Here is a 57,671-nt window from a genome sequence, read left to right as displayed (position 1 = left end):
ATAGGTAGTATCGGTTTGCAGCAACCACCGACTCTCTAAAACTACGTATTATAAAATACCGTCTCCGTCATAGCGTTTATATATAAGAACTATTTAATAATTATCCAAAATTATAACAAGGGTATTCTCAAATGTCAACAAATAATTCTAAAATTTAAAAAACAAGAAAAAATTTTGAATATATAAAAAAATGTAACACTAATCATTAATTTGCATGCTGCCTCTTTGCATACCTGCAAAGCCAGTGCGTACTAATTCAATTATTCCATAGGGTTTCATGACATCAACAAAGGCCGATATTTTTCCAGCATCACCAGTTAATTCAATGGTTAAGGTATCGGTAGAAACATCGATTATATTGGCTCTAAAAATATTAACGGTTTCGTGAATAGCTGATCGATCCTTTGAATCTGCTCTAACCTTAATTAGTACAAGGTCCCTATACACAGATTTTTCTGGTTTCAACTCAACAACCTTTATAACATTTATAAGTTTATTCAATTGTTTTTTTATTTGTTCAAGTATATAATCATCGCCAGTAACTGTTATAGTCATACGAGAAATTTCAGGATTTTCAGTAACGCCTACAGAAAGGCTATCAATATTATAGCCTCTACGGCTAAAAAGACCTGCAATCCTACTTAGAACACCAGAGTGATTTTCCACTAGAACCGATAATACATGCTTATTAATATAAACCCCTCCTTTACTATAAGGTGCTAAAGATACTTGGATCAACCATACATTCAATAATATAGCTGTTATTGCTATTTAAAGCAGTCTTAAAAGCAGTTTTAAGCTTATCATTTGAAGTTATTCTCATACCTTTTAAACCATAGGCATCAGCTATCTTCATAAAATCTGGGTTAGCAGTAAAGTCTATTCCAAAATATTTACCCTTTCCTATCAGGTTATCTTGAAGCTCCCTTACCATGCCCAGCCTATTGTTGTTAAAAAGCAATATAGTAATATTTTGATCTATTTCACATAAAGTTGCCAATTCCCCCAATGACATTTGAAGGCTACCATCGCCTAATATACACACAACTTTTTTATCAGGAGCTGCTAGTTTAGCGCCTATAGCTGCAGGTAAGCTGTATCCCATAGTTCCTAAACCGCCAGAGGTAAAGAACTTTCTTTCGTCATTTATTTCCAAGTTTCTAGCAGCCCAGATTTGATTTTGACCTACATCGGCTGTAAATATAGTGTCACTATCAGCTAGACTGGACAATGTTTTTAATGCTTCCCTTGGATTGATAAAAGTATCTTTACCGTTGTATTGAGCCATTGAATTTTTTTTGTATGAATTAATGATTTCCATCCAATCATCGGTATCAAGGGGTTCTACTTTTTCTATAAATTGACTTAAAATATTCTTTGCATCACCAACAACGGGAATATTAGTGTCTATATTTTTACCTACCTCAGCAGGGTCAATATCAATATGAATTATATCAGTATTTTTATTTATAAGTTTAAAATCAGCTGTAGCACGGTCACCTACCCTAGCACCTATAATTATTAGTAAATCTGCTTTATCTACCACCTTATTTGAAAATGAGTGACCATGGGAACCTACCATTCCAACATAATAATTTGAGTCCGAGGGAAGTGCACCAATACCCATCAAAGTATGTACAACAGGTATCCTTGCTTTTTCAGAAAAAATTTTAAGCTCTTTAGATGCTTTAGAGCATAATATACCTCCACCAGCACAAATTAGAGGTCTTTTACTGCTTTTTAGTTTTTTTATTGCCCTCTTTATTTGACCAGTGTGACCTATATAGGTAGGCTTGTATCCAGCTATATTAACCCTATCTGGATAAGAAAAGGATATAGTTTCCTTCTGTATATCTAATGGAATATCTATTAGTACTGGACCAGGTCTACCAGTAGAAGCTATATAAAAGGCTTCTTTAAATATCTCTGGAATTCTATTGGGGTCCTTTACAAGATAATTATGTTTAGTAAAGGGTTCCGTTGCCCCTACTATATCTGCTTCTTGAAAAACATCTCTACCTATTGCTGTTGAGTTTACTTGTCCCGTTATTACTACAAGAGGTATAGAGTCCATGTATGCAGTTGCAATGCCAGTAATCAAATTTGTGGCTCCAGGGCCAGAAGTAGCTATGCATACACCAGTTTTACCGCTGGTTCTGGCAAAGCCACTTGCCGCATGGGCTGCTGCTTGCTCTTGTCTAACTAAAATATGCTTAATATTAGAATTTCTTAATTCTTCATAAATTGGAACTACTGCTCCACCAGGATAACCAAAAACGATATCTATTTCTTCCTTTTCCAAACACCTTATAATAGCAGTTGAAACCTTCATAATATCTCCTTCTTTACTAAGTATTTAAAAGCTTGTGTGTCAACATTTTTAGTCAGCTATTACCTACTAGGGTAATCATAAAGCTTAGGGCAAATTTAGTCTCTAAGCCCATTGGAAAGACCCTAGAACTAAACTTTAGAACTTGGGATTTGGAACTTGGAATGTTGGAATAAAAGTGGGTTATGAAATTCATTTTAAATTTTCAGATAATTAACAAGTATTTTAACAAAGGTATAAGCATTAAGTCAATAAAAATTTAAAAAAATTTACACATTTATCAATAAAATAAAAATTAGATGAAAAAATTAGTTCAAGACATAAAAAATTATAAATGTATAAAAACAAATATTTTTTAATAAATTTTCAAAAAACTAATTGACTTTTAGCACTTTATTTGTTAACATACAATACAATACTTGGAAAACACATATTGTGAAAGCTATGAAGGAGAGCGTATTTTCTAAAAGCAGTTCCAGAGAGTCGGTGGTTGCTGTGAACCGATACTGTAGGATAATACTACTCACTCCTGAGCGTCATCTCTGAAATTAGTTAGGAGATAGATGGTAAGCCCCATTATAGGCTAGGATTTGATATAGAATCTGAAATGAGTGGTTTTTGCTCTAGCAAAGACAAATAAGGTGGTACCACGGAGAATTTATCCCCGTCCTTAAATAGTATTTATTTTATTTAAGGATGGGGTTTTTTATTACTAATGAACTCAAACTTTTTTGTAAGAAATTGCATAGCTAAAATAAAGTAAAATGAAGGGCTAGAGGGAGAATTAAAACTATTACCAGTAAAAAATTGGTGTAAATTGTTTTCTTTTAAAACTTACTAGAAAGACCCTAGTACTTGCAACGTGGAACATGGAACTAAAAACAAAAATGAATTAAAAATTCGGAATTTGGAAAATGGAGTTTAGAATCATTAAATTATAAAAGGGGAGAGTTTCAATGGGAAAAAATATAAAAATTTTTGATACTACCTTGAGAGATGGAGAACAATCGCCAGGTTGCAGTATGAACCTTAAGGAAAAAATACAGATGGCTAAACAACTGGAGTATTTGAAGGTAGATATAATTGAAGCAGGTTTTGCTATAGCATCCGAGGGAGATTTTACTTCGGTCAAGGAAATTGCCAAGACTATAAAGGGTTGTACTATAGCAAGTCTAGCTAGGGCATTACCAAAGGATATTGATTATGCATGGGAAGCAGTAAAATATGCTGATAGACCTAGGATACACACCTTTATAGCAACTTCAGATATTCATATGAAATACAAATTGAAAATGAAACCTGACGAAGTAGTCCAAAGAGCTGTTAACATGGTTAGGTATGCTAAAAAATATTGTGAGGACATTGAGTTTTCTGCTGAAGATGCTACAAGAAGTGACCCTATATTCCTTGCTAATCTTTTTGATAAAGTAATTGAGGCTGGAGCAACAGTAATCAATATTCCAGATACAGTAGGATATACCACTCCCGATGAATATTTTAAATTTTTAACAAAAATAAAAGAAAACTCTTCAAACATTCATAGAGCTGAAATATCTGTCCATTGCCACAATGACTTAGGTTTAGCCGTTGCAAATACATTGGCTGCTGCAAGGGCTGGAGCTACTCAATTTGAATGTACTATTAATGGTATAGGGGAAAGGGCAGGAAATGCAGCCTTAGAAGAGATCGTAATGGCAATTAATACTAGAAAGGATATATTGAGCTTAGAATGTAACATTGATACAACTCAAATTCTTCGTTCTAGTAAGCTTCTAAGCACTATAACTGGTGTTCAAGTGCAGCCTAATAAAGCCATAGTAGGTGCAAATGCCTTTGCCCATGAGTCAGGTATCCATCAGCATGGTGTACTAGAAGAAAAAAGCACCTATGAAATCATGACTCCAGAATCCATAGGATTAACAGCTAATAAAATGGTTCTAGGAAAACATTCAGGACGACATGCCTTTGAAGAAAGACTTAAGAGTTTAGGATACGAATTGTCAGAGGAAGAATTAAGCAAGGCATTTAAAAAGTTTAAAGATTTGGCAGATAAAAAGAAGAGTGTTTTCAATAGAGATATAGAGGCCATAGTAACTGGAGATTTTATTGAAGTACCACAAGCCTATGAATTAGAGAGCTTTGTAATCAACAGTGGAAATATAATTACTTCTACAGCAACAATAGCTCTTAAAAAGCAGGGTGAGTTAATAAAAGAAGCTATGGTGGGAGATGGACCAGTGGATGCAGCCTTTAAATCCATAGAAAAAATCGTAGGAATGGAGATTATATTAGAGGATTATGCACTACATTCAGTTACAGAAGGTAAGGATGCCCAAGGAGAAGCCATAGTTAAGATTAGCCATAATGGAAAGATGTATAGAGGTAGAGGACTTAGTACAGATGTGGTGGAAGCTAGTATCAAGGCGTATTTGAGTGCTGTTAATAAGATGCTTTATGAAGAATATCAAGAGGATACAAAAACAAAAGCTTCATAGATGGGAATAGATAAATCAACTTATCAAAAATATAATGAAAAACCAAGTAATATAAGGAGGAGTTTATAGTGGCAAAAATGTATTATGAAAAAGATGGGAATTTAGAGATATTCAAAGGGAAAAAGGTTGCTATTATTGGATTTGGAAGTCAAGGTCATGCCCATGCACTTAATTTAAAGGAAAGTGGAGTAGATGTTGTAGTTGGATTATATAAGGGCAGTAAATCTTGGGAAAAGGTTAAAAAAAGTGGATTAGAGGTTATGGAAGCTGCTGAGGCAGCTAAAGTAAGCAATGTAATAATGATTTTGGTACCCGATGAAAAACAAAGAAACGTATATGTAAACCAGATAATGCCTAATTTAGAAGAAGGAGATGCCTTAGCCTTTGCCCATGGCTTTAACATACACTTTTCACAAATAGTACCACCAGAATATGTAGATGTTTTCATGGTGGCACCTAAGGGACCAGGACATTTAGTAAGAAGAGTTTATGAAGAAGGAAAAGGAGTACCTGCTTTATTTGCAGTTTATCAAGATTATACTGGTAAAGCTAAGGATATAGCTTTAGCATATGCAAAGGGAATAGGTGCTACTAGAGCAGGAGTAATAGAGACTACATTTAAAGAAGAAAGCGAAACTGATTTATTTGGAGAGCAGTGTGTTTTATGCGGTGGAGCAACAGAGCTAATAAAAGCAGGCTTTGATACATTGGTTGAAGCTGGCTATCAACCAGAAATAGCTTATTTTGAATGTTTACATGAGCTAAAGCTAATCGTAGATCTTTTATATGAAGGCGGATTTGAAAAAATGAGATATAGCATTAGTGATACTGCCGAATATGGAGATTATATGATCGGAAGACGAATGATAACTGAAGAAACAAGAAAAGAAATGAAAAAGGTTTTAAAGGAAATTCAGACTGGGAAATTTGCAAAGGATTGGTTATTAGAAAACGAGATGAATAGACCAGTATTTAATGCTATTAAGAGAAGAGAATTTGAGCATCCAATAGTAGAAGTTGGTGCAAAGCTTAGAAGCATGATGCAATGGATTAAAAAATAAAAACAAAGATAAAAGTCATAAGAAAAATTTTTCTTATGACTTTTATCTTTGTTAAGAAAATTTGATACAATATAGATATTCCAGTAAAACAGTTAATTTATACATATAAAAGGTGGTTATTATGGATTTATTTGAAATGCAGAGAAAAGAAAAACTTAAGAAGGATTCTCCCCTTGCCCAGCGGTTAAAGCCGAGAACCTTGGAGGAATATGTGGGCCAGGAGCATATTTTAGCACCAGGAAAGCTTCTTTGGAGAGCAATTAAGGCCGATAGAATAACTTCTATAATTTTATATGGTCCTCCTGGAACAGGAAAAACAAGTTTAGCAAGAATTATTGCAAATACTACTAAGTCAAATTTTGTTAGGTTGAATGCGGTAACTTCAGGAGTTAAGGATTTAAAGGAAGTAATAAAGGAAGCAAAAAATCAGCTTGGAATGTATAGCAAAAGAACAATATTATTTTTAGATGAAATACACAGGTTTAACAAGGCACAACAAGATGGATTATTACCAGCAGTAGAAGATGGTACATTGATATTAATAGGTGCTACTACCGAAAATCCATTTTTTCAAGTAAATAACGCATTGATCTCTAGGTCAATGCTGTTTGAATTAAAGCCTCTAAATGAAGAAGATATAAAAAAGATAATAAAGACTGCCATAGAGGATGAAGAAAGAGGACTTGGATTGGATAATATTGTTATTTATGATGAAGCAGTGGAATTTTTAGCAAGTATGGCTGGCGGTGATGCAAGAAGAGCTTTGAATGCTTTAGAATTGGCAGCTTTAACAACGGAAGAAAATAAAGATGGTAAGATAGAGATAAATTTGGATATAATTAAAGAATGTATGCAGAAGAAACACATTAGCTATGACAAGGATGGAGACTATCATTATGATATAGTTTCAGCTTTCATTAAGAGCATGAGGGGTTCAGACCCCGATGCGACATTGCACTATCTTGCTAGAATGATTTATGCAGGAGAAGACCCCGTATTTATTGCAAGAAGAATAGTTATAGCAGCATCTGAGGATGTTGGAAATGCCAATCCTCAGGCTTTGGTGGTTGCAAATAATGCTGCTCAAGCTGTTCAGTTTATTGGTATGCCTGAAGCTAGAATAATATTGGCACAGGCTGCAACATATGTAGCCATTTCTTCCAAAAGCAATGCAAGCTATGTAGGAATAAATAAAGCATTAAGCGATATTGAAAAAAGGGAAATTGGACAGGTTCCTATTCATTTAAGAGATAAGAGCTATAAAGGAGCAAAAAAATTAGGCCATGGCTTAGGATATCTATATCCCCATGATTATACAAATAATTATGTAAATCAGCAGTATATGCCCAATGAACTGGTAGGAACAATATATTATGATCCGAGCGACAATGGTCAGGAAAAAAAGATAAAAGAAAGGCTTAATATTTTAAGAAAAGAAAATAAATAATTGTAAATATTCCAGTAAACCAGTTAATTTAACCCATTGTTCTAATAAATAAAATTTTATATTTTTTTAATACCTAAGGGGAACTTTAATATTAAGCTTTATACAAAGAAATAAATTTCAAAGAAAAAATGTAGAAGCCTTTATTATTTTCTTTGAAATTTATTTTGAGGATAAATATGAAATTATGCACCATTATAAAGGTCATATCTATATAAACTCTCAGGATACATATTTTCAAAATAATCTTTAGTAGCCCTATAGCCTTGCTGGTATAGAAAATTATATTTTTCATCATTTGGACTTATATTGAAATCTATAAAGGATATATCCTTTGTATCAATTTCTATGGAACGTAGCTTATCTTCAGGATTATTATTGTACATGTCCTGTTGGATTTTCATAAAGGATTTGATTAAATTTTCTATATAGTCTATAAAACTATTTATTTCAGTATATTTTGTCTTACTTTTAAACCTTACTCCTAATGTTTGAATGTTTACACCATTAACTATTTTATCCATAAAGTAATGGCTATCAAATAGGTTTATGGGATAATTTCTCATAATTCCACCATCTGAAAAAACATAGGGTACTGATTTTTTAGGTGTTATATTTTTATCAAATTTTATAGATTCAAAAAAAAGAGGGATGGACATGGATATTCTTATTGCTGTGGCTACCTCCATATCAGGAGTTGTTTCGAAGCAAAATACCTTTGAAGAATTAGTAGATATATCTGTTCCCATAACATACAGATCTAAAAAAGGTCTTTGCTTCTTATGTATATAGCTATTTTTAAAATCTTTAAAGGTATAAGGAGGCAGTTTTTTAGAGCTATTAAATTGAGATGCTATTTGTTCCTTTATCCATTCATAAAAATATTCACTTGAATACCAACCGTAATTAGTAATTAATCTATATATACAATTAATATCTCCAAAGATTCGTGCAATTTCTTTTCTTACCACAGCAGGGATTTTTTCAAAATCTGAAGATTCACCCCTCTGAGTTATTTTTTTATAATCTAAAGTATCAGCTATTTTCTTCATTTCATCGAAGGGTAAGGAAAAGCTGGCAAGACATGCAGTTATTGCTCCAGCAGATGTTCCCCCAACCCTTTTCATTCTTTGTAATATTCCATTGTTATATAAATAGTTTAATACTCCTAAATATGCTATTCCCAACACCCCACCGCCTTGGAAAACTAAATTATTAATTTTATAATTCACAATATCACCTCTTTGAAAAATTCAATATGTATAATGCTATGATATTCAACAATAAACCTTATTGTGAAATTTCATTGGAAGGTGAAATAAAAATTTATATGTCAATAAAGAATGATTTGGTATATAATATTGGTAAATATTAGATTTATGAGGGGGATTTTATATGGTAAATATTCCTAGTAAAATTAAAATTGCAAATTTACCTACTAAGATTGAAAAATTAGAGAGATTATCTAAGAAGCTAGGGGGACCCAGTATATTTATCAAAAGAGATGACCAAACTGGTATAGAGTTTTCTGGGAATAAGGTAAGAAAGCTGGAATTTGCTGTAAAAGAAGCCATGGATCAAGGCTGCAATTTACTTATTACCTGCGGAGGTATTCAATCAAACCATGCAAGGGCTACTGCTGCTGTTGCTGCTAAAGTGGGTATGGCATCGTGTCTAGTTCTTAGAACTAATAAAGAGGAAGAGATAGATGGGAATTATTTTTTAGATAAGATATTGGGAGCAAAAATAAAATTTATAACGCCCAAGGAATATAAGGAAAGCAGAATGGAAATAATGGAGGAACTAAAGCAGGAACTATCAAAAGAGGGCTATAAGCCATATATCATTCCAGAGGGGGCGTCTAATGGTATAGGAACTTTTGGTTATTTTAATGCCATGGAAGAAATTATTGAGCAGGAAAAGGAAATGGGTATAAAATTTGATGCGGTGGTTATTGCAGTTGGCTCAGGTGGAACATATGGTGGGCTATTCCTTGGAAATAAGGTTATGAACAACGGGGCAAAAATTTATGGTGTAAATGCATGTGAAAATGAAGAATATTTTAAAAATCAAATTGATAAGGTTATAAAAGAAAGTCTTGATTATATTGATGAAGTTGTTGAATTTACAAAGGATGAAATTAATATTTTAGATGGATATGTAGGAAGGGGGTATGCTCTCAGTCGTCCTGAAGAGATAGAATTTATCCATGAAATAGCTAAACTAGAGGGTATTATACTAGATCCTGTATATACAGGAAAGGCAATGTATGGGCTGGCAAATGAAATTAAAAAAGGAAGCTTCAAAAACCATAATAATATATTATTTATACATACTGGGGGATTGTACGGATTATTTTCAAAGAAAGACTTATTTTCCTTTTAGCTAAAGAGATAAAAATTTTCAGGGGAAAATTAAGATCACCTGCTTATTTACTATCAGGTGATTTTATGTTTGTATTTGTTAAGAAACTCGAACTTTTCTATAAGAAATTAGATTTTGGATTTAAGTAAATTCAAAGCAATTGTTTTTAGATTTTAACAAGAAACTATTGCTTTACCCACTTATAGGTTTTCCAGAAAAAGAGATATCATGAAAGGCTGATTCTACAGCAGCTTTTTTAATTTCATCCTTTAGATAGGCAGCAGCTAGCTCTATGAGCTTAACTCCTTCACTAGCACCTTTCATTAATATGCTTTTAAATTCTAAAAATTCATCATTTGTCAGAATCTTATTATCCACATCGGTAGGATATATAAATATGGAAATATCCATAGGTATAAAAGTATTAAGCATATTTAGCCAAAATCTTTTGTAATTTTTAGGTGAATAGAATATATTAAAAACTTTTTTATAGTCCCTGTAAGAATCATTGATGGTGGAAGCTTCTAGATTTATGTTAAAAACCCTAGACACAATATTTTTATAATATTCTATTATGGAGGAAGGAAGCTTTTTACCTATGTTTATTTTAGATGATGGAGATATAAGATGAACCTTTTTGTCCCAATATTTTTTTATGAAATATGTATCTAGCTTCATTTCTAAGAGCTTATGTTCATAAAAGTTTTTTGTTCTGGCATTTATAAAAGGATGCTCATTTTTATCTATGGCATAGTGAACTATGAAGCCTGAAAAATAAGTAGCCAAGGTCATAAAATCTGTTCTATGCTGGTTTTTCTTTAGATAATCAATACTCTCTAAAAACAAGGTTTTTGTATGCTTTTCATGCATTATTGTTCCTATTTTAGGACCACGCTTATTCCTTATACAGGGTAAAAAATCATTATAAAAAAACATGTCAGGACCTTGGCAACCTAGATTAAAGGTCTTTCTATTATCTTCAAGCATCCTCTTCCAGTCTAAGTCCTTTAAGCTATTTAGAACAAATTCACCACCAAGAATATGAATCCAAAAATCAGGCATAGCATCGTCTCCTTATAAATATTAGAAGGTTATATCTGGATTATATTTGAAAAATAACAGTATTACAAGAAGAGATTTGATAATGAAGAAAATTGAGCTATATAGATTTAAGCTAAATAAAATAAAAGAAGCTATTAGTTCACTTGATATAAGGACACAAAAAATAATACACTCAAAATATATACAGAGTAAGCAATGATATATAGTGGCAAACAAAGAAAACTACAGTGAAAAGTGGGGTAAAAAAATTTCAATTGCAAAAGCAAATTCATATAAAAAAAAGATTATTAAAATGCTATAATGTAAAGTGGATATTAAAAAGATATTATAGATATTCCAGTAAAACAGTCAATTTATATATATCAAAAGTCCTCAAAAACTCTGGATATTTTAATATGTATAAATTAAGTTCTAATATTGGGAATCTATATGTTTGAGTAAATTGTATGACTTTGCAATTTACTCAATTATTGTATTAGCTACAGAAGGTGGTTTTTATGAAGTGCTTTGTAAAGGTGTTTGCGATTTCTTTTATATTTTTTGTGTTATTGTTTAGTGGTGTACTAATAGCAATATTTGAAAAAGTAGAAAAGGCAATAGAATCTCATGAAGCTGTAATCCTAGTGGATGGTAAAGAAGACGTGGAGGAAAAGAACAATACTATAAAGATATCCTTTGCTGGCGATTGTACTATTGGATATGATGAACGTTCTTCTTATGCTTATTCTTTGCCCTTTGTCCTTGAAAAACAGAATAATAATTATGGGTATTTTTTTGAAAAAGTTAAGCCTGTTTTCGAAAAAGATGATCTAACGATAGTAAATCTTGAAAATCCCTTTACTACCAGTATTAAAAGACGTGATAAACAATTTTGCTTCAAGGGAGAGCTATCCTATGCCAATATTTTAAGGGCAGGGAGTATCGAGATGGTTAATATAGCAAATAATCACATATATGATTATTCCAAGGAAGGCTTTTTGGATACTATACAAATCCTTAAAAATGCAAATATATACTATTCAGGAGAAAATTATATAGCATATTACGAAGTGAGAGATATAACCATTGCAAGCATAGGCTATCGTGGATGGTCGACCTATATAAAACCTAATGTTTCTAGGGACATAAAGAAAGCTAAAGAAAAGGCAGATATAGTTCTAGTCTCCTTCCATTGGGGAGATGAAAATAAAAATTATCCTAATGATGTTCAAAAAAATCTAGGGAGATTTGCTATTGATGAAGGAGCAGACATCGTTGTAGGCCATCATCCCCATGTAATACAGGGAATAGAGAAATACAAGGGCAAATATATCGTATATAGCTTAGGTAATTTTTGCTTTGGAGGCAATAAAAACCCAAGGGATAAGGATACATTTATTTTTCAAGGTGAGTTTACGGTCATAGACAAGAAAATTACAAAAATCCAAGGGAATATAATACCCTGTTCTATATCATCGGTAAATAACATTAACAATTATCAGCCTACTATTTTAGAGGGTGATGAAAAACAAAGAGTTTTAAATAGGATATACGATTATAGCAATAAGCTAAAATATGGGATATCTCCAAGGGAGATATAAAAAAGTGACTTGGGGACTGATTTATCTTACTCGTATTTCTTCCAATGAGCTAAGGGACTATCCCCAAGTGATATTTTGAAATCCATGAGAATAATTAATCTAAATATCCCTTTCAGATTTTGCCTTTGCTATAACCTGTATGAAAGATCTCAAAACATCCTCAACCATAGGAAGATATGTATTGGGTATATTACTTAAAATATCGCCTGCAAGGGTAGGAATATTATTGGTTCTTTCTCTTCCCATGAGAATATAATCTGCTGATATATTGAACCTGTCACAGATTTTATACAAAGTTACATAAGACATGCCTTTTTTTCCATTTTCGATTTCAGCAAGGAACTGTGGAGATATATTTATTTGTTCAGCAAACTCATCACGAGTCATACCAAAACGTTCACGCTGATTTCTTATACGCTTACCCATCTTTGCTGTCAATTCTTTCTGCATAGCATCACTCCTTATAGCATAATATTAACAATTGCTCTAAGCTTAATACATAAACTAATAGTTGAAATTTTTACTCTTTAAGCTTATAATATAAATAGGATATATTACCATATTTTAAATAATATAAAATAGCAGTAAAGCTTTAGTTAAGAAAGGATAAGTCAAGTGAAAAATATAAAGTATGATAAAAAAGCCATAAAGCATAAAATGGAAGAACTAAGATTAAGCTTAAATAGTGCATATGTAAAGCATGGGAATACTAAAGAAGTTGTAAAAATGAGTCAAGAGCTTGATAAATATATTTCAATTGCCCAAGGTAAATAAAAATTGTTGTATGGACAAAACATAGCAAGATGAATGACTAAAAGGAAAATTGGAGCTGTTTTAAATTATTGGATATAATTTAGACGGCATAAGCCACGGGGATAGTCCCTGTGGTTTTTACATTGGGATACATTTTTTCTTTGCATCAAGTATTATTATATACCTAATAGGAATAATATAGATATTCCAGTAAAACAGTTAATTTATACATATCAAAAATCCTTAAAAGCTTTGGATATTTTGATATGTATAAATTAAGTTTTACTATTGGAAATCTATATAATAAAAAATAGCAAGAAAATTTTTGTGAAGAGCCATTAGATTTTCCTGTGTTTTTATTTTGAAATTGATTATGTTTTATGGTAACATTATTAGATAATAATATAACCTTATATAAGCAAGGAGGTAGAGACATGTCGGCTAATTCAGATAAGGATAACAATATTCCCATGGCATCAAATTTTATCCATAATATAATAAATAAGGATTTAGAAGAAGGCGTATATGATAGAGTACATACTCGTTTCCCCCCAGAACCAAATGGATATTTACATATAGGCCATGCCAAGGCCATTAACATAGATTTTGGTACTGCTGAGAAATATGGAGGACTTTGCAACTTAAGATTTGATGATACAAATCCAAGTAAAGAAGATGTGGAATATGTAAATTCCATTCAAGAAGATATACGATGGCTTGGATACGATTGGGAAGACCGTATGTACTATGCTTCAGATTATTTTAATAAGTTTTATGAATATGCTGTTAAGCTGATAAAAAAGGGTAAGGCATATGTATGTGATCTTACTGCCGAAGAGATAAGGGAGTATAGGGGGACATTAACAGAGCCTGGAAAAGAAAGCCCCTATCGTAACCGTAGTGTAGAAGAAAACTTAGAGCTATTTGAAAAAATGAAAAATGGTGAATTTGAAGAAGGTTCAAGGGTACTAAGAGCTAAAATAGATATGACGTCACCTAATCTCAATATGCGTGATCCAGTTCTTTATAGAATACAGTATTCTACTCACCATAGAACAGGGGACGAGTGGTGCATTTATCCTATGTATGATTATGCCCATCCCCTTGAAGATGCTATAGAAGGTGTAACCCATTCCCTATGTTCATTGGAATTTGAAGACCATAGACCTTTGTACGATTGGGTTCTTAAGGAATGTGAATTTAAAAATCCACCAAAACAAATTGAATTTGCAAGGCTAAATCTTACTGGTACAGTTATGAGCAAGAGAAAACTTAGGGAGCTTGTAGAAGAAAATTATGTTGATGGCTGGGATGACCCACGTATGCCAACTCTATCGGCATTAAGAAGACGTGGATATACTCCAGAAGCCATAAAGGACTTTTTAGATCGGGTTGGTGTATCGAAGAGTAATAGCATAGTGGATATGGCAATGCTTGAACATTGCATAAGGGATGACCTTAAGCTAAAGGCTCCTAGGGTAATGGCAGTTCTTAATCCTCTTAAAGTAGTTATAACAAACTATCCAGAGGGTCAGATAGAATGGTTAGATGCCGATAATAATCCAGAGAATCCTGAAATGGGCATGAGAAAAATTCCATTTTCCAGGGTTGTATATATAGAGAAGGAAGACTTTATGGAAGAACCTCCTAAGAAATATAAAAGACTCTCTCCTGGTGTAGAGGTTAGACTAAGACATGCTTATTTTATAAAATGTGAAGAAGTAATAAAGGATGAAAAAACTGGAGAAATATTGGAACTAAGATGTACTTATGATCCACAGACTAAAAGTGGTACAGGTTTTAAGGAACGTAAACCAAAGGGTACTATTCATTGGGTTTCTGCTGAACATGGAGTTAAGGCTGAGGTTCGCTTATATGACCGCCTATTATTGGATGAAGAAAAGGAAGTAGAAGATTGGAAGGAAAATTTAAATCCCGATTCATTAAAGGTGTTAGGAAATGCCTTTGTAGAAGCTGGATTAAAGGATGCTGACCCAGGAAGCAGCTATCAATTCCTAAGGCATGGATATTTTTGTATTGATACTAAAGACTCTAAAAAGGATTTTTTAGTGATTAACAGAATAGTTCCTTTAAAGGACTCATGGAAGAAAAGGAAATAAATTTATAGCTATAATGATTAAATCCGAGGCTATTATACATACAATAAACCTCGGATTTATCTTTGCTAAGGAACTCAAACTTTTTTGCAAGAAATCGCATGTTTGAATTTAAGTAAATTCAAGTAACAGACAAGAAATGCAAACTATTACGGGTAAAATTTTAGAATCAGGAATTAAGATTTTTTAGACCTAAAAGAATGACCTTAAAACTTGGAACATGGAACTTGTAACTTGCAACTAAAATGCGCCCTAGGGGCGCATTTGTCTATACAAATAATATTAAGTGTTTTTACCTATTTTCTTCCAAAAGCATTTCCTCTTCCAACTCCACAGCCTCTGCCAAGACCTTTTCCTGATCCTTTTCCAGATCCTTTACCAAAGCCCATTCCATATTTTTGACCTAGACGTTGACTGCCTGTTCCATCGCACCCAGTTTCCATTAGCTTTAATATTTCATCAGCCTTTTCCTGAGTAAGTTCACCATTTTCCACCTTATCAGCAATTACCTGCTTTTTCATTTCCAGCATAGAAGTTTTAAACTTATCGTAAACTCCTGCTTCCTGAGCCAATTGGCCAAAGGTCTTATTATTACCTTTAAGCTCATATGCTTCCTCTACTGTTTTTCCAGTAAGATTACCATAGATTTCTGCTGGTGTTGAAATTGAATCTGCAAATGCAACTAAACCTACTGATAATACAATACCTGTAGCTAAAACTAAAGTTAATAACCTTTTCATAAAAAACTCTCCTTTCAAATTTTGTTTTTTATATAGATTTCCAATAGTAAAACTTAATTTATATATATCAAAATATCCAGAGCTTTTAAGGATTTTTGATATGTATAAATTAACTGTTTTACTGGAATATCTATATTTTATAGGTTAATTATAGCTATAGAATGTGACAACTATGTGACAGATAGATGTAAATTTAGATATATTAAACTTAATTTTCTATGAATCTATGTACAAGCTTTAATTACTAAATAAAAAAATCAATAAATATGCAGCAATCCACATATTCACTGATTTTTTTAACTTTGTGTTGATAAATATACTTGCCAACAAAGGTTATACACAATTATATAGGATTTACATAGTAAAACTTAATTTATACATGTGCAAATATGCAATGCCTCTGGGCATTTTGGACATGTATAAATTAAAGTCTTTACTTAAATTCCTATATAGGATTTACATAGTAAAACTTAATTTATGCATATCATTAAACCCATTTATCCATCTCAAACCAAAACATAACTTCATCATCAATATTAGATACGCCAAAGGAGTTGTTATGAAGATTTAAAATACTTTTTACAATAGAAAGACCAAGACCTGTTCCGCCATATTTTCTAGCTCTAGATTTATCTATCTTATAAAAGCTGTCCCATATTTTATCCATTTCCTCCTCAGGTATAGCTTTACCTGTATTAATTATCTCGATTTTGACCTTTTCAATATAATCTCTAATATTTATCTTTATGGTTTTTTTATCGTCAACATGATTTATAGCGTTATTTATCAAATTTACTATAACCTGTTCTATTCTAATTATATCGGCATATACCTTAAGTTTTTTATTATCACAATTTATTTGTAGAGTAATATTTCTTTCTTTAAGGATGGGCAAGTATTTATCTATGATCTTTTGGCTGAGTTTATAAATATTAAAGCTTTCTTTTTGGAGTTGATAATATCCAGCTTCTAGTTGAGACAAATTAAGTAAATCCTTAACCAATTTGTCCATTTTTTTTGCTTCATCGATTATTACATCACAATAGAAATTTTTACTTTCTTCATCTTCTATGACAGAATCCCTCAAACCTTCTGCATATCCTTGTATTAAAGAAATGGGGGTTTTAAGCTCATGGGAAACATTCGAAACAAATTCTTTCCTTGATTTTTCAAGCTCTCTTTCTTTTTCAATATCATCCATAAGCCTTTTATTTGCTCTATTAAGTTCAGATATAGAAGTATCAAGCTTATCGGAGAGGTAGTTGATAGTTTTTCCAAGTTGATTTATCTCATCGTCATTTTTGACCCTATATTTTTTACTAAAATCTAATTTTGCCATGCTTTTTGCCACTTTGTTAAGTTCTATTATAGGTTTAGTAAATATCTTAGAAAATATAAAAGCCAAAAAAGTTCCAGCCAAAAGAGATATTATTCCTATATAAATATGAAAGTCCTTAGCTACTTCTACACTTTCCTTAATTGAAGAAACAGGGGATTCCATGATTAATATATTTCCATTTATCAAAGGTGCGGCCAGTACAAGGGACATTGTATTAAATCTTGGATGGATATAGTATTCTAATATGGTTTCGCCACTTAAGACTTTATTAAGTCCCTTTTTAGTAAGCAAACTCATAGCTTTAGGGTTTCCTTTTCCTTTGCCTCCTCTGTGGGACATAAACATAGAACCATATATTTCTATGCCATTTTCGTTTAATATAGTTATATTTCCCCCAATTGAATCTTCAATGCTTTTTAAGGTGAAATCAATATCATTTACATTATTACTATACATAGTCTGAATTGCTTCAGCGTATTTGAATAAATTTTCCTGTTTCTTTTTAAAATAATAATCCTCTAAAAACTTAGTATTCAATACCCAAGAAAAACTGACTATTATTATGGAAAAGAGAGTGATGCCTATAAAAAGTTTTATACCTATGGAATTTTTCATTTTTTTACCTCGAATCTATAGCCAACCCCTCTTACTGTTTGGATAAAATCATTTTTATCTTTAAGCTTTATCCTTAGTCTTTTTATGTGGGTATCGACGGTTCTAAGATCTCCATAATAGTCATATCCCCATACTCCATCCAGTATCTGCTTTCGAGTCAAAGCTACGCCTTTATTTTCAGCCAAAAAGTAAAGCAATTCATATTCCTTAGGAGTCATTTCGATTTCTGTTCCTTCAAGGAACACTCTATGGCCATGGATATCGATTTCTAATCCATCATAGGACATCTTGTTTTCTTTTATAATGGATCTTTTTAATAAAGCATTTATCCTTGCTACTAAGATTTTGGGGCTAAAGGGCTTGGTTATATATTCATCAGCTCCAAGTTCAAATCCAAATAATTCATCGGATTCTTCACTTCTGGCGGTAAGCATAATAATAGGCTTATTAGAAGTTTTTCTAATTTCTCTGCATACCGTCCATCCATCGTATTTAGGCATCATAATATCTAATATAATTAAATCGATTTTATCTAAATTAAAAATTTCTATAGCTTTTTTACCATCTTCGGCTTCAATAACGCTGTAGCCTTCTTTTTTCAAATAATCAGATATTAATCTTCTCATTCTACTTTCATCTTCAACTATTAATATTGTAATATTATTCATTTTTTCCTCCCCAGCATTATTTTGCCAAACCAAAATCCAGTGCTAGAAGTGAATTTCAAACTATTACTAGTGAAATGTTGGAATTTATTTTATACATTTATGGAAAAATATTAAAATTTGCAATTTGAAACTATAAATTCACTATCATATGCCTCTGACTTAAAGTATTTTTTGTATATATATATCGGGTTCTTGACTTAAATCTAGAATAACATTATCTACTTGAACGATAGGTTTGGAAGGTATATGTTTATTGATAAATACAATTTTGGCTTCTTCACCTGTGGAAAGAAGACACCAGCTATCTAAGTAGCAATAAGCAATATTCCTTAGGAAAATCATTAGAAATTTTGTATCCAGTTTGCCAAGATATTCCTTTTCAAACCTGTGGATTACGTGAAATGGAGTAAATTTACTCCTATATGGACGATCGGAAGTCAAGGCATCGTATACATCTGCGATAGCTACAATTTTTGCATAGTCATTTATTTCATCATTCTTAGCCTTTAGGGGATATCCACTGCCATCATATCTTTCATGGTGCATAAGAATAGCCATTTTTATATTGTATGGGATATCTTGTTTTTCAACGATTTTAAATCCGTATACGGTATGTTTTTGCATAATTTCATACTCTGCCTCAGTTAACGGACCTGGTTTTGTCAAAATATCCTTATCAACTTTTATTTTACCAATATCATGTAACATACCTGCAACACATATATCCATAAGTTCTTTATGGCTAAAACAAAGCCATTGTCCAATTGTATGGCATATTAAAGAAACATTTATGCAGTGAGAATAAGTGTAGTCATCGAAGTTTTGAAGGCTATTAAGAAAACTGAATAATTTACTTTTATGCTTTACAATGTCTAACAAATCATTGCTAATTGAAAACAGCTGTGAAACATCAATATGCATACCATCACTAATATCCAACATCTGCTGCTTTAATGATAAGCTGTAGTCACCGTGGGATGATTCAAAGGATTTGAATTGTTGTATATCTTCTGGTGTTTTATATATAGTAGATATGTTGGATTTTTTTGAATTCAAATCTATAAGGGCTTCCCTTATAGGAACATTATTAATTTGATAAAGTCTTAATTTTTTTAGATGCTTTTCGTCTAATGTTGTATTGGCTCCTATTAACATCTGCCCCATATCAGTAAAAACATCTTGAGAGGTTACCATACCAGGAATGACATCATCAATTGCAACTATTTTAGTTTTATAATCTGACATAATATTCACCAACTTTTTAATGTATAATAAATAATAGAAATATATATAGATATATATAGAATTGTCGAATTTTTCTAACAATCATATAGTTATACAAAAATAATTATTTTCCTTCTAAAAAAAGGTAAAAACTTTCAAGAATAAAAAATAGTACTAAAGGACTATTAGGGTATTTAAGAAATATTATATCAAAAAATAAAAGACTTTTTTATAATGAAAAATTATATTATTATAAAAATATAATAAAAAAAGAGGAGTAGCTAATGAAAAATATAATTAATTTAGGCATTAACACTGTGAATATAAACATTCAAAAAGCTGTAGAGCTTGGTTTTGGTAGAGTAGAACTTTGTCTTGGTAAGGAAAAGTTCTATGCAGATAAGCTGTATAAGTTCTATGAAAAAGTAAATAGAGCTGAAAAATTAGATTTACCCTATAGTATTCATCTTCCTGTATATGTTGAGGAGTGGTATCCATATGATTATTTTTCGGCTTTTTTTATAGATGAAGATATAAATAAAAGGGAACTTTCCTTTAGATTATTGGAGTATAATTTAGAAAATCTAAGGGATTGCCGTCCTAGCTATTTTGTTCTACATTTTCCAGGAATATCCGAGGAATGGGAAAATCCTAAAGAGTTTTCAAAAATTCTTTGTGAGTCTCTAAATAGAATTAATGAAATTGCTAAAAAATATGATGCAAAAATAAACCTAGAATACTTTGGGTCAAATAAAAATTTTTGGGATTACAATAAATGGATTGAAAAGATAAGCAAATATAAAAATTTAGGAATATTAACGGATACAGGGCATCTATATTTTGCATCAATAATCTGTAAATTTGATTTTATAGAAGCTTTAAAAACATTATCTTCTAATTCAGATGCCTTTCATATATGGACAACAAAGGGAGATAAAGCATATCGTGAATGTAAATTCTATAAACAATATCATCATATAGGACCTCATATAGAGCAGATGAAGGCTGATGGATGGGCATTTGATACAAAGGAGGTAATTGAAATTATTGCTAAGCAGAATAAACCTATTATAATAGAGCCTTCTATTAAGTATAAAGGAAGTAAATATCTGATAGAAGGTATAAAAAGTGTAATAAAATATTTTCAATAAGTAAAGGACTAAGTAAAAACTTAGTCCTAGATTGTTGACAAAGTCAACAAGATAGCAGGCTTTTGACAAAGCTGAAGTTCGAGGCGTGCTGAAAAGGAGCAAGCGGAGCGTATACAGAAATACGTGAGCATTCTCCTTTGAAGCAACAACGAAGAAATTCGGGTTTGTCAACAGCCTGGGACTAAGTAAAAACTTAGTCCTTGGGTTAGGCTTTTTTAGATTATAATCTCAAGTAGCTTTAGTTGATTTTTCTAATCAACAAATGAGATATTTTTTTATAGATAAGTATAGTAAATATAGATATTATAATACCCTTTAAAAGATTAAAAGGAACTATAGCATAAATTATAAGGGTTTTTAAATCCTTTATAGCTGCATTAGCAGATGCACTCCATGCAATAATCTTATCTAAAGGCATTACCTTAGCATAAAAGGGTATTAGTATATAATAGTTTGCAAGACCGCCGACAATAGCCATTAAAATAGTGCCAAGTAACATTCCTAAAAGAGCAGTGGATTTTTTTCGATTTTTAGCATAAAAAATTCCAGATGGTATGATTAAGGAAGACCCAATTAAGAAATTTGCAAACTCTCCAACTCCACCTGTACTTGTTCTAGTAATTAGGTGAAGTAGATTTTTTATAAATTCTATTATAACCCCAGCTATAGGCCCAAGGGCAAAGGTTCCTATCAAAGCAGGCATATCACTTAAATCCATTTTAAGAAATCCAGGGAAGAAAGGAATGGGTGGATCTATAAGCATAAGAATATAGGATATTACCGATAACAAAGAAATTTTTACTAAAGAATTAGTAGAGTATAGGTGTTTTACATCAAATAAGTTATTTCTTTTAGAAATGGTTTTTTCCATGTATAGGATACCTCCTTTAATTTTCAAAAAATATTAAAGCCCTGAAGAAAACCTCAGGGCAATAAAGCAAAATCAACATAAAAAACTTTCTTCTTCCATCCAGACTATACTGTCGGCTCTGGAATTACACCAGATCAACCATATACATGGTTCGCGGGCTGTACCGCCGGTCGGGAATTGCACCCTGCCCTGAAGAAAATGTTTATTCAATTGATACTTAAACACTAACACTAAATTTAATATATGTCAAGACTATATTTGATAAAATAAAAAGTGTAGAAATAGGGGATAGAAGTATAATTAAAGAATATTTATTAACAAGAAAAAATGCTTAAATTTCTATGGCTGTTCATATAGAAAAAGTGAAAATAAAATGTACATGTAAATTATATAGACGCCTAATAAAAATAATTAGATTTTGGTCATATACAGTACTTAATTCAACTCTTAAACCGTAAAAGTCTAAAATAAGTGTTAAATAAGTTTACAAAAATATTTTAATCTCTTGGAGTTATAGAATAAATATTTTGGATTTTATAATAAATTTAGTAAGATAAAATTAGAAAAAAACATATAATTGAATATATATTATACTCTATAAGTTATGGATATAGGAGCTTTTGACAAGAAAATACTGTTGTAAGATTATAAAAATTATATTTGTGATAAAAATAATATCCTTACTTTAAAAACTTGGCACATAGTTTGCAAGGAAAATATTATGGATATGATAGAGGAGGGATAACATGGATTATAAAAATTTATTAATTAAAAAACAAGATGATGTAGCAATTTTAAGCTTTAATAGACCTAAAGTTTTAAATGCATTAAATACAGACGTTCTAATAGAATTAGAGCAGGCTATAGAAGAAATAAAAGAAGATGAAACTATTGATGTACTCATTATAACAGGAGAAGGTAAAGCCTTTGTAGCAGGAGCAGATATCTCTGAAATGAGAGATAAGACTGCAGAAGAAGGAAGAAACTTTGGGGAACTTGGAGCAAGGATATTTAGAAAAATAGAACTTATGGAAAAGCCAGTTATTGCAGCGGTGAATGGTTTTGCACTAGGTGGTGGCTGTGAGCTTGCCATGAGCTGCGATATAAGAATAGCAGGAGAAAAAGCAAAATTTGGGCAACCTGAGGTTGGATTAGGTATTACACCAGGTTTTGCAGGAACTCAAAGACTTCCTAGATTAGTAGGTTTAGCAAAGGCAAAGGAACTAATCTTTACTGGCGACATAATAGATGCTAAAGAAGCTGAAAAAATTGGACTTGTAAATAAAGTTGTATCTGGAGAAGAACTAATGGATGAAGCTTTAAAAATGGCAAAGAAAATTGCCTCAAATGGTCAAATCGCAGTTAAATATTCAAAAGCAGCCATAAATAGGGGGATTAACTGTGACTTTGATACTGCCAACGAAATAGAAAAGGACCTATTTGGATTATGCTTTGCAACCGAGGATCAAAAAGAAGGCATGACGGCATTTTTAGAAAAAAGAAAGCCTATGTTCAAGAAAAAATAAAGATTCAGTCATCAAGTGCCAAGTTTTAAGTTGGATTTGAAGAAACAAAAAAAGGAGGACAAATGAAAATGAAGGTATTTGTTTTAGGTGCAGGGACAATGGGTTCTGGAATCGTTCAGGCCTTTGCACAAACAGGATATGAAGTAGTAATGAGGGATATTGAAGAAAAATTTGTACAAAGAGGTCTAGCAACAATAACAAAAAATTTAGATAGAAGTGTAAAGAAAGAAAAAATAACTGAGGAAGAGAAAAAGGAAATACTAGCTAGGATTACACCTACAACAGATATTAATTTAGCAAAGGATGCAGACCTAGTGATAGAAGCAGCAGTGGAGAATATGGAAATAAAGAAAAAAATATTTGCTGAGCTAGATGGTATCTGTAAAGAAGAAGCGATACTTGCTACAAATACATCTTCACTTTCAATAACAGAAATATCAAGCTCTACCAATAGACCTGACAGGGTTATAGGAATGCATTTCTTTAACCCCGTACCAGTTATGAAGCTAGTAGAAGTAATAAGGGGAATTGCTACTTCAGAAGAAACAAAGAATACAGTTGTAGAATTAACAAAGAAATTAAATAAGACACCTGTGGAGGTAGAAGAAGCTCCAGGATTTGTGGTAAATAGGATACTTATTCCTATGATTAATGAAGCTATAGGGATTTTAGCTGATGGGGTTGCAAGTGCAGAAGATATAGATACAGCTATGAAGCTTGGAGCCAATCATCCAATAGGACCTTTAGCTTTAGCAGATTTAATAGGTAATGATGTAAACTTAGCAATTATGGAAGTACTTTATGAAGAGTTTGGAGATCCAAAATATAGACCACATCCACTTTTAAGAAAGATGGTAAGGGGAGGACTATTAGGAAGAAAAACTGGTAAAGGATTCTATGATTATTCTAAATAATAGATAAAAGAGGTTGTAGTTTATAGGTTGAAGGTGTAAAAACAACCTTTTATATAGAACTTTATGAATGTAAATATGAGGAGGAATAATAGTGAGGGAAGTAGTAATTGTAAGTGCCGTTAGAACACCGATTGGAGCATTTAATGGTTGTTTTAAATCACTTTCGGCTGTTGATTTAGGAGCAGTGGCAGCTAAAGAGGCTATAAAAAGAGCAGGGATTAAACCAGAAATTATTGATGAAGCACTTATAGGTAATGTACTTCAAGGAGGACTTGGACAAAATGTCGCTAGACAAGTAGTTATAAAGGCAGGTATACCAGAACATGTACCAGCAATAACAATAAATAAAGTATGTGGTTCAGGACTTAGAACAGTAAGCATGGCAGCTCAATCAATAATGTTAGGTGATGCAGATGTAATCCTTGCAGGTGGTACAGAAAGCATGACCAATGCTCCATACCTTCTTAATAAAGCTAGATGGGGACATAGAATGGGTGACGGTAAATTAGTTGACTCAATGATAAAAGATGGACTATGGGATGCTTTTAATGATTATCATATGGGAATCACAGCTGAAAATGTGGCAGAAAGATGGAATATCTCAAGAGAAGAACAAGATAAGTTTGCATTAACTAGTCAGCAAAGGGCTGAAAAAGCCATTAAAGAAGGCAGATTTAAAGATGAAATCGTTCCTGTAGAAGTGCCACAAAGAAAAGGGGATCCAATGGTTGTTGATACAGATGAATACCCTAAATTTGGAACTACATTAAAAAAACTTGGAAAATTAAGACCAGCCTTTAAAAAGGACGGTACAGTAACTGCAGGAAATGCATCTGGTATAAATGATGGTGCAGCTATGTTTATAGTAATGGCTAAGGAGAAGGCTGAAGAATTAGGATTAGATATCTTAGCTACTATAAAATCATATGCTTCAGCTGCAATAGACCCAGCTATTATGGGATATGGACCAGTGCCGTCATCTAAAAAAGCCTTAGAGAAAGCTGGACTTAAAGTAGAAGATTTGGATTTAATAGAAGCAAATGAAGCCTTTGCAGCTCAATCTTTAGCAGTAGCAAAAGATTTGAATTTTGATATGGATAAAGTGAATGTAAATGGTGGAGCTATTGCATTAGGACATCCTATTGGAGCATCTGGAGCAAGGATTTTAGTTACCTTGATCCATGAAATGATAAAACGAGATTCTAAAAAAGGATTAGCAACCCTATGTATAGGTGGAGGACAAGGGACTGCTGTAATTGTAGAAAGATAGGTTTTGAGCTGGCGACCCGTTTCTAGGCGGTAGACTCAATAAAATTCATTATATAAATACTAAATTGTTGATTTTGGAGTTGGAAATACATTTGTATTTCCAACCTCAAGATTTACGCAAAGAAGGAGGTTAATTTGTTGAAAGGTAAAACCATAAAGGAAATAAAAATTGGAGATAAGGCTTTTTTTCAAAAAACCATAACTGAAACAGATGTTTACCTTTATGCAGGTATAACAGGAGATATAAATCCTGCCCATATCAACCATGAAGTATCTAAGGATACAATCTTCAAAGGAAGAATTGCCCATGGTATGCTAACAGCTGGACTAGTTTCAGCAGTTTTAGGAGTACAATTACCAGGACCTGGGACTATTTATTTAGCACAGGAACTTAAATTTACAGCTCCAGTTAGATTTGGGGATACCATAAAAGCAGAGGTGGAAGTTATAGAAAAAATTGAAGATAAAAATAGAATTAAGCTAAATACAATTTGCACCAATCAAAATGGAGAAGTAGTTCTTAAGGGTATTGCTACAGTAATGCCACCTAAATAATAGTAATATAAATTATAGCTTTATTAAAAAAGATATATAGGAATTTAAGTAAAGACTTTAATTTATACATATCCAAAACGCCCAGAAACGTTGCGTATTTGTACATTATAAATTAAGTTTTACTATGTAAATCCTATATAGAAGATTGAAATAAAGTTGAAACTAAGTAAAGAAATGTTAGTTAATAAACAAACAAAATATTAAATAATATTAATATTATTTATTTAAAATACCATTGTTAGAGGAGGAAAATAGTATGGATTTTCGCATTCCAGAAGAACATGAAATGCTAAGACAAATGTACAGAGAGTTTGCAGAGAATGAAGTTAAGCCTCTTGCAGAAGAAGTTGATGAAAAGGAAATGTTTCCCATAGAAACAGTTAAAAAACTAGCTAGATATGGTTTCTTGGGAATACCCTTCCCTAAGGAATATGGTGGACAAGGTGGAGATAACCTAGCCTATATAATGGCTGTGGAAGAATTATCTAAGGTGTGTGCTACTACAGGTGTTATAGTATCTGCCCACACTTCATTATGTGCTTCACCAATATATGAATTTGGTACAGAAGAACAAAAACAAAAATATTTAGTTCCATTAGCTAAAGGAGAAAAGCTGGGAGCATTTGGATTAACTGAACCTAATGCAGGTACTGATGCAGCTGGACAACAGACAAATGCAGTACTAGATGGAGATCATTATATATTAAATGGCTCAAAGATATTCATAACAAATGCTGGCTATGCTGATATATATATAGTTATGGCTATGACAGATAAGAGTAAAGGTGTTAAGGGTATATCAGCCTTTATAGTTGAAAAAGATTATGAAGGCTTTAGTATAGGTAAAAAAGAAGCAAAAATGGGTATTAAGGGTTCCGCTACTTGTGAGCTTATATTTGACAATGTTAGAGTTCCAAAGGAAAATTTACTTGGAAAAGAAGGACAAGGATTCAAGATTGCAATGAAGACATTGGATGGTGGACGTATTGGAATAGGGTCACAGGCACTGGGTATTGCACAGGGAGCTATTGATGAAACAGTAAAATATGTAAAAGAAAGAAAGCAGTTTGGAAGGGCAATAGCTAAGTTCCAAAATACTCAATTTACCCTTGCAGATATGCAAACTAAAACAGATGCAGCAAGACTTTTAGTATATAGAGCTGCTAAAGCTAAGGATGATAAAGCTCCTTACAGCACTTATGCAGCTATGGCTAAGCTTTTTGCTGCAGAAACAGCTATGGAGGTTACAACTAAAGCAGTACAATTACATGGTGGATATGGTTATACAAGGGAATATCCAGTTGAAAGAATGATGAGAGATGCTAAGATAACAGAAATATATGAAGGTACTTCAGAAGTACAAAGAATGGTTATAGCAGGAAGTATGTTAAGATAAGGAGGCTTTAATGATGAAAATAGTTGTTTGTATTAAACAAGTTCCAGATACTACAGAGGTTAGATTAGATCCTAAAACAGGTACTCTTATAAGGGACGGTGTTCCAAGTATCATAAATCCTGATGATAAAAGTGGTTTGGAGGCTGCTTTAAAACTTAAGGATGAAGTGGGAGCAGAAGTGACTGTACTTACAATGGGACCACCTCAAGCACAAAAAGCCCTTAGAGAAGCTTTGGCTATGGGAGCAGATAAAGCCATTTTACTAAGCGATAGAGCCTTTGCAGGTGCAGATACTTGGGCTACATCAAGTACATTGGCAGCAGCTTTAAGAAAATTAGATTATGATTTAGTTATAGCAGGAAGACAAGCAATCGATGGAGATACTGCTCAAGTAGGACCACAAATAGCTGAGCATTTAAATTTACCACAGGTAAGCTATGTTGAAGACCTTGAGTTAGATGGAGACAGCTTGATATTAAAGAGAGTTTTTGAAGACGGATATCATAAGATAAAGGTAAAAATGCCATGTTTAATAACTACCCTTAGCGAAATGAATCAGCCAAGATATATGTCAATTGGTGGAGTATTTGATGCTTATAGAGAAAAGGAAATAATTACTTGGAGTTTAAATGATATAGAAGTAGATACAGCTAATATAGGACTAAAGGGCTCACCAACTAAGGTTAAGAAATCCTTTACAAAGGGAGCTAAGGCTGCAGGTAAAGTATATGAGGTAGAACCAAAGGATGCAGCAAAAATTATAGTAGAAAAATTAAAAGAAAAATTCATAATATAGTTAGGTTTGAATCAAAAAGTATAAGGAGGGAGTACCTTGAATATCGCAGAATATAAAGGGGTTTTCGTATTCGTTGAGCAAAGACAAGGAGAAATTCAAAGAGTTTCTTTAGAGCTTATTGGAAAAGGTAGAGAAATTGCAGATAAATTAGGAGAAAAAGTTGTAGCTGTAATATTGGGCAATAATATAGTAGATAAAACAAAAACATTAATTCATTATGGAGCAGATGAAGTTTTATATGTTGATGACCCAGCTTTAGATATATATATGACAGAGCCATATACAAAGGCATTAACACAGGTAATTAATTTAAAGAAACCAGAAATATTCTTAATTGGTGCAACTGCTATAGGAAGAGATTTAGCTCCTAGGGTTTCAGCTAGAATTCATACGGGACTTACAGCAGACTGTACTTCATTGGATATAGATGATGAAACTAGAAATTTATTAATGACAAGACCTGCCTTTGGTGGAAATATTATGGCAACAATTATTTGCCCAGATCATAGGCCACAAATGTCTACAGTTAGACCTGGAGTTATGCCTCTTTTTGAAAAGGATGAAAACAGAGAAGGGCATATTGAAGAAGTAAAAGTAGAATTCACTAAAGAAGATATGAATGTCGAGATATTGGAAGTAGTAAAGGAAACAAAACAAAAAATAAATATTGAAGATGCTAAAATATTAGTTTCAGGTGGTAGAGGAATTGGAAAACCTGAGAATTTTGAAGTGCTTAAGGAGTTAGCTGCTGGACTTGATGGACAAGTATCAGCTTCTCGTGCAGTTGTTGATGCTGGGTGGATTGATAGAGACCATCAAGTAGGGCAAACAGGAAAAACTGTAAGACCAGATTTATATATAGCTTGTGGTATCTCTGGAGCTATTCAGCATATAGCTGGTATGGAAGAATCTGAATTTATAGTTGCTATAAATAAAGATGCAGAAGCTCCAATATTTGAAGTAGCAGATGTAGGGATTGTTGGTGATTTAAATAAGGTAATACCTGCATTGATAGAGGAACTTGCTGCTACTAAAGATTCTGAATAGGATATAATAATTGTACGGATAACTTCATGGGTATGGGGATATGGGTGTCGAAACAATAAACCTATAAAATGATAATTAGCCATGTCATTTATATATAAGATTGAAGACCTCCCTAAGAATTCGGATTTTATTTTAAAGCCTCATACCCTTAAATGGACACCCATATAGTTTAAAAGCTTGTTGATAGGTTCATACCATAAATAAGATTAAGCAAAAAAAGAATCCTAGATTTAGGATTCTTTTTTTGTGGGGATATTTTTTATTATTAAATATGGATTTACTAAGATTACTTTTTCTTGTTGTTTTAAATTGAAGGATTGGTTTATAAATATTTACCTTCCGACAAATTCTATGATATCATAATACTAAAGATATATTTTGATATTTTATTGTCAAATTTAGGTTGTTAGATTTATAAAATAAACATTTTATATAAAACGAGGTGTAATAATGAAATATATCGATAAATATTTTAGAGCAATAATAGAAAATATTACGGATGCTTTAATAGGTATAGACAAAAATGGAAATATTAACATGATCAATGAGAGGGCAGAAGAACTTTTGGGCTTGAAATTTGAAGATGTTATAAGGAAGAGAATAAAAGATGTTATTGTAAATACTAAGTTGATGAGGGTTATAGAAACAAAAAAGGAAGAAATGAATCAAAGATTTTCTAGTAATGGAAGGCAATTTGTAGTTAATAGGCTACCTATATTACATCAAGATGAAATTCAAGGAGCTATAGCCCTATTTCATGATGTGACAGACTATAATAAAATAAGTAAAAAACTTAATGAAGATGAAGTATACATCGATATATTAAATACCATTTTGGACACCTTTAATGAATGGATTGTTGTTGTGGATAGAAATGGAATAATTACAATGATGAGTAAAGCATATAAGGAATTTGTCGGAGATCCAAACCCAGAAGGGAAACATGTAACTGAAGTTATTGAAAATACAAGAATGCACATAGTAGTAAATACAGGAATAATGGAAGTAGGAGAAATACAAGAAATAAAAGGAAGCAGAATGATTGCTATGCGTATACCATTTAAAAAGGATGGCAAAGTTATTGGAGCAGTTGGAAAGACAATGTTTAAAGATGTTAGTGATTTAGCTACTTTAAGTAAAAAAATAAGTAAGCTTGAAAAAGAGATAGAATATTACAAAAATGAGCTTGCCGATAAAAGAGTAGCAAAATATACCTTTGAAAATCTAGTTGGAGATAGTCCTAAGATGAAGGAAGTCAAAGCACTAGCAAAAAAAGCAGCAAAGACCAATTCAAATGTACTTATCTTGGGAGAGAGTGGAACAGGAAAGGAACTTTTTGCCCATGCTATTCATAATGCCAGCAGTAGAAATCTAGGGCCATTTGTAAAGATTAATTGTGCAGCAATACCATCGGAACTGTTGGAGTCTGAATTATTTGGCTATGAAGAAGGAGCCTTTACAGGAGCTAAAAAGGGTGGTAAAAAAGGAAAATTTGAGTTGGCAAACTGTGGAACTATTTTGCTTGATGAAATAGGAGACATGCCCCTTACTATGCAGGCAAAGCTTTTAAGGGTGATACAAGAAAAAGAAGTAGAAAGATTAGGTGGAAATATACTAAAAAACATAGATGTTAGAATAATAACCTCAACAAATAAAGATTTAGAAAAACTTGTAAAGAAAAATGAATTCAGAGAAGATCTTTTTTATAGATTAAATGTAATGGCTATAAAATTACCACCGCTTAGAGAGAGAAGGGAAGATATAGAAGCTTTAGCAAATGAACTTAAAATGAAAATTGCCAATAAATTAGGTATATATGTAGAGGGTATATCTCAAGAGGCCATAGAATATCTAAAAAACTATGATTGGCCAGGCAATATCAGGGAGCTTGAGAATGTTATAGAACGAGCTATCAATCTATTAGATGCAGATTTAATAATAAAGCCTAAGCATTTGCCAGAAAGGCTGACTAGAAAAAAAACTAAAACATATCTCATAGGAAATAGGAATTTAAAAAGTATTATTGAAGAAGTAGAAAAGGAAGTTATTCAAGAATGTTTAATAAAGACTAAAGGTAATAAGAATAAAGCTGCAAAGATGCTTGGAATTAGTAGAATGGGATTATATAAAAAGATAGAGAGATATAAACTAGATAGCCTTTAATTTAATATAAAGAGTGATAAATACTATAAAGAAGTGTATAAAAAAAATATATGTAAACACAATTTACGCTTTTTTAAAAGAAATAAAGATTGCAATACAATACATGATATTTGCTGACGGATTAGAAAAATGTAAATTTTATTTACGTTTTTTTAATCTTTTTATTTTTTCAGAAGTTTAATTTTTAAGTTTTAATGTGATATTGGAGTTGATAAAGCAATATTTAGAGATATTTATAGAAATTAATTTAAACTCTTTGGAAATAAAGACTTTGAAAGATATTTAGAAATTTAAAATAATTATTGTTAATGATAGAAATGTTTTTGTATAATAGTCATTGTTAATAAAATAACATTAAATACATAACATGGCATGATATTTGCTCTTATTATTAATGGATATAGTAATATGGATAAAAAATTAACAACAATATAAAGGAGGGTAAATAATGCGTGTTAAAGTATTAAATGCAGAAGAAGCCGTAAAATTGATTCCAGATGATGCCATATTAGCTACTGGAGGCTTTGTAGGCATAGGTGTACCAGAAGAAGTAGAAATTGCTTTAGAAAAACAATTTCTTGAAACTGGCACTCCTAAAAACCTTACTTTAGTATATGCTGCTGGTCAAGGAGATGGTAAAGATAAGGGTTTAAATCATTTAGGACATGAAGGTTTAATAAAAAAGGTAATTGGAGGGCATTGGGGACTCGCACCTAAGTTGCAAAAATTGGCCCTTGAAAATAAAATCGAGGCTTACAATTTTCCACAGGGTGTAATTTCTCATTTATTTAGAGATATAGCAGCTGGAAAACCAGGGACTATCACCCATGTGGGATTAAAGACTTTTGTAGATCCTAGATTAGAGGGTGGAAAAATAAATGATGTAACAAAGGAAGATATGGTAAAGCTTATAGAGCTTGAAGGTAAAGAATACTTATTTTACAAATCCTTTCCCATAGATGTAGCCCTTTTAAGAGGAACATACGCAGATGAATATGGAAACATCTCAATGGAGGAAGAGGCTGTTTCTTTAGAAGCTTTATCAATTGCTGCTGCATGTAAAAATTCGGGAGGTAAAGTAATAGTACAAGTTAAAAAGATAGTAAAGGCTGGTTCATTAGATCCAAAGCTTATTAAAATACCTGGTATATATGTAGATACAGTTGTTGTTGCTGAAAATGAAGAAAATCATATGCAAACCTATGGAAATCAATATGATTCTTCATATTGTGGAAAGACATATGTTCCAGTCAATTCAATAAAATCGTTACCATTAAATGAGAGAAAAATCATTGCAAGAAGGGCTGCTATGGAGCTTATTCCCAATGCCATAGTGAATCTTGGTATAGGAGTTCCAGAAGTGATTGCAATGGTAGCAAATGAAGAAGGTGCTGGAGACCAAATGGTTCTTACTGTTGAATCTGGACCAGTAGGAGGAGTACCAGCTGGAGGATTAGATTTTGGAGCTTCAACTAACCCTGAAGCCATATTAGATCAACCATATCAATTTGATTTTTATGATGGTGGAGGACTTGATTTAGCATTTTTAGGATTAGCTCAATGTGATAAAAAAGGAAATATTAATGTTTCTAAATTTGGACCTAAAATAGCTGGCTGCGGTGGCTTTATCAATATAACTCAAAATGCTAAAAAAGTGGTATATTGTGGAACCTTTACTGCTGGTGGATTGAAGGTTAAAGCAAAGGATGGAAGACTTGTAATAGAAAAAGAAGGTAGAGTTAAAAAGTTCTTAGATAAGGTTGAACAAATAACCTTTAGTGGTGATTATGCTATTGATAATGAAACACCAGTTTTATATATAACTGAAAGAGCAGTTTTTGAGCTTTCTAGAGAAGGATTAGTATTAAAAGAAATTGCTCCAGGTATAGACCTTCAAAAAGATGTTTTAGACTTAATGGATTTCAAACCGATAGTTTCTGAAGAACTAAAGGAAATGGATTCAAGAATATTTAAGGATGAATTGATGGGTCTAACTATATAAAATCATTTACATATATTTTTTATATAGTGAATTTTTTAAAATAATAATTGTATTAAGTTTTTTAGGGCAGATGACATTTGCATCTGACCCTTAGCAATAATAAAAAATTATATATGAAGAAAGGAGTCAAATTATGTTAGGAGTTATTGGTATTATCATTTCTTTAGGCTTACTTATGTATCTAGCTTACAGAGGAATCACAGTTCTTATTCTAGCACCAATACTAGCAATGCTAGCAGCAGTATTTTCGGGAGATATCCCTCTACTTGCAAGCTATACCGAAGTATTCATGAAAAGCTTTGCAGGATATGCAAAGGCTTACTTCCCACTATTCTTATTAGGAGCTATATTTGGTAAGGTTATGGATGCTTCTGGAGCTGCTAAATCTATAGCTCATTTTATAGCTGAAAAGCTTGGAAAAGATAAAGCTATTTTAGCAGTTGTGTTATCCTGTGCAATATTGACCTATGGTGGGGTTTCATTATTCGTTGTTGCTTTTGCAGTTTATCCTGTAGCAGCAGCGTTATTTAGAGAAGGTAATGTTCCAAAAAGATTTATACCTGCTTCAATTGCACTTGGTTCCTTTACCTTTACTATGACTGCACTGCCAGGTACACCACAAATCCAAAATGCTATTCCTATGCCGTTTTTTGGAACTACTGCATGGGCTGCTCCAATTCTTGGGCTTATAGGTGCAGCAGTTATGTTTGGTGGTGGTATGTGGTGGCTTACTACACGTTCTAAAAAGGCCATGGCAGCTGGAGAAGGCTATGGTAATCATAAAGAAGAAATCAAAGAATTCGATTTGGACAAGCTACCAAGCTTTGCTGCCGCATTAACTCCAATAATCATAGTGCTTGTACTTAATTATTTGCTTGGTAAATTCTATTTTGGAAATATGGATGGTTCCTTCCTTGAACAATATGGAACAACATTAAGTAAGGTTAAAGGTATATGGAGTATAATTATTTCCCTTGTAGCATCTATAGTGGTAGCATTAATTATATTCCGTAAAAACATTGATAACATGAAAGAAACTATTAACCAAGGGGCTTATGGTTCATTATTAGCCATAATTAACACTTCATCTGAGGTTGGTTATGGTAACGTTATTAAAGCCTTAGGGGCTTTTGCATTAGTTAAAGCGGCTATACTTGCAATACCTGGTACACCCCTTATTTCCCTTGCAGCTTCAACAAGTATACTTGCTGGTATAACTGGTTCAGCTTCTGGTGGTATGAGTATTGCACTTGGAGCATTGGGAGATATATATATGCAAAAAGCTACTGCCCTTGGCATTGACCCAGCAGCTTTTCATAGGATAGCTGCAATGGCGTGTGGTGGACTTGACACTCTTCCACATAATGGTGCAGTTATAACATTACTAGGTATAACTGGATTAACTCATAAGGAGTCATATGCAGATCTTGGTATGTGTACAGTTGTAATTCCACTTTGTGCTACTATAGTAGCAATAGTTGCAGCAACTTTTGGCATAGTATAAAACATATATGAATTTACTATTTATCAATAAATAATAAATAAAAACAAAATATAAAGTTTCTATAGAAAGAAGACCCTTTCAAAAAAGAAAGGGTCTTTTTGGTGCAAAAGGTAGTAGAGAGAATCAATAAAAGTTATCTGAATATGGTATTTGAAAATTATTAGTGTTAATTATGCAATTTTCTTAGCTAATAAAGTTATCGAAAGGACCAGAAGCGATAAAGACAGCTATAGGAAGCTATTTCCTATGGCTAAAGAATTTATAGTTTTAAGCAAGCAAAATTCTCCAAATAAGCTTTGATATTGTCGTTTTTCTTACTATAGACATCATTTTCAAAGCTTCCTTTTGTATTGTTGACATTTTTACCCTTATATTTGTATCTTTGGTTTCATTGCTAAAACTAGTATTTTGGAACTCGATTAGCTTATTGATATCTGTCATAAAGCCCCCTTTCCATCTTATAATCCGTATCACTGTTTTGTTGCTACAATTATACTATACTAAATAGTTTTAATTTACGTTAGAAATTAAACGGTTATCTAAGCTTAAATAGTATCTTAAATTAGTCTTTAGGATACTATTGGCATTATAAAAATATTAGGATTTATATGTGGTTACGACACTTCTCTCTAAAAGTTGTTAACAGCTTGAAATAATATAACTAATCTTCAAAAATGAAAATTAATAAAATTCGTTGGCAAGACCTGAAACACTTTAAGTCTTGATTATTTCTACTTTTGAATTTTCAAAACATATTAAAGAATTATAATTAAAAATTCTAAAGTAATATTTTCTGGTTGAAATTATACCATTAATAAAGCATATGACTCCATATTTATTTGCAAGCTTTCTTATAACTTTTTCAGCGTTTAGATCATTTAGAGAGAAAGTGGGATTGTTGAAATGGTTATGTATTATTGCTAAGCCCTTATTATTTTCTTTGCAATATTTTATGATCCATATAATAAACTTAGGGTCAAGTTTGAAACTACCACTATCTCTACTTAAAAAAGCTTCCTCTGGAACATCAATAAGATCGCGTAATTGATACTCATCATAATTTTTGTCAACTGTCATAAAAAAGGGAACTTCTATTTTAGCCTTCTCATAAGTTTCTTTTATTGATCTATCATTTTCTGAAGTTATTTTTACTATTATTTTTTTCATGATATTTTTTCGTATTGTTTGTTTAGTTTTGAGTATATTTTTTTCAGTGTTTTTCTATATTCATCATTATCTTCAACTTGCATGTTTAAAATTCCATTGATAAAACTATTACATAATTCATTAACATATTTACAATGCTCTTCGTCATTATATGATTCACCAGAAAATGATATACAATATTGACAAAATCTCTTATTTCCACAAACTTTACATTTTTCATGCTCTGATTTAAAATATTTTTTTAGAAGATTTTTAGAAGAATTCTTTATAGTATCTATTGATTCAGTAATGTTACCTAAAATATATTCATCATTATCTACAAATCCTTGGCAAGGATATATGTTTCCATCAAAATTAACTGTAAATTGTTTAAAACCAGCATCGCAAAATGTTTTAGTATAAGAATCGCTATTAAATGCAAGTATCATTCTAACAAATACATCGTCATATGTATCTTTATAGAACTTTCCTTTTATTTTTTCAAGAGAATAGGAATTCAAAAACTCATCTTCGCTTTTTTCATCGAGTTTCAAATTCGAAGTAATATTACCATTATCAATGACTTTTATTATATTTACTCTTTCTATTCCGTAATTCGACATGAAAAAATTATCTAATTCTTCGCAAGTTAACCCCAAATTTACATGGTTTTTTGTATAAGTACATTCAATATCTACATCAGTAATTTCTTGGCAAAGTTTTAGATTGCGATCTATTATACCAAATGAACCAGTCCCATTCTTTTTTATCCTTTGTAGATCATTAATTTCTTTAGGACCATCTAGACTTGCAACAATCTTCAAATTATAATTTTTAAAAGTTTCCAATACCCTATCATTTATTAACGTGCAATTTGTAACCATTGAGAACATTGGCATACTTTTGATTTTATGTTTATCAAATAGGTTAGTTACATATCTACATATATAATCAACAGTATCATAATTTAATAAAGGTTCTCCCCCAAAAAAGGAAATCTGCTTAATATGATTATAATGATCATAGAAATTATCTATAGCTTGTTTTGCAGCTTTTTTTGAAAGCTTACCAATTTTTTTATTATAACTTCCTTCATTTGCATAACAATATGTGCATCTTAAATTACAATCATTAGTCATAATAAATCTTAAATGCTGTAATGTATCACTTGATCCTAAACTTTCTATAGGATTATCACTTAAATATTTGTTAAGTTGTATATAAAATTCATCTTGAGAATCAATTTTATGTTGCTCATAGATATCATATGGTATATCAAATAATTTGCCATTATATTTATCATATAGCATTACTTTTTTGGCTTTATCATTAACATACAAATGACCATTTGCTTTTAGTTGTCTCATTAATTATCACTCCCTAACTTTTCATTGACTAAATTTAACGTATACTTATTTCTTAAATATATTAACATTACTATTATTATTAATAAGGTATTTGAAATTACAATGATATAACGCAAATCAAACACGTCTGCTAATAATCCACCAACTAATGTTCCAATAATTTGAAAAACAAAAACTAATTGAAAGCTAATGCCTAAAACTTTACCTCGTACATTTTCATCTATAGCAATAACGAGTATATTGTTAAAGATCGTGTTTGAAATACTTACAAAAAATCCACTTATAAAAAATAGAACAAGAATTCCTTCTAAAACATTGAAAGGGTATAAAATTCTTGCTAAGCTTGTTATAATTATTGCTATTATAAACAAACTTGTATACTTTACTTTCTTTAAATAACTTAGTATAGCAGAACTAATGATTGAAGCTATAACTAAGACTGAAGAAATCATCCCATATATTTCAGGATTATAGTATTTATTGAAGAAAGGGATTGTCATCGTACTACTAATTGAATTAAAAAACATTACAAACATAAATAAAAAAATATATATTCTATAACAATGATCTCCTTTAATAAAATTAACAGCAGTTGTAACATCCGTTTTAAACTTATCAAATAAATTGTTATTCTCATCCTCTATTAAATTATCTTCAAATTCTATAAATATTTCACTAATACCAGAAAGTAAAAATGTTAATCCGTTTATTAAAAATAATATTGGAGCTCCAAGTAGTGAAAGTAAAAATCCTGAAGAACTTTTTGCCAATAATTCAGAAATGTTAAGCCCTAAATTAGAAACACTACTTAGCCTAACTAAATTATTTTTACTACATACTTGAGGAATTAGACAATTTGATGAAAGTTGAAAAAATGGTTTGCATACGGATAAAAAAACTGCATTTATACCAATTAAAATTACATTTCCATGTCCCCAAAAAAAGATTATAGATAAAAGAATAGTTGAAATACCTCTCATAATATCCATACTTACCATCATCCATTTTTTGTTCATCCTATCTACTAAGATACCTGCAAAGGGCGATAATAGCGTTGATGGTAATATATTCAATACCATGATTAAGGACATTAATGCAGTTGAACCAGTCATCTTTAAAATTAAAAAAGAAATTGCTATTTCAAAAACATAATCTCCAAATATTGATATAAAGAAACCTTGTAAAATTAATATAGTATTTTTATTAAAAAGAGAGGATTCTTTGACTTTTTTCTGCATTGCCATTTTAACAACCTCCTTTTTATAAATAGACAATAGAGATATCTCTTAGAAAAAAGAGATATCTCTATTGTCGTTTGGTGTTTTATTTAGGACAACCGCCACCACAAACACCACCACAGCATGCAAATTCAATTTCTTTTAAGCTATTAAATTCTTCTCTTGAAATTTCAGTTGCTTCCCAAGTTTTGATGGTTACACACCCTTTTTAAAAAACTAAAGACATTATAGCAAAAAATCAAGAGAAATTCCATGAATTATATAATATACAAAAATAAATTTATATATACATATAATGATATATATGTAATTAAATATAAATCTTATATTTTTTTAAAAAATTGAATAAACGATTCTCAAAATTGTAATTATGTTCGAACTCTATGAAATATGTATTTGTTTTATGTTAGTTCTGAGAGAATTCGGAAACTATTAATTTGTTTAATAGTACAATATCTTAAATAAATGTTTAGGATATCATCATAATTTGACTTCCTAGCTTTTTATACAATTCCTCCTACTACTTTGTAGTAAAACTAAAGTAGATCATTGTATTATCCACTTTTTTATGACCCAACGTTGCCCAATACCAGCAAACGTGTCACTTCACTGGGTGCAAGGTAAAATTATAGATATAAAAATCTTCTCATTAACTAAATTATCTGAAAATGATATATTTAAGTAAATTAAAGTTTTCGGAGGGATTTATAATGAAAAATATTTGGATGATGGAAGAACTAATTGAAAGCTTTACTTTGTTACCTGAAGAATTACACATGGTTCTAAGTAAGTCAAAGGATGCAAGACTGGGGTTTGCTATACTCTTTAAATACTTTCAAAATGAATGCAAATTCCCCGAGCATAAAAGTCAATTTCCTAAGCAGGTAATTCAGTATATTGCAAAACAAATAGAAACCCAGGAATGTATGCTTGAAAATTACAATCTAAACGGTCGTAGCGTAAGACATCACAAAGTGCAAATTAGAAATTACTTTGGTTTTAGGCTGCCAAATAATGATGATTCTGAAAAGGTCACAAAATGGCTCCTAGCCTTAATTGATTTTAATAGGGCTAACAGGGACTCATTAAAGGAGCATGTATTTGCTTACTTTAGAAAGAAAAGAATTGAACCTTCATCTAACGAAAGAATAGAAAAAATTATAAGCTCGGTGTTAAATACCTTTGAAAATAGATTTTTTAATAATACATTTAAGAAGCTTTCTTCTGAATCCCTTGATGGTATAGATACTTTGATTAGGGGCTTATCAGATGAAAACAATGAAGAAAATCTATTCAATGAATTACGCTCAGATCCAGGACGACTTGGACTAGAAACCATCTTTTTGGAAATTAAAAAATTACGTACTATTCGAAATTTGAATATACCTGATACTATATTCGATAATATTCCTAAGAAAGTATTGAAAAAGTATAAACAAAGGGTTGGTTCTGAGGATATAAGAGAACTGCGTAGACACCCTGAGCCTATTAGATATACTCTATTATCAATATTCTTTTGGCTAAGAAGCAGGGAAATAACAGATAATCTCATTGAGCTTCTTATTCAAGTAATTCATAAAATTAAAGTTAGAGCAGAACGAAGGATAGATAAGGAGTTTATTAATGATTTTAAGCGTGCTAATGGTAAAACAAACATACTTTATAAAATGGCCGAGCTAGCACTAGCTAATCCAGATGAAAAAGTTAAAGATGCAATATTCCCTATAATAACTGAAAAGACTTTAAATGATTTAGTAAAAGAATATAGACATTCAGGAAGTGCATATAATAAAAAGGTTCATACTGTTATGAGGGCTTCCTATGGACGTCATTATCGAAGGATGATTCCACAATTATTACATATCTTAGAATTCAAGTCTAATAATGAAATACATAGACCTGTAATGGAAGCCTTAGAACTTATTAAAAGGTATGCTCATACAAGCCTGCATCATTTTCCAGCAAATGAATATGTTCCTATTGAAGGGGTTATACGTGCTAAATGGAAAGATTCTATTGTTGAAGTTGATAACCGAGGGAGAAGTAGAATAAATCGCATAAATTACGAAATATTCACTCTCCAGTCATTAAGGGATAAGCTTAGATGTAAAGAAATTTGGGTTTTAGGTGCAGATAGATACCGTAATCCAGATCAAGACTTACCAGCAGATTTTGAAATAAATAGAAAGGAAAACTATAAAGCACTTAACAAGCCTTTAGACGCCAGGAATTTGATTTCGCATTTGCAAAATAAAATGATAAATTCATTGGATTCTTTAAATAAAGATATTACTAAAAATCCCAAAGTACGAATTACAACAAAGGGAAATGGATGGATATCAATCTCACCAAGTGAACCTCAAGCTGAGTCACAGAATTTAATAAAACTTAAATCTCAAATAGCAAGTAAGTGGCCCATGACTAACTTATTAGATGTATTAAAAGAAACAGACTTACAATTATCTTTTACTGATAATTTTAAAACTATGGGAGTTAGAGAACAACTGAATCGACGTATAATACAGAAACGTCTTATTTTAGCTTTATATGGCTTAGGAACAAATACCAGTTTAAAACGTGTTGCTTCAGGTAATCATGGAGAAAAGTATAAGGATCTTTTTGTATATACGAAGAAAATACATTAATAAAGATGACCTTAGAAATGCGATATCAGATGTTGTTAATGCAATATTAGATATAAGAGCCAAGGAAATTTGGGGAGAAACTATAACTAGCTGTGCTTCAGATTCCAAAAAATTTGCCAGTTGGGATCAAAATCTAATGACCGAATGGCATATTCGTTATAGGGACCGTGGAGTTATGATTTATTGGCATGTTGAAAAAAATTCTACTTACATATATTCTCAGCTCAAGTCATGTTCATCTTCTGAGGTTTCTTCTATGATTGAAGGTTTGTTAAGGCATTGTACTGATATGGAGATAGAAAAAACTATGTTGACACCCATGGCCAAAGTGAAGTTGCTTTTGCATTTTGCTATTTACTTGGTTTTAAATTGATGCCAAGAATAAAATCTATAGGACGTCAAAAGTTATACAAGCCTAATACAAATATGAATGATTCATTTGAAAATTTAACACCAATATTAACTAGACCAATAAATTGGGAACTCATAATGCAACAGTACGATCAGATGATTAAATATGCTACTGCTCTTAGGCTTGGAATTGCTGAAACTGAAGCTATACTAAAAAGATTTACACGAAATAATTTAAAGCATCCCACCTATCAGGCTCTTTCTGAGCTAGGAAAGGTAATAAAAACGATATTCCTTTGCGAATATTTTAACTCTGAGGACGTAAGAATAGAAATACATAAGGGACTAAATGTTGTTGAAAATTGGAATTCAGCTAATGGTTTCATTTTTTTTCGGTAAAGGGGGAGAAATTTCTACAAACCGCCTTGAAGATCAAGAAATTTCAGTTTTAGCGTTACACTTACTCCAAAACTGTATGATATACATTAATACTCTTATGGTTCAAAAAATACTAAGTGAAAAAGAATGGAAAAAAGTAATGCTTCCTGAAGACTATAGGGCACTTACACCATTATTTTACACTCACATTAATCCATATGGCTCATTCGACTTAAATATGGATGAAAGGATACCTATTGATTTTTAGGTATCCTTGATCTCTAAATTATAAATTTGAGTTTTCCTATCAGAGCAGCTTCGCTGGTACTACCCCTACTAGCTTGAGCTTTGCAAAGGAACAAAATGTTGAAAGTCTTAATTTAGAAGAACTATATAATAAAGCAAAATTGGGGGTTAGTGATGTTGATGATTCTATAATAATAAATAAAATCAATCCTCAGGCTAAATTAATTAATAAAACAAATGGTTCAATAAAAAAAATAGATGTAATACATACTACGCAAAAACTAAATAGTTCAACTACATAAAGTGAATTTTTAGGAAATGATTGTACTTTAAAAAATAATCCAAATACCGTTGAAGAATATGTCACAGTTATTTTTGCAAGTACTTCTAAGACTCAAACAGAAGAGGGATGGGATAATAGTAAAGGTGTAAGAGCATATTCAACAATTTATTGAAAAAAATATTCAAGTCCTGATAGAGTTGACATAACTAAAGTAAAAGGTGGATGGGAGAATAAAGATAGTTCAATAAAAATGTCAAGTAGAACAGTTCGATATGGGCAAAATGGTATAGGAGATATAGGAAACGGACAGTATGTTCAATTAGATCAAACTAAAGAAAAGCATCCTTCATCAAATTCTTTTTCTTATACAGTATCATTCGACCCTGTATTAAGTGCACATAACTATTCTTATGTAGCAGGTTGTACAACAGAATGCACATTAAAAAGAGGAACTAGTTCTACCTAGGAGCTAACACTTATAAATAGAATTTAAAAAAACTGATAAAATACTTAATTGGTAATTAAGAATACTAATATTTTTTTAAATAAGAGTGGAGAGTTTTTTCCAGTTTAAAACTGAGTTTGGCATAGTGAACTATTTATATTAAGGGTGAGTATGATAAGCTTTATGCTATCACACCCTTAATTTTTAAAAGAGCGGTACTCACATATAATCTCAGATATAATCATATCCACAGAGTCTCAATGTCAATAGCTAACTTCAGCACTGGAAAAAGTTCAGGAAATTTATTTATCCCAAATTATTATTCAATTATAATTAACGGTAACAACTTTTTTAAACATAAACACATTAGCACTATTTATTTAGATAATGATTTCCATTTAGATTACAATTTTATTATATCAATTACAGATTAAAGTGTTTTGATAAATATTAAAGAGAGAATATGTGTGAAATTAATATGTCTAATTGGTAATGTAAAAAACTTTGTGATTAAATGAAATAAACAACTCTTTTATGGCAATAATTAGAAATAATAATTAAAGCAGGAGGGTGTTTTGTTATAAGCACATTACCAAAGGAAGTTTTAAGATAATGATTAAGGAAGGCAACTTAAAATCAGCAGGTGATCTTCATTCACTCTTAAAGGCTATGTTTAAGGATGCACTACAGGCTAGATGTGGAGCTTGGATATGATAAGGGAGGAGAGGAAGAATAAGAAGACTGATAACCGTAGGAATGGTCATTCTCAAAAGAATCTGAAGACGAAGTTTGGTGAGATGGAAAAACAAGTTCCAAGAGATAAAAACGGTGAGTTTGAACTGATAGCTGTTCCTAAGAATGTAAGGAATATATCAGGTATAGAAGAACAAGTAATTTCACTCTATGCAAGGGGTATGTCTACTAGAGATATACATGACCAATTAAACGATATTTATGGTATCGAGCTCTCAGCAGAGATGATTAGTAAAATAACTGATAAGATATTACCCTGTATTAATAAAGAATGGCAAAACAGAGCCTTAAAGCTTGTTTATCCCTTTGTATTTATGGATGCTATCCACTATAAAGTTAGAGAAGAAGATCGTATTAAAAGTAAAGCAACCTATGTTGTTTTAGATATAGCTTTAGATGGATTTAAAGATATTTTAGGTATCTGGATTGGAGAAAGTGAATCCTCAAAGTTCTGGTTAGGAGTGCTGAATGAGCTTAAGAATAGAGGGTTAGAAGATGTACTAATATTTAGTGTAGATGGCTTAGCAGACCTAAAAGAAGCGATTGAGGCATCTTATCCCAAGGCTGAAATTCAAAGATGCATTATCCATCAGCTTAGAAACTCTTTTAAGTATGTATCATATAAAGATAGAAAAGTGTTTGTAAAGGATTTTAAAACAGTATATACAGCTATTAATGAAGATGAAGTTTTAGAAAACCTATTTAAGCTAAAAGAAAAATGGGATAATAAGTATCCCTTTGCAATTAAGAGTTGGGAAGCAAATTGGTATATATTATCTCCATTCTTCAAGTTTCCTAAGGATGTCAGAAGGATTATGTACACAACTAATATCATCAAAAGCTTACATTGTCAGTTTAGAAAGGTTACAAAGGCAAAATCTGTCTTTCCTTCTGATCAGTCCCTTGGAAAAATGCTCTATTTAGCAAGTCAAAATGTAATGGAAAAGTGGAGCAGAAACTATAAGAACTGGGATTTAGTCCTTAGCCAACTAATAATATTCTTTAAGGATAGAATCGAAGCTTATGTCTTATAAGTTATCATTAATGTCCACGGTTCGTCTTCTACTAGATAACTTTAATTTTGTTTTGCTTTCAATTCAAATGTTTCTACCTTATTATCCCATTTTACAATAACTTCCACAATGGAATTTTCGTTAATAGACCAAAGAGGAAAGTTTTTATTATGATGTTTTAAATCTGATTCTTCTAAATTACTATGTTGATCCAAGTTTATATTTTTTTCAACCTTAGAATCACCAACTTCATAAGAATAGCTTATATTTTTAATAGAAGATAGTTCTGATATTTCTCTCTTATAGACTAAAATAAAATCTTTTTTTGATTTAGATTTATATTCTACTTGCTTTTCACTATTATTTATAAAAATTTCTCTACCGTAAATATGACATTTTGCTTTCCAAAACTTACCTTCTCCTGTAAAAGTATATTCCTTTAAAATCGCATCTTCATTATCTATTTATTTTAATAATAATGATAATAAAATTATAAAACTTAAAATCATTAGTAAAAAAAATATCCTTTTACTTCTCATTACATCTCTCACCTTTTAAAGTTTTAAATTATAACATAATATATGAACTATTATATAGAATTTACATAGTAAAACTTAATTTATACATGTACAAATATGCAATGTTTCTGGGCATTTTGGACATGTATAAATTAAAGTCTTTACTTAAATTTTTATAGTATGATTATACTATAAATTATTAATACCTTTCTATCAACTTATTTAATCAAAAATGATATAGTTAAGTAAAATAAGCTGTTTAGGGGATTTTATAATGAAAAATATCTAAATTTATGTTTGCAATATTATTGCCTATTTTGTTTCAAGCTAGCTTATTAATAAAGTTGCTACAAAACTTCAGGGTGTTGCTTTAGTAAGCATTAAGGAAAGCTTAGATACTTTAAGCTAATAAAGTTATCGAAATTTTTAAAAAAATATTGACAAACGTTTTCAGTGTATGTTATTATTTAACTACAATAATAAATGATATTCTAGGTACGTTACTTTGTCACAGGCGTAAACCTATGTACTAATGCATAAGATAAAATTGTATTAGAATATAGGTTTGCGCCTTTTCTCTTTTGAAGGAGGTGTGATATTGACTGATAAAAATTACAGAGTATTAAAGATTTTAAATAACAATGTAATTCTAGCCTATGATTTTAGAAGTAATACCGATACTATCCTTATAGGAAAGGGTATTGGATTTGGAAAAAAGGAAAATAAAAAAATATATATACCCGATGGTGATATTCAACGGTCATTTGTAGCTTATAATGAAAAAATGAAGAAGGAGTATTTTAGACTGATAGAGCAAATAGATTCTCATATTATTGAAATAAGTGAGAAAATTATTGAGATTGCTGATGATAGACTAGGTGACTTAGATAGTCATATACACATTTTATTGACTGATCATATAGCTTTTGCAATTGAAAGGGTAAAAACTGGATTAAAGATAGAAAATCCCTTTATTGATGAAATAAAAATAATATATCCAGAGGAATTCGATATAGCTACTCAAGGAATAAAAATGATAAAGAAAAAACTAGATGTTGATTTAGGCTTTGGAGAAATAGGCTTTATTGCAATGCACCTACATGCTAGCAGAAAAAATATCAAGGTTAAGGAAACCATGAAGAATGCTAGAGTTTTAAATGAAATAATTAGTATTATAGAAGAAGGTTTAAATATAACCTTAGATAAGACAAGATTTAACTATAAGAGACTAATCAATCACCTTCAAGGAGCTTTAGACAGGATAAAAAATAAAAGATATATAGATAATCCTCTTTTGGAGAATATCAAAAAAGAATTTAAGGAATCCTTTGAAATTATAAAAAAGATAAAGATTAAAATTGAAGAAGAATACAAAGTAAATGTGCCAGAGCAAGAGCTTGGCTATATGGCAATACATATTGAAAGACTTAAATCTAAATAAAAGAAAGGTGTGTTACTGTTAAATCAGGCATTAACCTACTAGAGGGAGAAATCCTTCTATTGGTTAATGTTTTTTTATTGAGGGAATTGCATAATTAGGTATTGGGATAATTCAAATATTAATTATGCTATTTTCTTTTAAAAAAAAATTTAAGGGGGAATTATTTATGAGTAGTAATGTTTTAGGAAAGCTTCAAAAATTGGGTAAGTCTTTAATGCTTCCCATAGCAGTAATGCCTGTTGTGGCATTGTTACTAAGATTTGGTGTACTTTTAAAGGTTCCATTTGTATCGGCGGCAGGAGCAGCGGTATTTGACAATCTTCCAATTTTATTTGCAATAGGTGTGGCAATTGGCTTTGCAAAAAATAATCATGGAGCTGCGGCTCTTGCAGGTGCAGTTGGATATTTTACTATGACAGCATGTGCAACAGCTATAAATGAAAAAATAAATATGTTTGTTTTAGGAGGTATGATATCAGGTATTCTTGCTGGAAATCTTTACAATAAGTATCACAATATAAAACTTCCAGATTATTTAGGATTTTTTGGTGGAAAACGTTTTGTGCCTATAATAACATCATTATATTCCATTGTTTTAGGATTCATATTTGGTTACGTATGGCCTTTTATTCAAAATGCAATAGATGCCGTTGGTAATTGGATAATAGGGGCTGGAGAAGCTGGTTTAGTTGTATTTGGTACATTGAACAGACTATTAATTCCAACAGGACTTCATCATATAATCAACAGTATTACTTGGTTTGTATTTGGAGAATATAACGGAGCTACAGGAGATTTAAACAGGTTTTTTGCTGGTGACCCAAGTGCAGGTATGTTTATGACAGGATTTTTTCCAGTAATGATGTTTGGGCTTCCTGCAGTAGCACTAGCTATATACACTGCAACTAAAAAAGAGCAAAAGAAAGCAGTTGCAGGGGTTTTGATTTCTGTTGCCTTCACTTCCTTCTTAACAGGAATAACTGAACCTATTGAGTTTATGTTCATGTTCATAGCCCCAGTTTTATACGGTATCCATGCAGTATTGACAGGAATATCTTTAGCAGTAACCTATAAACTTGGTATACTCCATGGCTTTGGTTTTTCAGCAGGAGCAATAGACTATATTGTAAATTGGAATTTAGCTACTAAGCCTATATTAATAATACCTATTGGATTGGCATTTGCAGCATTGTATTATATAATATTTGTCTTTGCAATAAAGAAATTTAAGCTCAATATTGATATCGTTTCCGATGTCTTTGAGGATGTTACTGCTGATGAAGCAGCTAGTGAAAAAGATGGTATAGGTGATTTAGCTCAAAAATATTTGGAAGCATTGGGAGGGAAAGAAAATATCGTTGATTTAGATGCCTGTATTACAAGATTAAGACTTTCCCTAGTTAATACCGACATAGTTAAAGACAAAGAATTAAAGGTATTAGGAGCCTCTGGTGTAATAAGACCGTCTAAAACAACTATGCAGGTTATAATAGGAACAAAGGCAGAGATTGTTTGCGAGGAAATGAAGAAACTGATAAATAATAATGGAGTAGTACAAAAATAAAAGATATATGTTATATAATATAGTATGGGGGGCACCCCATACTATATTAAGAAAGATAATACATATTTAATCTTTATTATAAATGAATAGAAAAAAATTTTTTCTTCTTATTTATGATAATGATTAGGGATGAAGGAGGGGAAGATGTACCAATATTTTAGACAAAAAGCTTGAAGTAAACTGACAGAATAGGAGGAATAAAATGTTTGGTTTTCATAAAAAGAATAAAGAAATCAAGATCCTAGCACCAATGGATGGTAAACTTATAGATTTAACCGAGGTTCCAGATCAGGTTTTTTCACAAAAGATGGTTGGAGAAGGGGTAGCCATAGTACCAGAGAAAGGCAAGGTGGTTTCTCCTATTGATGGAAAGGTTGTTCAAATATTTCCAACTAATCATGCCATAGGAATCCTTTCAAAGGATGGACTAGAAGTACTTATACATGTTGGAATTGACACAGTAGAATTAAAGGGACAAGGATTTAAAAGGCTCGTTGAAGTAAATTCAGAAATAAGGGTTGGAGATGAATTGCTAGAAGTAGATTTAGAATATATTAAATCTAAAGGAAAACAGATTATTACACCAATTATTATAACAAATGGAGAAAGTGTAAAAGAATATATAAAGATGAGTGGAAAAGTTAAAGCTGGTAAGGATTTAGCAATTGAATTAGTGTTAAAGAAATAAATTAAATGGGATACTAAAACTCCTAAGTTATCCCAAAAACACAAGATTATATTTATTACTTAGCTGGGTAAATTAAAAAAGTATATTTTTAAAAAAGATCTTTTCATAACATTAGGAAAGATCTTTTATTTTTTTGAAAATATGTAACCTCTTTCTATAAAAAACATAATATAAATTATGGAAAATAAGAATTAGCCTTGGCTAATTTTGAGTTTAAAAAAGGAGGTAAAATATGTTACTTTCCAATGCTAAGATAGGAAGTAAAGTCAAAGTAATATCACTACAATCAACAGGATTGTTAAGACGTAGAATGTTAGATTTAGGATTAATCCCAGGCACGCAGATTGAAGTAATAAGGCAGAGTCCCCTTGGAGATCCAATAGCCTATGGAATAAAGGGGGCACAAATAGCACTTAGGAAAGAGGAAGCAAAACATATAAAGGTTGATAGTATGGAATAAACAAGAGTTCTAATTTAGTAGATTCTAATACTTAGAACTTAAAACTTAGACTTGATTTTAGGGGTGAAAAAATGGGTTTGACATGTGATTCATGTGGTAAAGGAATACTGAAGAAAAAATTTAATATCAAATGTGGTGAGGAATTTGTTGTGGCATTGGCGGGTAATCCCAATGTTGGAAAGAGTACAGTATTCAATGAATTGACTGGCTTAAAGCAGCATACAGGAAACTGGCCAGGAAAAACCGTGGTAAATGCTAGAGGTAATTATGAGTTCAATAAAAAAAAGTTTATTTTAATGGATTTGCCTGGAACCTATTCACTATTTGCAAATTCGGTTGAGGAGCAAGTTGCAAGGGATTTTATATGCTTCGGCAGACCAGATGCTACAATAGTTGTAGTTGATGGAACATGTCTTGAAAGAAATTTAAATTTAGCACTACAGGTTATGGAAATCACAAATAATGTAGTAGTATGTGTAAATCTAATGGATGAAGCAGAAAGAAAGGGAATATTTATAGATATAAAAGCATTAGAAGAAGAACTTGGAGTACCTGTTGTTGCAACAGTTGCTAGAAAGGGTCAAGGTTTAGATGAGCTTAGAAAAAGGGTTTTCAATATAGCTCTAGGTGTAGAAAATCCCAAACCTAAAAAAATGACTTATTCTAAAACAGTAGAAGAAGCTATAGAAAAAATACAGCCTCAAATCCATAAGATTTTAAAAGGGAAATTAGATTCAAGATGGGTGGCATTAAGGCTTATAGATGGAGATAAAACTATAATAGACTCTATTCACGAATATATTTATGATGACAAGATATTAGAAATTCAAGGGGAGGAGGTATTAGTAAATGGACGATAAAGACCCAAGGAGATTTGAGGAACTAGTAAGTATATCGGATTCGGTTCAGACCATGTATGGAGATGAACTCACAGATAGTATAGTAAAGGATATATATACCTTTGCTGAAGCGATAACAAAAAAAGCAGTAACTAAAAAAAGTCAAAGGAAAATGAATTTTGATAAAAAAATAGATGATCTGCTTACATCTAGAATACTGGGATTCCCTATTATGTTTTTATTGCTGGGAGTAGTATTTTGGATAACCATAACTGGAGCCAATTATCCTTCTCAAATACTTGCCAATTTATTTTTTTGGCTTGAAGATAAACTGACCTATCTTTTTATGGCTGCAGACTCTCCCAAATGGCTACATGGTATACTAATATTGGGAATGTATAGAACACTAGCTTGGGTCGTATCGGTTATGCTACCTCCTATGGCTATATTCTTTCCGTTGTTTACCCTTTTAGAGGATTTAGGCTATCTTCCAAGGGTTGCATTTAACCTAGATAAATTATTTAAAAAGGCAGGTGCCCACGGAAAGCAATCCTTAACAATGAGCATGGGCTTTGGTTGTAATGCAGCAGGAGTAATAGCCTGTAGAATAATTGAATCTCCAAGAGAAAGGCTGATTGCAGTTTTAACCAATAACTTTGTACCCTGTAACGGGAGGTTTCCAACCTTGATAGCATTGGCTACAATATTTGTAGGAGGATTAGTGTCAAGCAGATACAGTACCATAGTTGCTTCTTTATTTATAACATTACTTGTTGTATTTGGTATAGCTATAACCCTCATTGTATCATGGATTTTATCTAAAACTATGCTAAAGGGTGTGCCTTCAACCTTCACATTGGAGCTTCCGCCCTACAGAAAGCCCCAAATAGTAAGAATATTATATACATCACTAATTGATAGAACTATATTTGTACTAGGAAGAGCAGTGGCAGTTGCAGCTCCTGCAGGATTGGTTATCTGGATATTGGCAAATGTTAGGATTGGAGATATGAGCATTTTAAATCATCTATCGATGTTTCTTCACCCCTTTGCTAGGATTATAGGATTAGATGGATTTATACTAATGGCGTTTATCATAGGGCTTCCAGCCAACGAAATAGTTGTTCCAATAATAATAATGAGCTATATGGCTAAAGGAGCAATGCTTGAGTTAGAGAGTTTAGCTGAAATGAAGGAGCTTTTTATAGCCAATGGATGGACATTTTTAACAGCATTAAATGTAATGCTATTTTCACTGCTACATTTTCCATGTGCCACAACCCTTTGGACCATTAAGAAAGAAACGGGAAGCTCAAAATGGACCATACTTTCTGCCCTTATTCCTACTGCAATAGCAATAGTAGTATGTTTCATAGTAGCCAGCACAGCTAGATTGCTTGGGTCGGTATAGTTAGTAAAAAGGCGTCTGATGACGCCTGAGGCTGTTGAAAAAGTCCAATTTCTTCGTTGCTACTGAAATCTCCGTTGCTCACTTGCAATTCTAGCAAGCTCTGCTACTCGATTTCAGTGTGCCTCGAACTTGAACATTTTCAAAAGCCTCTCATCTTGTTGAGTTTTTCAACAATCTGAGGCGTCTGATGACGCCTTTTTAGTTGTAACTCCTCCCATCATACTCCTTTACCCTTCTTATATTCTTTAAATCTTACAAGAACATCATTATTTTCTTTTAAAAAAGTGGATAATAGTTTAAAGGTATTGACTGTAGAAGGGCTTAAATAATGTTCCATTGCTTCCGCTTCTTCCTCAGGATTACAATTACTATCGATTATTACTAAAAATTCTTGAAGTATATCGTTTCTTTTAACTAAGGATTTTCCAAGTTTTTTACCCTTTTCAGTAAGTATTATTCCTTTATATTTTTCATATATTATATAGCCATCACTATGAAGTTTTTTAAGTGCCTTTACTACAGAAGGCGATGATACATCTAGCTTCGATGCCAAATCTATAATTCTTAAATTTTCATTTTTGATGTAAAGGTTATAAAGTTCTTCTAAATAATCCTCTAAACTTGGAGACAACATCTATTCAACCTCCTTTAATTAAATACTTATTATAAATAAAGGACTTTAAAACTAAAAATTTAACTAAGTTTAAAAAATTAAAGTTTAAGTGTAGTGGTAAGGGGCTAAGTATGTTATTAAAAAAAGGTTTGTGATTGAAATGCAAAAAGACCTTGATATCAATAAACCATAAACAGGAATATTGAATAAAGGTCTTTATACAAATTTATATTAAGAGGAGGAATAATATAGTTTATACTATTTTTGTTTTACAAAATCATAAGAAGTAGAGTCCGTTTCTTTTTTTGGTAAATCAAGCAAAAAATAAATTATAACCATTATTATGACCATTAAAACTTCCATGATATCACCACCAAATTAATTACCGTTATCATTTGATACCATTATAGCATGGAATTAATTGAAATATTGATATGTAATGGAATTGTAAAATAACTGTAACTTCTGTAAAGGACAAAGTGTTAAGCTGAGTTTTGACTCAGCTTATATTATAAAAAATTTAAACATATTTTCTTTTGGAGCAGATTTTTTAGTGATATGGTTTATTAGAACAATTATAGATATATCTATCATCTACACAAATAAGGTCACCAACCAAAATAAGGAGTAATAGAAATAATATTAGCCTACTTTCTTGAATTACAAAAGCCATTGTTGCACCTCCCAAATTTTAAATAGAAATTTATATAAGCAGCTTGATACAAAGTATTATGAGTGTACATTATAGGCATCTATTATCATAAGATCCGCAGCAGAAGATGATTAGCAATATGATTATTAAGAAAATTAAACAACTAAAATTATTATAAGGATAATAGGGAGGACATCTTCTTGACATTTATATCACCTCCTATTAAAATACAAAGACTATGGGTTAATAATATAGTATTGCTTGTTTTTTTAATGTTCTTAAGACAAGTTTTTAAAATGTAAGCTGAAAAAGCTGAGGAAAAAACCCCAGCTTTGTTTAGTCTAAAGACAATAAATATCTGTATTTTGCATTATATTCCATTGGATCTATAGTTTTCTATGGTCATTGATATAAATTAACTGAGGAAGATATCCTAGCTAATTGATTTCAAATTAGTATCTACCAAATAATCCGTCGGAGCAGAGACAATCCCCTACAAGGATAATTAATAGTAAGAAAAGAATTAAATTACCACCGCCATAGTAACCACCAGGATTTCCACAAGGCATATACTTTCCTCCTTATATATATTAAGCTATATTAGCTTACTAACAATATATTCACCATATAATAAAAAGTGATAATATATAAACAGATAAATTTTAAATAGATAAGATGATAAAAAATCTTCAGCTTATTTATTTGATGGTATTTCTTCATAAGAAATCAAATTTAAATTTAGGGGACTAGATGTCCCCTAAACTTTTATTAAATTAACATCTACCTGGACCGTTGAAGCAGAGACAATCTCCTACGAGAATTATTAGTAGTAAGAAAAGGACTAAGTTGCCACCACCAAAGTAGCCATAACCGTCAGCCATATATTTTCCCTCCTTAATTTAAAAGATTAAGCTATATAAGCCTACTAGCATATTATTCTAAAGGTATTTAAAGTGTGATTATAAAGAAATACTATTTTTAAGCTGACATAGCTTTAATCAATATTAGCAAATATTACATCCATCAAAGCAAAGACAATCTCCTACAAGAATTATTAATAATAAGAAAAGAATTAGATTACCACCACCATAACAACCATAGCCATTAGGCATAAATCCTACCTCCCTGTTTTACATTTTGAGCGTGCCTAGCTCATTAATATATTATTCCAATAACAATAGAAATGTGATTATAGATATTCCAGTAAAACAGTTAATTTATACACATCAAGAATCCTTAAAAACTTTGGATATTTTGATATGTATAAATTAAGTTTTACTATTGGAAATCTATAGATATAAAATAAAAGCTGAGGGAAAAACCTCAGCTGTCATTTTCAAATCATTAAGGATATAATATGGTATTAACAAAGATTACATTTGTCGAAGCAGAGGCAGTCGCCTACAAGAATAATTAGCAATAGGAAGAGGATTAAATTACCACCACCGCAGTAATTACCACAAGACATATATTCACACTCCCCTTTTAATTTATTGAGCTTTTTTATTCTAGCTCAATAGTATATTATTCTAAAGTGTAAAAATGTGTGAACATTAAGCTAAATAAATTGAAGAAAAATCTTCAACTTATTAGGTGATAGACGACAAACATCAGCATTTTTCACCGTAATCATAATCACACAAACAATCCCCTACAAGGATGATTAATAATAAAAATAAAATCAAATTACCGCCCTTAAACAAGTCACGTCCACCAATTAGATCAGCCATGGATTAACCTCCTTTTTTAATTACTTCTTCATAATAATTTATTTATTTAAAGCAATAAAAAACTGTGAATAGTTTTTAATTCTTTTCTAACATTTCTATAAGCCTATCGAGTTTTTTTTGCTGACTTTCCGTTAAAAAGCCTCTTATTCTATTCATTGCAGCTATTTGTCTTCTAAATTCCGCATCACTCATATTGGCTCTGATTTTTTTTACCTCATCGATAAGATCATCCTGTGTTTTTCCTTTATAAGTTTCCTTTAATTGATCGACTGAATCCTTGATTCTATTAAATTTTTCTTTATTCATGTCTTTTCTCATATAAAAACCTCCAATTGAATAAAATTTACCAATAAAACAATATTTTATATTACATGATGCAGTGTATTTATATTAACCATAATATGCGTAACAAAAAGAAACGTTCACGCATACTATAAAAATATGATGATACATGATGAGGAGGGGTTATATGGGATATTCGGCTGATTTTAAGCATAATGAAAATAGAGAAAATATAGATAATAATGAAACAGAAGGAACAAGAAAGGAAAATACAAGTAAAAATAAGAGTAAAATATTGGATTTTGACGAAAACTTACTGCTTCCAATAATGATAATATTTTTACTTAGCAAAAATAATCTAAATCTTCCGGTTTTAGATAACATAAAAAAAATGACAAAAAATTTTATTGATATACCATTTAATATAAATCTTTCAACAGAGGAAATAGAAGGAATGATAAATGCATTAAATTCAGTTAGCCCCTATATGAATCCCGATAATATATATATTTTAGATGTATTTTCAAATTTTTTATCTGCTATGCATAAAATTTCTACTGTAAAGGAGTTTAAAAATGATATGACTAGGAACTCACCTGATGGTTCTCGAAAGCCTCTAAGATTTAAAAATCAGAGAGAAAAGGTTTTGCATATGCTAGGAGCATTTGAACAGTTTATGGATGAACCAACTAAAAAGAATATGCAAAATTTTAAAAATGCTTTAAACATCATGGATAAATTCGAACAAACAAGTAAGAATATAAATGAAAAAAGAAAAAATGGCGGAAGCCTTGATATAAAAGATATGATGCAGCTTGTACAACCTTTAATAAGTAGTGGGAATTTCCCAGAAGCTCAAAAAATTGACAATATGATTAGAATGGTTCAAATTATGTCAGCTTTGGATGAAAGTGATATTGCTACTGATAACCCTAAGGCTAATATAAAAGATAAGGATGAAAAAGATGATGATGATGGAAGCTTTTTTGAATTTGTTATAGATAGGTATGATGATGAAGAAGATGACTAAAATATAATTTAACCTATTGTGATAGTTTATATGTGGGGTTTTAATATTTCCTATGTGTTATAAAAATTACTCAAATAAAATATTAAAACCCCAAAGAATGACTTTAAAACTTGGAACATGGAACTTGGAACTTGCAACTCAAAATGCGCCCTACGGGCGCCTTTATCCTTTATGTCAACAATTCATCTAGCTTATCTTTATCAAAACCAACAACTACCTCATCATCAACAAAGATAGCGGGTACTCCCATTATCTTTCTTTTAATAAGCTCTTTTCTAGCTTCTGGATCAATCTGTACATTCTTTTCCTCAAATTTTATATTTTTTTGGGAAAGATACTCTTTCGCAGTATGGCAGTGGGGTCATGTAGTACTAGTAAAAACAACAACTTTTTTCATTAATTACACCTCCTAAAATTATTATTACCCATATGTTTTTTAAAAAAACATATTCTTTCATATCCTATGAATATAATTAATATAGCAAATTGCATAGTGACCTTCATCACAAACTAGTAAAATAGGCTAATTTATAAGCGATACTCAAACAATAAGGGAGGTATAATCATAAAGGAAAAGATTAATGAAATAGTTAAAGAGTTTGGATTTGATTTAATGAAAATAATACCTCGGAAGAGATATTATATTGTAAAGACTGATAAAGGGACCTTTTACTTGAAAAGGATAGATTATAATACTTCTCAAATACTTTTTATACATAATGTAAAGGAATATCTTGTATATAGGGGATTTAAAAATATAGACAGATATATCATGGCAGGTAAAATACCATACGTAGAGCATGATAAAGATATCTATACTATGACCAAATGGATAAAAGGAAGGAAATATGATATTAATAATTCCAGTGAATTAAAAAAGTTAGCCATAGCCCTAGCTAGATTTCATAATGCCTCAAAGGGATATATTCCTATGAAGGGTATTAAGTGCATATCCAACATAGGAAGATTACAGGAAGATTATTTAGAAAAGTGCCAAGATTATATATATATAAAAAGCCTTGTAAAGATGCGAACCATAAAAAGCAAGATAGATGACTTGTATCTAAACAATGTTAATAAGCTTTATGATATGGGAATAGAGGCGGTAAAAATGCTACAAAAAAATGGATATTTTGAACTTTGTAATAATGCAATAAAAGAAAAATCTCTTTGTCATAATAATTATAATAGTAATAATATAATAATAGATAAAAATGGAGAAGTTAATATATTAAACTTTGATAATTGTAAATTTGAATTGAGATGCTATGATATAGCAAATTTTATTATAGATGTTATGGAACGATTAAATTGGGATTTTGATAAGGCACTTAATATTCTTAAGGCTTATGATTATGTGGGGAATTTAGAAGAAATAGAATATAAATTAATGGCATCTTTCCTTCAATTTCCTAAAGATATCTGGAACATAGCTACTAAATATTACTATGAAGAATATGATTTCCACAAAGACAAATATTATAACAAGCTAAAAAGTAAAATAGAAAAACTACCATATAAGGTTGAGTTTTTAAATAAGTACAAAAATGAATTTCTATAACTTACAACCAGTGGAATGGTTGGGATAAAAAA

General features: G+C 31.2%; 48 protein-coding genes, 2 pseudogenes, 1 riboswitch and 2 other annotated features (1 of these 53 only partly in view). Of the genes and pseudogenes, 32 read left to right on the top strand and 18 right to left on the bottom strand.

Annotated features, from left to right (window positions below):
- Positions 1-80 (bottom strand) — a binding site (T-box leader); it reaches 164 nt to the left of the window's first position.
- Between the two features lie 118 nt (positions 81-198).
- Positions 199-738 carry an acetolactate synthase small subunit gene (ilvN, locus tag BUB36_RS02220; protein ID WP_330390376.1) on the bottom strand — a complete coding sequence of 180 codons (540 nt, stop codon included), beginning with the start codon at positions 736-738 and terminating at the stop codon, positions 199-201.
- Entirely contained in the window at positions 710-2,332 is a 1,623-nt protein-coding gene (gene ilvB / locus BUB36_RS02215) for a biosynthetic-type acetolactate synthase large subunit (RefSeq protein ID WP_073146762.1), read from the bottom strand. Before ilvB ends, ilvN begins: the two co-directional genes overlap by 29 nt.
- Before the next feature lie 432 nt (positions 2,333-2,764).
- Positions 2,765-3,004 (top strand) — a binding site (T-box leader).
- Between the two features lie 281 nt (positions 3,005-3,285).
- Between ilvB and BUB36_RS02210 the strand changes: the two genes are divergently transcribed.
- The 3 genes from BUB36_RS02210 (at position 3,286) to BUB36_RS02200 (ending at position 7,332) form a co-directional block, all read left to right on the top strand.
- Complete coding sequence (locus BUB36_RS02210; RefSeq protein ID WP_073146761.1) at positions 3,286-4,824, top strand: 2-isopropylmalate synthase; 1,539 nt, start codon at positions 3,286-3,288, stop codon at positions 4,822-4,824.
- A 68-nt stretch (positions 4,825-4,892) separates the two neighbouring features.
- Positions 4,893-5,885, top strand: a complete 993-nt coding sequence (gene ilvC / locus BUB36_RS02205) for a ketol-acid reductoisomerase (RefSeq protein ID WP_073146760.1) — start codon at positions 4,893-4,895, stop codon at positions 5,883-5,885.
- Between the two features lie 121 nt (positions 5,886-6,006).
- Positions 6,007-7,332 carry a replication-associated recombination protein A gene (locus BUB36_RS02200; protein WP_073146759.1) on the top strand — a complete coding sequence of 442 codons (1,326 nt, stop codon included), beginning with the start codon at positions 6,007-6,009 and terminating at the stop codon, positions 7,330-7,332.
- 182 nt (positions 7,333-7,514) lie between these two features.
- On the opposite strand, the gene BUB36_RS02195 is transcribed toward BUB36_RS02200, so the two are convergent.
- A complete protein-coding gene (locus tag BUB36_RS02195) occupies positions 7,515-8,561 on the bottom strand; it encodes a patatin-like phospholipase family protein (RefSeq protein ID WP_073146758.1) in 1,047 nt (348 codons plus the stop codon).
- Between the two features lie 163 nt (positions 8,562-8,724).
- On the opposite strand from BUB36_RS02195, the gene BUB36_RS02190 reads away from it, so the two are divergent.
- Positions 8,725-9,714, top strand: coding sequence for a D-cysteine desulfhydrase family protein (locus BUB36_RS02190; RefSeq protein ID WP_073146757.1), 990 nt, complete (start codon positions 8,725-8,727; stop codon positions 9,712-9,714).
- A gap of 171 nt (positions 9,715-9,885) precedes the next feature.
- Here the strand turns inward: BUB36_RS02190 and BUB36_RS02185 are convergent, their stop codons facing one another.
- Positions 9,886-10,755 carry a zinc dependent phospholipase C family protein gene (locus tag BUB36_RS02185; RefSeq protein ID WP_073146756.1) on the bottom strand — a complete coding sequence of 290 codons (870 nt, stop codon included), beginning with the start codon at positions 10,753-10,755 and terminating at the stop codon, positions 9,886-9,888.
- A 497-nt stretch (positions 10,756-11,252) separates the two neighbouring features.
- On the opposite strand from BUB36_RS02185, the gene BUB36_RS02180 reads away from it, so the two are divergent.
- Positions 11,253-12,335, top strand: coding sequence for a CapA family protein (locus BUB36_RS02180; RefSeq protein WP_073146755.1), 1,083 nt, complete (start codon positions 11,253-11,255; stop codon positions 12,333-12,335).
- A gap of 99 nt (positions 12,336-12,434) precedes the next feature.
- Here the strand turns inward: BUB36_RS02180 and BUB36_RS02175 are convergent, their stop codons facing one another.
- Entirely contained in the window at positions 12,435-12,785 is a 351-nt protein-coding gene (locus tag BUB36_RS02175) for a helix-turn-helix domain-containing protein (protein ID WP_073146754.1), read from the bottom strand.
- 165 nt (positions 12,786-12,950) lie between these two features.
- Here BUB36_RS02175 and BUB36_RS19040 point away from each other — a divergent pair, with 165 nt between their 5' ends.
- Together BUB36_RS19040 and BUB36_RS02160 are read left to right on the top strand one after the other, a co-directional pair.
- Positions 12,951-13,109, top strand: coding sequence for an aspartyl-phosphate phosphatase Spo0E family protein (locus tag BUB36_RS19040; RefSeq protein WP_084111600.1), 159 nt, complete (start codon positions 12,951-12,953; stop codon positions 13,107-13,109).
- Positions 13,110-13,522: 413 nt separating this feature from the next.
- Positions 13,523-15,208: a glutamine--tRNA ligase/YqeY domain fusion protein gene (locus BUB36_RS02160; RefSeq protein WP_073146752.1), complete on the top strand. Its 1,686-nt coding sequence runs from the start codon at positions 13,523-13,525 to the stop codon at positions 15,206-15,208.
- A gap of 293 nt (positions 15,209-15,501) precedes the next feature.
- Here BUB36_RS02160 and BUB36_RS02155 read toward each other — a convergent pair whose 3' ends face one another.
- The 4 genes from BUB36_RS02155 to BUB36_RS02140 form a co-directional block, all read right to left on the bottom strand.
- On the bottom strand, positions 15,502-15,945 hold the full coding sequence (locus tag BUB36_RS02155; RefSeq protein WP_073146751.1) for a DUF2680 domain-containing protein: 444 nt from the start codon (positions 15,943-15,945) through the stop codon (positions 15,502-15,504).
- A gap of 487 nt (positions 15,946-16,432) precedes the next feature.
- Positions 16,433-17,899 (bottom strand): sensor histidine kinase, encoded by a 1,467-nt coding sequence (locus tag BUB36_RS02150; RefSeq protein ID WP_073146750.1) that lies wholly within the window; start codon positions 17,897-17,899, stop codon positions 16,433-16,435.
- Complete coding sequence (locus BUB36_RS02145; protein ID WP_073146749.1) at positions 17,896-18,567, bottom strand: response regulator transcription factor; 672 nt, start codon at positions 18,565-18,567, stop codon at positions 17,896-17,898. The genes BUB36_RS02150 and BUB36_RS02145 overlap by 4 nt, the downstream gene beginning before the upstream one ends.
- 159 nt (positions 18,568-18,726) lie before the next feature.
- Positions 18,727-19,812 carry an HD-GYP domain-containing protein gene (locus BUB36_RS02140; protein WP_073146748.1) on the bottom strand — a complete coding sequence of 362 codons (1,086 nt, stop codon included), beginning with the start codon at positions 19,810-19,812 and terminating at the stop codon, positions 18,727-18,729.
- Between the two features lie 263 nt (positions 19,813-20,075).
- On the opposite strand from BUB36_RS02140, the gene BUB36_RS02135 reads away from it, so the two are divergent.
- Positions 20,076-20,942, top strand: coding sequence for a TIM barrel protein (locus tag BUB36_RS02135; RefSeq protein WP_073146747.1), 867 nt, complete (start codon positions 20,076-20,078; stop codon positions 20,940-20,942).
- A gap of 238 nt (positions 20,943-21,180) precedes the next feature.
- Here BUB36_RS02135 and BUB36_RS02130 read toward each other — a convergent pair whose 3' ends face one another.
- Positions 21,181-21,813: an ECF transporter S component gene (locus BUB36_RS02130; RefSeq protein ID WP_073146746.1), complete on the bottom strand. Its 633-nt coding sequence runs from the start codon at positions 21,811-21,813 to the stop codon at positions 21,181-21,183.
- Positions 21,814-21,896: 83 nt separating this feature from the next.
- A riboswitch (FMN riboswitch) is annotated at positions 21,897-22,014 on the bottom strand.
- A gap of 545 nt (positions 22,015-22,559) precedes the next feature.
- Here BUB36_RS02130 and BUB36_RS02125 point away from each other — a divergent pair.
- From BUB36_RS02125 to BUB36_RS02080, 10 genes are all read left to right on the top strand, one after another.
- Positions 22,560-23,339, top strand: coding sequence for a short-chain-enoyl-CoA hydratase (locus tag BUB36_RS02125; RefSeq protein ID WP_073146745.1), 780 nt, complete (start codon positions 22,560-22,562; stop codon positions 23,337-23,339).
- Positions 23,340-23,407: 68 nt separating this feature from the next.
- On the top strand, positions 23,408-24,253 hold the full coding sequence (locus BUB36_RS02120) for a 3-hydroxybutyryl-CoA dehydrogenase (protein ID WP_073146767.1): 846 nt from the start codon (positions 23,408-23,410) through the stop codon (positions 24,251-24,253).
- A gap of 91 nt (positions 24,254-24,344) precedes the next feature.
- Positions 24,345-25,523, top strand: a complete 1,179-nt coding sequence (locus BUB36_RS02115; protein ID WP_073146744.1) for an acetyl-CoA C-acetyltransferase — start codon at positions 24,345-24,347, stop codon at positions 25,521-25,523.
- A gap of 137 nt (positions 25,524-25,660) precedes the next feature.
- Positions 25,661-26,077, top strand: coding sequence for a MaoC family dehydratase (locus BUB36_RS02110; RefSeq protein WP_073146743.1), 417 nt, complete (start codon positions 25,661-25,663; stop codon positions 26,075-26,077).
- Positions 26,078-26,333: 256 nt separating this feature from the next.
- Positions 26,334-27,473 carry an acyl-CoA dehydrogenase gene (locus tag BUB36_RS02105; protein ID WP_073146742.1) on the top strand — a complete coding sequence of 380 codons (1,140 nt, stop codon included), beginning with the start codon at positions 26,334-26,336 and terminating at the stop codon, positions 27,471-27,473.
- A gap of 13 nt (positions 27,474-27,486) precedes the next feature.
- On the top strand, positions 27,487-28,269 hold the full coding sequence (locus tag BUB36_RS02100; RefSeq protein ID WP_073146741.1) for an electron transfer flavoprotein subunit beta/FixA family protein: 783 nt from the start codon (positions 27,487-27,489) through the stop codon (positions 28,267-28,269).
- A gap of 36 nt (positions 28,270-28,305) precedes the next feature.
- Positions 28,306-29,316, top strand: coding sequence for an electron transfer flavoprotein subunit alpha/FixB family protein (locus tag BUB36_RS02095; protein ID WP_073146740.1), 1,011 nt, complete (start codon positions 28,306-28,308; stop codon positions 29,314-29,316).
- A gap of 450 nt (positions 29,317-29,766) precedes the next feature.
- Entirely contained in the window at positions 29,767-31,479 is a 1,713-nt protein-coding gene (locus BUB36_RS02090) for a sigma 54-interacting transcriptional regulator (protein WP_073146739.1), read from the top strand.
- 448 nt (positions 31,480-31,927) lie between these two features.
- On the top strand, positions 31,928-33,481 hold the full coding sequence (locus BUB36_RS02085; RefSeq protein WP_073146738.1) for an acyl CoA:acetate/3-ketoacid CoA transferase: 1,554 nt from the start codon (positions 31,928-31,930) through the stop codon (positions 33,479-33,481).
- A gap of 133 nt (positions 33,482-33,614) precedes the next feature.
- On the top strand, positions 33,615-34,985 hold the full coding sequence (locus BUB36_RS02080; protein WP_207550740.1) for a GntP family permease: 1,371 nt from the start codon (positions 33,615-33,617) through the stop codon (positions 34,983-34,985).
- A gap of 267 nt (positions 34,986-35,252) precedes the next feature.
- Here the strand turns inward: BUB36_RS02080 and BUB36_RS19550 are convergent, their stop codons facing one another.
- From BUB36_RS19550 to BUB36_RS02065, 4 genes are all read right to left on the bottom strand, one after another.
- On the bottom strand, positions 35,253-35,426 hold the full coding sequence (locus BUB36_RS19550; RefSeq protein WP_165613012.1) for a hypothetical protein: 174 nt from the start codon (positions 35,424-35,426) through the stop codon (positions 35,253-35,255).
- Positions 35,427-35,699: 273 nt separating this feature from the next.
- A complete protein-coding gene (locus BUB36_RS02075; protein WP_073146736.1) occupies positions 35,700-36,152 on the bottom strand; it encodes a hypothetical protein in 453 nt (150 codons plus the stop codon).
- A complete protein-coding gene (locus BUB36_RS02070) occupies positions 36,149-37,498 on the bottom strand; it encodes a radical SAM/SPASM domain-containing protein (protein WP_073146735.1) in 1,350 nt (449 codons plus the stop codon). The genes BUB36_RS02075 and BUB36_RS02070 overlap by 4 nt, the downstream gene beginning before the upstream one ends.
- A complete protein-coding gene (locus BUB36_RS02065) occupies positions 37,498-38,742 on the bottom strand; it encodes an MFS transporter (protein WP_073146734.1) in 1,245 nt (414 codons plus the stop codon). Before BUB36_RS02065 ends, BUB36_RS02070 begins: the two co-directional genes overlap by 1 nt.
- Before the next feature lie 704 nt (positions 38,743-39,446).
- Between BUB36_RS02065 and BUB36_RS02060 the strand changes: the two genes are divergently transcribed.
- The 12 genes and pseudogenes from BUB36_RS02060 (at position 39,447) to BUB36_RS20490 (ending at position 51,771) form a co-directional block, all read left to right on the top strand.
- Positions 39,447-41,381 (top strand): DUF4158 domain-containing protein, encoded by a 1,935-nt coding sequence (locus BUB36_RS02060; protein WP_073146733.1) that lies wholly within the window; start codon positions 39,447-39,449, stop codon positions 41,379-41,381.
- A pseudogene (locus BUB36_RS20615) lies at positions 41,332-42,131 on the top strand (Tn3 family transposase). Before BUB36_RS02060 ends, BUB36_RS20615 begins: the two are co-directional and overlap by 50 nt.
- Positions 42,088-42,378, top strand: coding sequence for a Tn3 family transposase (locus BUB36_RS20610; protein ID WP_408633764.1), 291 nt, complete (start codon positions 42,088-42,090; stop codon positions 42,376-42,378). The pseudogene BUB36_RS20615 and the gene BUB36_RS20610 overlap by 44 nt, the downstream one beginning before the upstream one ends.
- A 73-nt stretch (positions 42,379-42,451) precedes the next feature.
- Complete coding sequence (locus BUB36_RS02045; RefSeq protein WP_073146731.1) at positions 42,452-42,658, top strand: hypothetical protein; 207 nt, start codon at positions 42,452-42,454, stop codon at positions 42,656-42,658.
- A gap of 231 nt (positions 42,659-42,889) precedes the next feature.
- Positions 42,890-43,105, top strand: coding sequence for a hypothetical protein (locus tag BUB36_RS02040; protein WP_073146730.1), 216 nt, complete (start codon positions 42,890-42,892; stop codon positions 43,103-43,105).
- Between the two features lie 591 nt (positions 43,106-43,696).
- Positions 43,697-44,871 (top strand): annotated as a pseudogene (locus BUB36_RS02035) (IS256 family transposase).
- Between the two features lie 1,095 nt (positions 44,872-45,966).
- Positions 45,967-46,809 carry a PRD domain-containing protein gene (locus BUB36_RS02030; protein ID WP_073146729.1) on the top strand — a complete coding sequence of 281 codons (843 nt, stop codon included), beginning with the start codon at positions 45,967-45,969 and terminating at the stop codon, positions 46,807-46,809.
- 166 nt (positions 46,810-46,975) lie between these two features.
- Positions 46,976-48,373, top strand: coding sequence for an N-acetylglucosamine-specific PTS transporter subunit IIBC (gene nagE, locus BUB36_RS02025; protein ID WP_073146728.1), 1,398 nt, complete (start codon positions 46,976-46,978; stop codon positions 48,371-48,373).
- Positions 48,374-48,575: 202 nt separating this feature from the next.
- Positions 48,576-49,061, top strand: coding sequence for a PTS sugar transporter subunit IIA (locus BUB36_RS02020; protein ID WP_073146727.1), 486 nt, complete (start codon positions 48,576-48,578; stop codon positions 49,059-49,061).
- Between the two features lie 232 nt (positions 49,062-49,293).
- Positions 49,294-49,521 carry a FeoA family protein gene (locus tag BUB36_RS02015; RefSeq protein ID WP_073146726.1) on the top strand — a complete coding sequence of 76 codons (228 nt, stop codon included), beginning with the start codon at positions 49,294-49,296 and terminating at the stop codon, positions 49,519-49,521.
- Positions 49,522-49,592: 71 nt separating this feature from the next.
- Positions 49,593-50,381, top strand: a complete 789-nt coding sequence (locus tag BUB36_RS20495; protein ID WP_073146725.1) for a FeoB small GTPase domain-containing protein — start codon at positions 49,593-49,595, stop codon at positions 50,379-50,381.
- Complete coding sequence (locus BUB36_RS20490; RefSeq protein ID WP_073146724.1) at positions 50,371-51,771, top strand: nucleoside recognition domain-containing protein; 1,401 nt, start codon at positions 50,371-50,373, stop codon at positions 51,769-51,771. The genes BUB36_RS20495 and BUB36_RS20490 overlap by 11 nt, the downstream gene beginning before the upstream one ends.
- Before the next feature lie 217 nt (positions 51,772-51,988).
- Here BUB36_RS20490 and BUB36_RS02000 read toward each other — a convergent pair whose 3' ends face one another.
- The 3 genes from BUB36_RS02000 to BUB36_RS01995 form a co-directional block, all read right to left on the bottom strand.
- Positions 51,989-52,405 (bottom strand): metal-dependent transcriptional regulator, encoded by a 417-nt coding sequence (locus BUB36_RS02000; protein ID WP_073146723.1) that lies wholly within the window; start codon positions 52,403-52,405, stop codon positions 51,989-51,991.
- Between the two features lie 529 nt (positions 52,406-52,934).
- Complete coding sequence (locus BUB36_RS20330; protein ID WP_278247797.1) at positions 52,935-53,057, bottom strand: hypothetical protein; 123 nt, start codon at positions 53,055-53,057, stop codon at positions 52,935-52,937.
- Positions 53,058-54,841: 1,784 nt separating this feature from the next.
- A complete protein-coding gene (locus BUB36_RS01995) occupies positions 54,842-55,084 on the bottom strand; it encodes a hypothetical protein (protein WP_073146722.1) in 243 nt (80 codons plus the stop codon).
- Between the two features lie 151 nt (positions 55,085-55,235).
- Between BUB36_RS01995 and BUB36_RS01990 the strand changes: the two genes are divergently transcribed.
- A complete protein-coding gene (locus BUB36_RS01990) occupies positions 55,236-56,078 on the top strand; it encodes a hypothetical protein (RefSeq protein ID WP_073146721.1) in 843 nt (280 codons plus the stop codon).
- 169 nt (positions 56,079-56,247) lie between these two features.
- Here the strand turns inward: BUB36_RS01990 and BUB36_RS01985 are convergent, their stop codons facing one another.
- Positions 56,248-56,475, bottom strand: coding sequence for a glutaredoxin family protein (locus BUB36_RS01985; RefSeq protein WP_084111596.1), 228 nt, complete (start codon positions 56,473-56,475; stop codon positions 56,248-56,250).
- A gap of 216 nt (positions 56,476-56,691) precedes the next feature.
- Here BUB36_RS01985 and BUB36_RS01980 point away from each other — a divergent pair, with 216 nt between their 5' ends.
- Entirely contained in the window at positions 56,692-57,639 is a 948-nt protein-coding gene (locus BUB36_RS01980; protein WP_073146720.1) for a CotS family spore coat protein, read from the top strand.
- Positions 57,640-57,671: the final 32 nt, after the last annotated feature.

This window comes from Paramaledivibacter caminithermalis DSM 15212 (genome assembly GCF_900142245.1).
GTDB classification, from domain to species: Bacteria; Bacillota; Clostridia; order Peptostreptococcales; family Caminicellaceae; genus Paramaledivibacter; species Paramaledivibacter caminithermalis.
This window is presented reverse-complemented; position numbering and strand designations above follow the sequence as displayed.

Bases quoted from the DNA above. Each gene is read 5' to 3' on its own strand.
- BUB36_RS02145 (WP_073146749.1), bottom strand. From the start codon at position 18,567: ATGAATAATATTACAATATTAATAGTTGAAGATGAAAGTAGAATGAGA.
- BUB36_RS02160 (WP_073146752.1), top strand. From the start codon at position 13,523: ATGTCGGCTAATTCAGATAAGGATAACAATATTCCCATGGCATCAAAT.
- BUB36_RS02135 (WP_073146747.1), top strand. From the start codon at position 20,076: ATGAAAAATATAATTAATTTAGGCATTAACACTGTGAATATAAACATT.
- BUB36_RS02155 (WP_073146751.1), bottom strand. From the start codon at position 15,945: ATGAAAAGGTTATTAACTTTAGTTTTAGCTACAGGTATTGTATTATCA.
- BUB36_RS02075 (WP_073146736.1), bottom strand. From the start codon at position 36,152: ATGAAAAAAATAATAGTAAAAATAACTTCAGAAAATGATAGATCAATA.
- BUB36_RS02085 (WP_073146738.1), top strand. From the start codon at position 31,928: ATGCGTGTTAAAGTATTAAATGCAGAAGAAGCCGTAAAATTGATTCCA.
- BUB36_RS02000 (WP_073146723.1), bottom strand. From the start codon at position 52,405: ATGTTGTCTCCAAGTTTAGAGGATTATTTAGAAGAACTTTATAACCTT.
- BUB36_RS02120 (WP_073146767.1), top strand. From the start codon at position 23,408: ATGAAGGTATTTGTTTTAGGTGCAGGGACAATGGGTTCTGGAATCGTT.
- BUB36_RS02060 (WP_073146733.1), top strand. From the start codon at position 39,447: ATGAAAAATATTTGGATGATGGAAGAACTAATTGAAAGCTTTACTTTG.
- BUB36_RS01990 (WP_073146721.1), top strand. From the start codon at position 55,236: ATGGGATATTCGGCTGATTTTAAGCATAATGAAAATAGAGAAAATATA.
- BUB36_RS02080 (WP_207550740.1), top strand. From the start codon at position 33,615: ATGTTAGGAGTTATTGGTATTATCATTTCTTTAGGCTTACTTATGTAT.
- BUB36_RS02190 (WP_073146757.1), top strand. From the start codon at position 8,725: ATGGTAAATATTCCTAGTAAAATTAAAATTGCAAATTTACCTACTAAG.
- BUB36_RS02200 (WP_073146759.1), top strand. From the start codon at position 6,007: ATGGATTTATTTGAAATGCAGAGAAAAGAAAAACTTAAGAAGGATTCT.
- BUB36_RS02130 (WP_073146746.1), bottom strand. From the start codon at position 21,813: ATGGAAAAAACCATTTCTAAAAGAAATAACTTATTTGATGTAAAACAC.
- BUB36_RS02020 (WP_073146727.1), top strand. From the start codon at position 48,576: ATGTTTGGTTTTCATAAAAAGAATAAAGAAATCAAGATCCTAGCACCA.
- BUB36_RS19550 (WP_165613012.1), bottom strand. From the start codon at position 35,426: ATGACAGATATCAATAAGCTAATCGAGTTCCAAAATACTAGTTTTAGC.
- BUB36_RS02015 (WP_073146726.1), top strand. From the start codon at position 49,294: ATGTTACTTTCCAATGCTAAGATAGGAAGTAAAGTCAAAGTAATATCA.
- BUB36_RS20495 (WP_073146725.1), top strand. From the start codon at position 49,593: ATGGGTTTGACATGTGATTCATGTGGTAAAGGAATACTGAAGAAAAAA.
- BUB36_RS02070 (WP_073146735.1), bottom strand. From the start codon at position 37,498: ATGAGACAACTAAAAGCAAATGGTCATTTGTATGTTAATGATAAAGCC.
- ilvB (WP_073146762.1), bottom strand. From the start codon at position 2,332: ATGAAGGTTTCAACTGCTATTATAAGGTGTTTGGAAAAGGAAGAAATA.
- BUB36_RS02105 (WP_073146742.1), top strand. From the start codon at position 26,334: ATGGATTTTCGCATTCCAGAAGAACATGAAATGCTAAGACAAATGTAC.
- BUB36_RS02175 (WP_073146754.1), bottom strand. From the start codon at position 12,785: ATGCAGAAAGAATTGACAGCAAAGATGGGTAAGCGTATAAGAAATCAG.
- nagE (WP_073146728.1), top strand. From the start codon at position 46,976: ATGAGTAGTAATGTTTTAGGAAAGCTTCAAAAATTGGGTAAGTCTTTA.
- BUB36_RS02090 (WP_073146739.1), top strand. From the start codon at position 29,767: ATGAAATATATCGATAAATATTTTAGAGCAATAATAGAAAATATTACG.
- BUB36_RS20330 (WP_278247797.1), bottom strand. From the start codon at position 53,057: ATGGCTTTTGTAATTCAAGAAAGTAGGCTAATATTATTTCTATTACTC.
- BUB36_RS02140 (WP_073146748.1), bottom strand. From the start codon at position 19,812: ATGTCAGATTATAAAACTAAAATAGTTGCAATTGATGATGTCATTCCT.
- BUB36_RS02065 (WP_073146734.1), bottom strand. From the start codon at position 38,742: ATGGCAATGCAGAAAAAAGTCAAAGAATCCTCTCTTTTTAATAAAAAT.
- BUB36_RS02100 (WP_073146741.1), top strand. From the start codon at position 27,487: ATGAAAATAGTTGTTTGTATTAAACAAGTTCCAGATACTACAGAGGTT.
- BUB36_RS02210 (WP_073146761.1), top strand. From the start codon at position 3,286: ATGGGAAAAAATATAAAAATTTTTGATACTACCTTGAGAGATGGAGAA.
- BUB36_RS02040 (WP_073146730.1), top strand. From the start codon at position 42,890: ATGTCAAGTAGAACAGTTCGATATGGGCAAAATGGTATAGGAGATATA.
- BUB36_RS01995 (WP_073146722.1), bottom strand. From the start codon at position 55,084: ATGAGAAAAGACATGAATAAAGAAAAATTTAATAGAATCAAGGATTCA.
- BUB36_RS02150 (WP_073146750.1), bottom strand. From the start codon at position 17,899: ATGAAAAATTCCATAGGTATAAAACTTTTTATAGGCATCACTCTCTTT.
- BUB36_RS01980 (WP_073146720.1), top strand. From the start codon at position 56,692: ATGAAAATAATACCTCGGAAGAGATATTATATTGTAAAGACTGATAAA.
- BUB36_RS02180 (WP_073146755.1), top strand. From the start codon at position 11,253: ATGAAGTGCTTTGTAAAGGTGTTTGCGATTTCTTTTATATTTTTTGTG.
- BUB36_RS20490 (WP_073146724.1), top strand. From the start codon at position 50,371: ATGGACGATAAAGACCCAAGGAGATTTGAGGAACTAGTAAGTATATCG.
- BUB36_RS02185 (WP_073146756.1), bottom strand. From the start codon at position 10,755: ATGCCTGATTTTTGGATTCATATTCTTGGTGGTGAATTTGTTCTAAAT.
- BUB36_RS02125 (WP_073146745.1), top strand. From the start codon at position 22,560: ATGGATTATAAAAATTTATTAATTAAAAAACAAGATGATGTAGCAATT.